Raw genomic sequence first — 57671 nt, forward strand, 5'->3', positions numbered from 1 at the left:
CAACACTCGTACGATGATTCTTCACTGGGGCCTCCCACATCTGTGGCTCTACCGGCCAGGACCCACTCCTGTCGGCAACCCACGCTTACATGCGGAGGGGCCCCAGCCAAGACCTCCATACCGTCTACTCGGGAACAGAGCTGACGGTGAACGGCTCGACCGGTTCTCCCCCACGCTTGTCGAACTGACTGTTGACCACCAGTAGTCGATCATCCACTGCTGCAACGGTTGTGGGGTAGGCAAACGATGGGTCCGTAATTTCGCCGGTGACGGATCCGCGCCGGCCATCATCGTTGAGGTCGACCTTCGAGATCAGACCGTCGCGATTGCGGACGACATACAGCGTGTCGTCGTCCATCTCCATCCCGTCGCCGTTCGTGAGCGTCGCTCCACCGAGGTCGACCTGGGTGACCTCTTTCGAGGTCTTGTCGATCCGGTACAGATTTCCGGTGCTGGACTGCACAACGATCAGCGCCGATTCGTCGTCGTTCTCGACGATGCCGTTGGCATTGAAGCCCTCCCCGTAGACGAACGGGCTGCCGTCGAAGTTCACGAACGTCTCCATCGGAGCGTCCTGCGTCCCAGCCACGATTTGGTCGAACGGAATGCGGTACAGCGCCGGGCTGCGTGAGTCCGTCACAAAGGCATCGCCATGGTCGGCAATCGCGACGTCGTTGAGGAACGTCGCGTCGGGGCCGAGACCGTTCGTGAACGTTGCCACCAGATCACCGGAATTGGCGTCGTACACCCAGACCTTGCCGGTCGCTCCACCGGCGATCACCAAGTAATCGGGCCGATCGTCGTCATCGGTGACATCGATCCCCGCAGCACCGGTGCGTCCGTCCGCACCGCCGGGCAGGAAGACCGATACATCCGGCGATCCGACGGTTCCGCGGAACACGGCACCGTCGGAAGTGGAGGTGACGTAGAACGTGTCGTCGGCGGCCGTGATGCCTTCGGGGAACACTCCTGTGCCCGGCAGGTTGTAGACGCCGGCGTTCGATGGGCCGGACGACGACGGAGCTGACGACGCCGGAGCTGACGATTCAGTGGGAGCGGAAGCGGGGGTCGGCTCCGGATCGGAGGACCCGCAGGCACCCAGCAGGAGTGTGGCGGCGGCAACAACGGGCAGTACCTGGAGGGCTCGTTTCACCCTCGCAAGTGTTCCATATGTCTCAATTTCTTGGCATTTCTCCTGGTGAGCAGATTTTCGGTCGAGACGTTTCGTACAGTCGTAGTCATGAGTGAGCTCTCCACCCTTGCCGCGACCAGCACTGAACTCGGCGGAATCGCCGGGTGGGCGGTGAGTCTGATGGAGGCGATCGGCGGTCCCGGTGCCGGTATTGCCGTCGCTGCGGAGAACTTTTTCCCGCCGCTTCCCAGCGAGATCATTCTGCCGTTGGCAGGCTTCACCGCATCTCAGGGCGGGATGACGCTCTTCGGTGCGTTGTTCTGGACGACTGCCGGATCGGTGCTCGGCGCTCTGGTTCTCTACTGGCTGGGCATCAAACTCGGACGTGACCGGATGTACGCCATTGTCGAGAAGATGCCGTTCGTCGGAACCGAGGATCTGACGAAGGCCGAGGACTGGTTCACCAGACACGGTCGGTCGGCGGTGTTCTTCGGCCGCATGATCCCGGTGGTTCGCTCGGGCATCTCGATTCCGGCCGGTGTGTCACGGATGCCGGTACTGCAATTCACGTTGTACACCACGCTCGGCAGCCTGATCTGGAACTCGATCTTCGTGCTGGCCGGATACTTCCTCGGCGAGAACTGGCACTATGTGGAGAACTACGCCTCCGTGTTCCAGTACATCGTCATCGGCATCGTTGTGGCGCTGATCGCGTGGTTCGTGGTGAAGAAAATGAAGTCGAGGCGCGTCGAGGTCGAGTGAACCTCACAGATCATCGATATCGATGAAGCCGTCCTGCAGAGCCCTCGCCAACAATGCCGCTTTGGTGGGTGCCGTGCGCCCCACCGCGGAGTACTTGGCTCGGATCCGGGACAAGTGGGTGTTCACAGTTCCCATCGACAGATAGAGCGCACGCGACGCCTCCGACTTGGAGTCGGACACCAGCCATGTGGTGAGCACTTCGATTTCACGAGCGCTGAGCCGCGGATCGGGACCTTCGTGGATGCGGATGTCGAGAACTGTCATGAAAATCCTTGATATCGGGCACCACCGCTGTCCCGGCGGCGCGAACACAGCACATAACACCGCACTCTTTCCGTTGGGTCACTCCGGTTGATGACCGAGGTCGCTCTCACCCGAGAGTGAGTACTGTCACCGGCACCGTCACGGTCGGTCTCACCTCGGTAAAGTCCGTCCCCATGAACGAGCTCGACGCGACTGCCACCCATTTCGTCGAGGCGGCCGTCACACTGTTGGTCGCGGATCCTCGACGAATTCTCGACCGCGGTATGCGCATCGAGGACGTCGTCCACGCATCCGACTCGTCGACAGCGACGTTCTTCCGCAAGTTCAGCACCAAGGCCGACTTTCTCGACAAGGTGGTCGAGCAGCTGGCCCGGACCTCGCTGCCCACCGACGTCCACGAAACAGTTCGCAGCCAGGTGACGAACGGCGGTGCATCGATTCGCTCGACGGTGACGGCGCTCGTTGCGCAGTACTTCCCGGCAATCGTCGACCGGAAGAGCATCACCGAGTCTCTTCTGGACCACGTTTTCAGTGGACCGTCGTCCCCGACCCTGTTAAGTGAGTACCGCGTCCGAGACGAAGCCGTACTGGGCGCGTTCGAGGCACTGTTCGACCCCGACGGCGGGGCCTTTCGCCGTCCCTTCACAGCCCGAACGTTCGCAGTGACGGTCAACGCAATCATCGATGGATTTCGCCTCCGCAGTCAGGCGGACGCCGCGTCCGTATCGGCCGAGGTGATGTCCGACGCGGTGCTTGCCTTTCTCGGGGCCGTCGTCGACACGTCCGGTCGTCATCAGCACCTCGACGACGTGGGAGAAGTCGGTTCACCGGTCGAGGAACGCCCGCTTCCTCGCGATCCTCGCGCTGCGATCGTCACAGCTGCGCGCGACGAGTTCGGAAAGCGTGGCTACTTCATGACGCGGATGGACGACGTCGCCGACATCGCAGGAGTGCCGAGGACGGCCTGCAAGACACTGTTTCCGACCAAGCCGTCCGTCATCGTTGCAGCCCTGCAGAATCGGGTCGATCATCTTCGCGAGTCGATAGCCGACGACCAGTTGCTGGGCCTCGATGAACTCACGATTCTACGAAATCACATGCTGCGGTGCGCGCAGCTCGCCGCCGACGAAGTCGAATTCATGGACGCTCTCCTCGTCGCCGTCGCACACGACACGTACGGCGAGCCGGAGGGGTTGATCTCGATCAAGGAGAAACTCAACCTGCCGGCAATCATCGGGCCGGTCATCGCGCGGGGTCAGGACAGCGGGGTGTTCCGAAAGAGCTCGAGCCCAGTCGATCTCGCAGCAGGCATCACCAATACGCTGCTGATGCGATGCTTCACACGAAGACAGAACAGCCCGCAGGACAACGCGAACTTCGTCGCTGAACTTCTCCTCGACGGTCTCGGTGTGCACTGAGCATCGACCGAGTGCGTGTTATCGGACCCGCCGGATGCCGTCCGCGAAGTCGTCGAGAGCGGCGAGTATCTCCTCGGCCTGCCACACCCTGTTTCGTCGCCCCTTCGACGTCTGGTGCACAATTCCCACCTCGGTCAGCTTGTCGATTGCCCGCTGAGCCGCAATCTCGCTGACGGCGAATGTGTTTCGTACGTAGGCGTTGTCGACGACCGGTTGCGCCACCAGAGCGTCGAGGAGTTTCCACACAACCGAGTCGCTTCGTGCGACGACGCGCTCGGTGTACTCGCTTCTGACATCGGCCAGCTCGTCTACCAATCGCCGCCCACCTTCGACGGCGTGGAACGTGGCAGTGGTGAGGCTCCGTACGATCGCCTCGACATCCCCGGCGCGGTAAGCATCCAAACTTCGGAAGTAGCCTGCGGTGTCCGTAAGGAGCCCAGCAGACAGTGGAACCGTCACTCGCTCCGTCACTTCCGCCGTGCGCAGCATCGCGTGGACTATGGCTCGGCCCGTTCGCCCGTTTCCGTCCGTGAACGGGTGAAGCGTTTCGAATTGCGCATGCGTGACGGCGATATGCGGGATGACGGGCAAGTCCGAACGAGCTGCGAACTCGAACAGGTCGGCAAGTGCACCCGGAAGCCGGTCGTGGTGCGGTGGAACGAAAGCGGCACGGTGCGGGCCTATGTCCGATCCCCCGATCCAGACTTGCTGAGTTCGCCATTGCCCCGGGAACGGATCGCCGTTGGACTCCATCAGCGATCGGTGCATCTGAAGCACGCTTGCTTCTCCGATCGATGATCCGACCTCGAGTGCTGCTTCCATCGCACGGACGTTTGCCGACACGATCGAGGCGTTCCGCGTTGTGGGCGCACCCAATTCGGCGAGTGCAAGTGCCCTGGCTCCCACGGTCAGATTCTCGATCTGAGAGGACGCCGAGCTTTCCGTCCGCAACAGAATCGAACTCATGGGTGCAAGTTCCACCGATGAACCGAGCCGCTCAGAGGCATAGTGGTCGAATCGAACGATCTCACGGAGGGCGTCCTCCGACTCCGCGATCAGCTGCGCAGGCAGGTTCAGCTCTACCTCTGCAATACGCGGCGGTACAGCTGCTCGATAGTCACCCTGATGCAGCCGCCTCTGGGCGCGCGACATGCACGAATCGGCGACACGCCACGGCCGGCTCTCGAACTCCACCGCAGGCCAGGATGCACCGGCCTCACCGTCTGCCATTATGTGACCATACCAAACCTTATTTGTATATGGTTTGGTATGGCCTGCTCAACCGTACGATCGGTGCGTTCGGACAATGTCGAGATGCAGGTCGACCTCGCCGATGGCAGCTACCTTTTACAGTCAGGCTCGAAATTGGCCATGTTGCAACCACTCCCCTGACTCAGTCCTTCGGAATACGGTATCGACTGCCGATGAACGCGAAGGCCGCATATCCCAGAATCACCACCACATAAAGCACAGTCGGCACCACGAACACCCACGCGCTCACCGACGCACCTGTAGTCGTGCCCGCAACGACGCAGATCCAGGCGAACAGCAGTGCGGAGGCGACTCCGATCCAGTCGAGGTCCTCGGAAATCTTGCGGTTCAGTTCGGGCCGATTCTCGGGGGCAGTCCAGTACTCGTGCAGTCGTCGACTCGGCAGGTTCACCAGCTGGGCCGGGACCTTCGGCAGCCACCACCCGACGCTGACGAACAACCCGATCATGACGAACCCGGTACCACCCATCGTGAGGAGGAAAGAGAGCTTCGAGTCCATCCGATCCACCTGACCGGATCCGTCGAAATGAGCGGGTATCTCGTCGCCCGCGGTGACGGCGACCCACACGAGGCTACCGACGAAGACGAGACTGGACAGCAGTAAGGCAGCGCGCGAAAGCTTCATCCCAGTCAACATTAGCGCCTGCGGCAGTGGTGCGGTGCTGAGCCTCTGGGTCGCTCCGCAGGCTATGCTCCTGTGCCACAGACGGCACCTATCCGCACCACTGCCGGAGGCATCGATGCCCAACAACGAGTTCGGAGACTTTCAGACTCCGATCGAGTTGGCGCGCGCCTTGGTCAACGCCCTGCCTGGTCGCGACTGGACCCGCGTCCTCGAACCCACCTGCGGTGTCGGGAACTTCCTGTCGGTGATGGCCCAGAGTCACCCCGAAGCAGAGCGCGTCGGGATCGAGGTGCAGCCCGAGTATGCTTCGTCAGCAGCACAATTCGGCAGGATCATCACAGCGTCGATCTTCGACTTCGATCTGGCCCGAGATATCGAGTGGAGTTCGGGGCCCGGCGCGACCCTCGTGATCGGCAACCCACCGTGGGTCACCAACTCGCAACTGTCGGTGCTCGATTCCGCCAATCGACCCGCCCGCACGAACACGAAGAACGCCCGCGGCATCGACGCCATCACCGGCAGCTCCAACTTCGATATCGCAGAGTTCATTTGGATCAAGTTGCTCACCGAATTCGCAGATCGACCCGCAACCATCGCGATGATCTGCAAGACCCAGGTAGCTCGAAACGTTCTGCTGCACTGTGCTCGGCATCAGCTTCCGGTGACCGGTTCGAGCCTACGAATGATCGATGCGAAAAAGTGGTTCGACGCAGGGGTCGATGCCTGCTGCTTCCTTGTCGAACTCGGGCCGGGCCAGACCGACTACACCGCAGAGACATTTCCGAGCATCGATGCGTCGCAGCCGGACAACAGAATCGGAGTCGTCGACGGCCGACTGGTCGCGAACGTCGATGCATATCAGCGCAGCAAGCACTTCGACGGCACCAGCCCTCTGGTGTGGCGGCAAGGCATCAAGCACGACGCCACCGCGGTGATGGAGTTGGCCGAGAATGGCGGCCCGCGAACCAAACTGGGAACCGGCGTGGACATCGAAGCCGACTACCTGTTCCCACTCTTCAAGTGCACCGATGTCTACCGCGACAAGCTGGACTCGGTGTCCAAGTGGATGATCGTGCCGCAGTCGCATACCGGCGACGACACCGAGCAGTTGACGCACACCGCACCGAAGTTGTGGGCATACCTCAACGCCAACGCCGCGGCACTCGACGGGCGGAAGTCGTCGATCTATCGCAACAGAGCCCGGTTCTGCATCTTCGGTGTAGGCCCGTACACGTTCGCGCCCTACAAGATTGCGATCTCCGGGTTCCACAAGATTCCACAATTCAGGATGGTCGGTCCCTACGACGGCAAACCAGCCGTGTTCGACGATGCCACCTATCTGCTCCCTTTCGAGGACCCCGCAACCTGCTCCGTCGCCCACGCGTTACTGACCGGGCCCGAAGCTACCGATCTCATTGCTGCTCTGGCATTCTGGGACAGCAAGCGGCCCGTGACGAAGAAGCTCTTGCAACGCATCGACCTCGCGGCGATCGCCCGGGCGACCGACCCCGTCGTACTGAGTGAGCGTTCCGCAGCGGCGGCAGCTGCGCACGGTCTGGTATTCGAGGCAGCATCGCTCACTCGTGCGGCCGATCTCGCGAGGGGACACCCACTGTGACTGCCGATCCGCCTCAGCGACAACCGGTTACGGAATTGATCCTCTTCTTAATCGGCGGTGCCATGTTCGTCGTGGCTACTGTAATGAAGCGGGACGCGTTACTCATCGCATCTATCTTCCTCTGCGTATTTGCCGGTTTCGCAGCCCTCACTTCGACATGGCTGGCCCGTCAGAGTCGGCGCATCATCGCACTGTCCGGCATCATCAATCTACTGTCGGGCCACATACAGAGGTCGCACCGACGCAGTGGAGACGTCACAGATCGGTCTTGATCGTTTCGGCCAATCGGTCCAGGTACTTGGCGTTGCGTTTGTAGTGCACCCACGGCCCAATTTTGGTGCTGGTCACCAGGTGGGCGCGTTGTAGCACCGCCATGTATTGCGAGGCAGTCGACTGCGAGACGCCCGCTCTGGATTGAATGTGTTTGAGGCACACCCCTACCTGTTCGGCCGGTTCGAGCTGCGGCGGAAAATCGCTCGGGTCCTTGAGCCATTGCATGATCGCCAATCGCGCCGGGTTGCTGAGAGCACCGAACACTGCCGCAAGCTCCGCAGGATTCAGTTCGTCAGCCACCCTCGAAGCGTACTCCAATATCGCAATATCGCGATCTGTGGTCTACTTACTCGGACATCGCAATATCGCGATATTCAGATAAGGAGAAGCTGATGAAGACAGCAGTAGTCGTGGGGGCCAACGGCGTGATCGGCGGAAATTTGGTCGAACACCTGCAGCGGACCGGGGATTGGAACATCATCGGCCTGTCCCGCCGCGGCGGTATCGACAGCGAACGCGTCCGGCACATTGCGGTGGACCTGCTCGACGGCGACGAGACTCGATGCCGACTCTCGCACCTGACGGACGTTACGCACATCTTCTACGCCGCATATCAGGAACGCCCGACGTGGGCCGAGCTGGTGCCTCCCAATCTGGCGATGCTCGTCAACGTGGTCACCGTGATCGAGGACAGTTCTTCGAATCTGGAACATGTCAGCCTGATGCAGGGATACAAGGTGTACGGCGCGCACCTGGGACCGTTCAAAACCCCTGCGCGCGAATCCGACCCACCGCACATGCCGCCCGAGTTCAACGTCGACCAACAGCAGTTCCTCGAAAGCCGTCAGGTCGGAAAGAGGTGGTCCTGGTCGGCGATTCGGCCATCCGTGGTGTGCGGTGTAGCGCTGGGGAATCCGATGAATCTGGCCACCGTGATCGCTGTCTACGCCACCATGTGCAAGAAGCTGGGCGTGCCCATGCGATTCCCGGGCAAGCCCGGTGCTTTCGGATCTCTGCTGGAAATGACCGATGCATCGTTGCTCGCCGAAGCGACCGTGTGGGCCGCAACCACTCCCGCGTGCGCGAATCAGGCGTTCAACATCACCAACGGAGACCTGTTCCGCTGGAACGACATGTGGCCGCGCATCGCGGACATCTTCGGGTTGGACACCGCCACCCCACTGCCGATGTCGCTGGCCGACGTCATGGCCGACAAAGAGCCACTGTGGAATTCGATTGTGTCCGAACACGAGCTGAAACCCACTCCGTACCGCGATGTGTCGTCCTGGGCGTTCGGTGACTTCGTGTTCTCCTGGGACTACGACGTCATATCCGACGGCTCCAAGGCCCGCCGTATGGGGTTTCATCGTTTCGTGGACACCGAGGCGATGTTCGCCGGCATCGTCACAGATCTCCGGCGGCAACGAATCATTCCCTGAGCGAATCGGGCTCGGTGGTTCCGCACCCCAGGAGATGTGGAGGCATAGGCTTTTCGACGCACGCCCCCGACAAGGAGATCGCCATGTCAGTGAAGTCCGAATCGACGTCCACTCGGCACGTGATGCCAAAGAAACAACTACTCGCAGTCAGTATCGGCAATGCCGTCGAGTGGTACGACTGGACGGTCTATGCGACATTCTCGATCTACTTCGCGACCCAGATCTTCTCCGGTGACAACCCGGCTGTGGCTCTGTTGAGCACCTTGGCGACGTACTCGGTGGCGTTCTTCTTCAGGCCGCTCGGGGGCTTGCTGATCGGACGTTTTTCCGATCTCAGAGGGCGACGTCAGGCAATGATCCTGACGATCGCGATGATGTCGGGTGGGTCGTTCGCGATCGCGGTCCTCCCCACGTTTTCCGTAGCAGGGTGGATCGCTCCGATTCTGCTGTTGCTGGCCCGGATCGTCCAGGGCATGTCGATGGGCGGCGAGGTCTCCAACGCGTCGGCCTACCTCGCCGAGATCGCCCCGAACGATCGGCGGGGGCGATACTCGTCCTTCTATTACATCTCCACCGGCACGGCCATTCTCCTTGCGTCCCTGCTCGGCGCGTACCTGACGTTCGTGCTCGACGACGACCAACTGAGCTCGTGGGGCTGGCGCGTACCGTTCGTCATCGGCGGGCGGCTCGGAGTAGTGGGACTCTGGATGCGACGCGGCATGGCCGAAGCCGACAACCAAGAACGCAACGCAGTGAAGGCGAAGGCCGTGCGAAACCCGTTGTGGATGACCATGAAGCACCATCCTCGTGCCGTCCTGCAAGTCGTGGGATTCGTTCTCCTCGCCACTCTCGCCTACTACACGTTCTTCTCCGCGATGACGCCCTACGCCGTCAAGCAGCGCGGAGCGGAGGCCAACGACGTGTTCGTGGCCTTGTCGATTGCGACAGCGATGTTCGTCGCGTTGCAGTACCCCATGGGCGCTCTCGCGGACCGCATCGGCCGCAAGCCGCAATTGCTCACCTACGCTGCACTGTTCGCGATTCTGATCATCCCGCTCTCCAAGCTGATCGGGCCGTCGTTCGTCAAACTGCTGATCGTCTTCTGCGTCGGCCTGCTGCTGTTCGCGATGTGCTCGGCCATCATTCCTGCCGTTCTGGCCGAAGCCTTCCCGGCAGAGCTTCGAGGTGTAGGTATCGGGGCCTGGTACAACCTCACGGTTGCGTTGTTCGGTGGCACCGCTCCCCTTCTGGTCAATGCCTTGTCCGACGCAGGCCACGCCGACTGGTTCTTCTATTATCTCTCTGCAGCAGCTGTGATCTCGTTCTTGACAATGGTGTGGATGCCGGAGAAGCGTGGCCAGGACCTGGACTGAATCTCGGCGACACTACGATCGGATGGCACACCGTCCGAGGCCGTAGGAGAGTCAATGCACCCGTTCGACGCAGCAGTCGCACTCGAGAGTGTCGGCGAGGGCACGTACGCCGGACGTACGTCGCCGTCGTACAACAACATGGTCGGCCCGTTCGGTGGCATCACCGCGGCCACGTTCATCCGGGCCGTCGAACTGCATCCAGAAGGCCAGGGAACGCCGGTCTCGCTGACTGTGAATTTCGCCGGGCCGGTTGCCGAGGGTGATTTCGAGATCTCGGCTCGCCCTGTGCGGACCAACCGAAGCAACCAGCACTGGTATCTCGAACTGACTCAGAACGGTGCGGTGGCGACGACCGCGACCGCGGTGTTCGGTTCGCGTCGTGAGACCTGGGACAACATCGAGGCGACGGCCCCTGACGTTCCCTCCCCCGCCGACACGAAGCAGGGCGGTCTTCCCGACGCCATCGCGTGGGCACAGAACTACGAGATGCGTTTCGTGCACGGCGCACTGAGCGATCAGGAGTCCGCTGACTCGACCGAAACTCTGTGGATCCGCGATACACCACCGCGGCCGATGGACTTCGCGGCCCTGACCTCGCTGAGCGATGTGTTCTATCCGCGGATCTTCCAGCGGCTCGGCACGTACGTTCCGGCTGGGACGATCTCCTTGACTACCCATTACTTCGCTACGCCCGAGGATCTCGAGCAGCATTCCGACGGATACGTCCTCGGCACCGCGCGGGCACGCCGATTTCACCAGGGCTACTTCGACCAGACTGCCGAATTGTGGACCGAGGGCGGGATTTTGCTGGCAACCAGTCACCAGATGGTCTACTACAAGGTGTGACTCACCGACGACTGTTCGAGCAGTCGTCGTACCGCGCCCCTGGCACCGTTGTCCTGCAGCGAACGCTTGGCTCGCTGGTACGCACCTCGTAGTCGCGGACTAACCGAGAGGTCCCCGAACACTGCGCGATTGGTCAGGAATGCTCCGGGATTGTCGTGGTCCTCCCACGACAGTCGCTGCAGACGCTCCGCATCGGCGTCGATCATGGGAACGTCCCCACGCTCGTACACCCCACACCATCCGGCGAGTATCAACGCGCAATGATCGACGGTCCGATCGTGCGCCAACCGATCTCGCAGTACCGGCAGCACGAACTTGGGAATCCGCGCGGAGGCATCGACGATCTGACGTTCGAGGGTGTCTCGAACGGCCAGGCTCGAAAATCGTAACAGCAGTTGCTCGATATAGGCGTCGAGGTCGATTCCCGGTACCGGCGCGAGCGTCGGGGCAGCCTCCGCACGCATGTACGACGCGACGAATTCGCGCATGTCCGGATCCGCCATCACCTCGTGGACGTGGGTGTACCCGGCCAGGATGCCGAGGTAGCTCATGGCCTGGTGGGATCCATTGAGCAGCCGAAGTTTCATGTGCTCGTACGGTGCGACATCGGTGACGAGTTGCACTCCTACTTCGTCGAACGGTGGCCGCCCGAACGAGAAGGTGTCTTCGAGTACCCACTGCGAGAACGATTCCGATTGAACCGGCCAGCGGTCGTCTATGCCGAAGTCACGTCGAGCATCCTCGATGACGGTGGGCGTCGTGGCCGGGGTGATGCGGTCGACCATCGAATTGGGGAACGCGGTCGTGGCATCGATCCAGTCGGCCAAGTCGCTGTCGTGGTGGCGCGCGAAGGACGTCAGCGCGGTGCGAGTGACCGCTCCGTTGTGGACGATGTTGTCGCACGACATCACGGTGAACGGCGGGACTCCGTGGAATCGACGGGTGGCGAGAGCCACGGTCAGAAAACCGAAGACGCTCGTCGGTGTGGAGAGATCCTCGAGATCCGCCAGCACCGACGGATCGGTGGGCTCGAACGCTCCCGTCAGATCGTCGACGCCGTAACCGCCTTCGGTGATGGTCAGGGACACGATCATCGTGGACGGTGAACTGAGCACATCGATGACGGCCTGCGGATCGTCGGGTGCGAAAACGAAATCGGCGACGGAGCCGACAATTCGGGCCTCACGTATGCCGTCGGGGTCGACGGTCACGAGTGTGTAGAGGTAGTCCTGGTCGTCGAGGACCTCTCCGATTCTCTTGTCCTGGGGCAGTACTCCCACCCCGCACAGCGCCCAGTCCAGGTGCCCGGCCGCGAGCAATCTGTCGAAGTAGACCGCCTGATGTGCGCGATGAAACGCACCGACACCGAAATGAACCACACCGCAGTGCAGTTCGTCCGCGTCGTACGCGGGCCTCGCGACGGTCGCCGGTAGGTGTTCCAACGTGGTGCGACGAAGCTCGGTCATGACTTCGGTCCTCGAGTCGGCTGAAGATGAAACGGACGTGGTGAGCGGTGGCACTCCCGGGCAGGTTCTGCCACCAGGAGCACCACCGCAGTTCAGGGGTGAATCAGCAGGACGACTTGTAGACGTACTGTGCGCCTTCGCCGTCGATGTTGTCGGCGGTGATGACGTGGAAACCGGTGGAGATCTCGGCGGTGACCGGCTTGTCGTCGATGGCCGCCATGGCCTGCTCGACGCCATCGGTGCCGATGGTGCCGGGCTGCTGAGCGATCAGGGCCTGCACCGTTCCCTCACGAAGCTGCTTGACCTGCGCCGGGCCCGCATCGAAGCCGACGATCTTGACCTGATCCTGCTTGCCTGCCTGCCGAACTCCGGTTGCGGTGCCTTCGGCCGCAAAGGTGTTGGCGGCGAAGATGCCGACGATGTCGGGGTCCTTGGCCAGTGCGGCCGAGACCAGACGGGCTGCTTCGGCCGGATCGTTGTGGCTGTACTGCACGCCCAGGTAATCGAAGGCCGAGTTCGCTCCGACGGCTTCCTCGAAGCCTTCCACTCGGGCGTCGGCGGTGGAGACTCCTGGATCGGTGGAGATCACCAGTACCTTGCCGCCTGCCGGGCTGAGCCGCTCGATGGCGCTGAATGCCTCTGCGCCACCGCCCTTGTTGTCGGACGAGATGGAGGAGACCGCGATGGACGGATCTTCGAGAGTGGTGTCGACCAGGACGACCTTGATACCGGCCTTGGAGGCTGCCTCGAGGGGGGCCTGCATGGCGGCGACGTCGGTGGGCGCAATGAGAATGGCCGACGGCCGTGATGCCACAACCGAATCCACGATCGGCTTCTGCAGCGTCGGGTCGAACTTCACCGGCCCCTGGGTGTCGACGGTGACGCCTGCATCCTTGGCTGCGGCCTCGATTCCGCACTGCATGCTGATATAGAATTCGTCGCCGCTGACGCCCTGGATGAAGGCGATCTTGCCGCTGCCGCCACCGCTTCCGGAGTCGGACGAACAACCCGCCAGGAACATGGCGGAGACCGAAGCGACACTCAGTGCAACGACGGCGGTGCGTGATGTGATCATGGTCGACTTTCTTGTAAGGGGTTGCGAGTGAGGGAGTTCAGGGCCGGTCCCAAGCTAGGGACTTCGAGACCAGAGTCTCTTGAGGGAGCTGGGCGATTGGCCTCGACTTGCAGCATCGCGTCGACGTTGGTCGAAGTACACCGCGGCGATGAGAACCGCACCGACGGCGACCTGCTGCCAGAAGGGCTGTACTCCGACGATGACGAAGCCGTTCTGCAGTACGGCCGGAATGAACAATCCGACGACGGTGCCGAACATGGTGCCGATGCCGCCGAAGAGACTGGTTCCACCGATGACCACTGCCGCAATGACATTGAGGTTGGTCTGGGACTGGCCGGCGATCGCGGTGGTGCCGTACTGAGACAGCGACAGTATGCCCGCCAATCCGGCGAGGGTGCCGGAGAGCGCGTAGATCTTGACCAGATGCATGTCCACCTTGATGCCGACGCGGCGAGCGGACTGCTCCTTGGAGCCGACGGCGAAGGTGTAGAGGCCGAACTTGGTGCGGTGCAGAACGATTCCGAAGATGACGACCAGCACCAAGGCGATGCTCGAGATCAACGGGATGGTGGTGGCAGGCAGGTTTCCGTAGCCGATCGTGTCGACGAGAACCGGTGGTACGTCGCGGATGTCGACGCCGCCGGTGATGACCTGCGACAGACCGAGCGCCCCGCCCAGTGTGCCGAGTGTGACGATCAGCGGAGGCACTTTTGCCTTACCGATCAGAAATCCGTTCAGCAGGCCCCAGCACAGGCCGCATCCCAGCGCCACCACGATGCCGATGGCCGCCACTCCCCAGCCGTCGCCGCCGATCGCGGCCATCGTCTTCGCCGACACCACGCCGGAGAAGACGAGCACCGAGCCGACCGAGAGGTCGATGCCGCTGGTGACGATCACGAACGTCATGCCGATACCGAGAACGGCCAGGATGGAGACGTTCTGAATGATCTGCCGAATGTTGCCCCATTCGGGGAAGCTGCCGGGGGCCATGATCGAGAACACCAGGCAGATCGCCGCCAGCACCAGCACGATCTGAAAGACCTGAACTCGCGCCAGCTTTCCGAGCGACTCGACGAGATCGAACGTGTGCCGTGACGGGCTGTCGCCGGGAGGCAACGGCTCGAGCGATGGGGAGATGGTCTGATTGCTCATCGTGTTGCTCCGGTGGTTGCGCCGGTCATCGCACCGACGAGTTCTTCCATGGTCGTGTTCTTGGCGTCGAGGGTTGCCACGCGCTTGCCCATCCGCAGCACCTGGACACGGTCGGCTACTTCCATCACGTGCGGCATGGAGTGGCTGATGAACACCACGGCCACTCCCCTGTCCGCGACCCGGCGGATGGTGTCGAGGACATTGCGCGTCTGCACCACACCGAGGGCGGCGGTCGGTTCGTCGAGAAAGACGACGCCCTTGGCCCAGGCGACGGCACGCGCGATGGCGATGGCCTGTTGCTGGCCGCCGGACATCGATCCCACCGGGACGGTGAGGCTGCGGACGGTGGCACCGAGTTCGTCGAGCGCATCCTGTGATTGCTTGCGCATCGTGGAGACGTCGAGGAAACCGAGGCGGCCGAGCGGCCCCTTGGCCGGCAGTTCGCGTCCGAGAAACATGTTCTGTTGCGCGTTGAGATGCGGAGCAAGCGCGAGATCCTGGAACACCGTTTCGATTCCGAGCTCTGCTGCCACCGTCGGACTGTCGAGATCGACCGCTGTGCCGTCGAACAGGATCTCTCCGGTGTCGACGGCCAGGCTGCCCGAAAGAGCCTTGACCATCGTGGACTTGCCTGCGCCGTTGTCGCCAATGAGGGCGACGACCTCACCCGGGTAGATGTCGAAATCTGCGTCGTCGAGGGCGCGCACGTTTCCGAAGCTCCTCGACAATCCCCTCGCTTCGAGGATCGGTGTCGCAGCAGGTGCAACGGTGGCCATGGGTACTCCTCGGTCGAATGGAAACGTTCGGGTGTGGGACAGGACGCCCCCCCCGCCGACGCCGGTGCAGCACGGTTCGAGAACTGGGCCTGCGCGGCATGTCGAGCTCCCTGCGGGGCTCGCTGTGTTAACGAGTGTGACCCACACAACTCGCATTGTCACGTGTTTCGCGAAAATTCATGTCACCGGTGACATGGCCTATCGGCCCGGCAGTCATTCCGCCGCAGTACGAGGCCGATATCCGACCACGGAGTACCGTCTCTGAACTGGACAAATGGACGATCTACACCGTTTTCGCGACGGGAACGACGCGCTGCGGTACCGTCCATGACACCGATGACATACGCGTCCACTCTGGGACGGATGACACCGATGACATGACCACTCGGAACAGTGAAGGTAGACCCCCATGGCGAAGTTCGACGGCCGCAAGATCTTGGTGACAGGTGCCAGCGGAGGCATCGGCTCGGCAACGGTTCGGCGCTTGGTGGCCGACGGTGCCGACGTCGTCGCGGCGGGCCAGTCGGTGGACGCGCTCGACAAGCTGGCCGACGAGACCGGGGCAACACCCCTGGCGTTCGATCTGACGTCCGAGAACAGTGTTCGCGACGCCGTCGCGGGCCTCGAGCTGTACGGCGTCGTCAACTGCGCCGGATTCGGCGGCGAGATCGCGACGCCTCAGGACACCGACATCTCGATCTTCGACAAGGTCATCGCCATCAATGCGCGCGGCGCACTGTTGGTCATCAAGTACACCGTCCCCGCCATGATCGCCGCGGGCACCGGAGCCATCGTCAACGTCTCGAGCCAGGCCAGTCTCGTCGCCCTGACCGGACACATCTCCTATGGATCCTCGAAAGCGGCCTTGGACAACATCACTCGGGTCTCCGCACTCGAACTCGGTCGCCACGGCATCCGCGTGAACGGTGTGAACCCGACGGTCGTCATGACGGAGATGTCTGCGTTCTACTGGGGTCGCCCGGAGATCGAGGAGCCGTTCCTGGCGCAGATGCCGCTGGGACGCTGGGCCACCGAAGACGAGATTGCCGCGCCGATTGCCTTCTTGCTGAGCGATGATGCTTCCATGGTGACCGGAGTGTCGTTGCCGGTGGACGGCGGCTACACCAGTCGCTGACGGGACGAGGACGAGCAGACGGGGTAGATCATGACCACCATGCAAGACGTCGCGGCGCTGGCCAAGGTCAGTGCCAAGACCGTCTCACGGGTGTACAACAACGACCCGCACGTCGATCCCGATACTCGTGCCCGCGTTGCCGAAGCGCTCGAGTCGCTCAACTATGTGCCGAACACGATGGCGACCTCCTTTCGCAACGGCCAGACGGCGGCCATCGGTGTCGCCGTCCCGGACATCGACGACCCCTTCTTCTCCTCCATCGCACGCGCAGTGGAGGAACGGGCCCGCCAGGACGACATGGCAGTTCTCGTCACCAGCCTCGGTCACGACGGAGATCAGGAACAGGCGTTGGTGGAGTCGCTGCTGCGTAGACAGTTGAGCGGCTTGATCATCGCGCCGACGGGTGCGGACCACGCATATCTGGAGCGCTGGATCGACAAGACTCCGACGGTGTTCGTCGACCGCGCACCCGACGGCCTCAAAGCCGACAGCTTCGTCGACGACGATCACGGCGGGGCGGTACTGGCCACCGATCATCTCCTCGATCTGGGTCATACCCGCATTGCCGTGATCGGCGACAGTGCGGGGATTCCGACCAGCCGCAATCGCTTGGCCGGATATCGAGAGTCATTACAGGGCCGGGGAATCGAGTTCGACGAGGCTCTCGTCGCTTTGGGTGTGCTGGACCGCGAGGACGCCCGTGCGGCACTGACCGACTTGACCGCACTCGACAGTCCCCCTACTGCACTGTTCCTGTCGAACGCGCGAGTGGCAATGGCCTGCGTGCCTGTTCTACAGCAGATGAACTTGCTGCATCTGGCGTTCGTCGGATTCGGCGACTTTCCCCTCGCCGATGCAGTGATGCCACCGGTGACGGTGATCGATCAGAACCCGGCTCGACTCGGCCATCTGGCCATCGAACGACTGTTGGGTCGAATCGAAAAACCCGGGCGCCGTTACAAACGGCGCAACATCCTCGGCGTCGAGTTGATCGAGCGTGAATCCTGCACTCCCGGAACCACTCACACCATCAGCTGAGCCCGAGTTCTCGGGCGACGAGATCGGCTTGCTGCGCGGTCGTCAGTTCGGCGTCGACGCGTAGGTGCGGAATGCGCGGCGTCCGAGCGGGCGGATCCACCGGCCGGTGGGCATCGCGATCCGCCCCACGAGCGGCCCGGCGTCGCGCCAGGAGTTCCGGCGATCCGTCGACGTGGATCACCTTCGTTGCAGCAGGGGACAATTCGTTCACCAGCAGCGTCCATTCGGGCGCGCCCGTCAACTCGCGGGTGAAGGGCGCAACGAGGACGGGCCGCTGACCGAGCTGTACGAGATCCCGGGCAGCGGCGCGCACCACGGCGTAGCGCCCGGCGCGAATCCGCTCCGAATGGGGACCGGCACTGTTCCAGTGCGGGCCTTCGATCATCGAATCCAGTTCGTCCAGTAGCGGATTGGTGAGGGTGTCAAGGTCGAGCAGAGCAGTACCGAGACGGCGCGCCAGCTCTCTACCCAGCGTCGTTTTGCCACTGCCCGCCGCGCCGGCAACCACCAGGACCGGCAGGGATTCCCGTTCGATTCCGAGGACGTCTTGACAGACATGAGGCATAGCGGGAATCATACAAGACAACGTTGTCTCGCATACGTGCTACAGCGAACACACTTCCTCCGATCGAGAGTTCACGTGACCGAGCGCGCCAGCATCAAAGACGTCGCCGCATTGGCGGGCGTCAGCTTCAAGACCGTCTCACGCGTCGTCAACGGCGTGGATACGGTCCTGCCGGAGCTGCGCGAGCGGGTCGAGGCTGCGGTGCAGACACTGAACTACGTTCCGAACTCCGCCGCCAGGTCGCTGAAATCGGGGTCGGGCAACACCATCGGGATCGTCGTCGACTCCATCGACGATGTCTTTTTCGCATCACTGGTCAGTGCCGTCGAAGATCGCGCACTCGAACACGGGCTCGCCGTCATCGTCGGCAGCACCGGCTTCGATGCCCAACGCGAACGGGATCAGCTGGCTCTCCTGGCCGGACAACACGTGCGGGGCATCATCCTCGCGCCGGTCGGCGACCACAGTGACTTCCTCGTACCTCGGCGTCGCACACTGCCCACGGTCACCATCGACCGCTCGATCACCGGTTTCGATTCCGTCATCGTGGACGATTACGGTGCCGCCAAGCGAGCCGTCGAGAAGTTGGTGGCAAGCGGGCACACGCGAATTGCCTTGCTCGGCTTCGACGATCGCCTGCAGACCGCGCAGTTGCGCAGGCAGGCGTACCTCGACGTTCTCGCCGATCTCGGCCAAGAGCCGGAGGCCGCGCTCGCCCCTCCGGTATCCCACGCCGCAGATTCGGTGCGGCCTGTAGTGAAGACGCTGCTGGCGCAGCGCAATCCACCGACTGCGTTCTTCGTCGCCAACGCACGACACGCGACCGCCGTGGTGTCGGTTCTGCACGAGATCGGTCGCACCGACGTAGCCATGGTGTCGTTCGGCAATTTCTCGCTCGCCGATGCCGTCAGCCCGTCGGTGACCTGCATCGACCAAGACCCGTATCGCATCGGCACCCTAGCATTCGACCGCCTGGTGCAGCGGTTCGACGATCCCTATCTCGAACCCGAGCAGCAGATAGCGCCGACCACTCTCGTGGAACGACTTTCACACGCACTCCCCCTACCCGTAGAGAAATGAGAACTACTCCGTGAACCCCAGACTTGTTGCGGGACTGGACCTCGGGAGCACCGGCGTCAAAGTACTCGTCACCGACGATGCAGGCACCGAGCTGCTCATCGAGCAGAGTCCCACACCGTGGCGGCACGGACCGGGCGGAACCACCGACCTGGCCGCCGAGGATCTGTTGTCCACCATCGGGCACCTACTCGATGCGGTCGCTCGCCGACTGCCCGAGGCAACCGGTGACCCAGCCGCCCGGATCGACGCCATCGCGGTGTCCGGGATGGGTGAGACGGGCTTTCTTCTCGATGAAGACAACGTTGTCCGGGCACCGGCCTTCGCGTGGTTCGATCCGCGTGGTCAGCAGCAGGTCGACAACCTGCCGGCCGAATTGCGCGATCAGTTCGCCGGCAAGACCGGACTTCCCGTCGGCGTTCAGGTCTCCGTCGTCAAGATTGCTCATTTACGTGACAACGGACTGAGCCTCGACGGGCTGCGATGGTTCAACCTGCCGGAGTTCGTCGTCCTGTCCCTCGGCGGTCGTGCCGTGGCCGATTACTCACTGAGTTCGCGCACAGGGCTACTCGATCAGGACAGCGGCGAACCCTGGTCGGAGATGCTGGCGCACTTGGGTGTCGGAACCGACTTCATACCGCCGCTGGTCGACGCCGGAACCGATCTCGGAACTGCCGACACACCAACACTTCCCGAGTCCATCGCCGGAGCTCGTCTGACTGTGGCCGGTCACGATCATCTCGTGTCCGCGGTGTCCGGCGGAGCGATCCCGCCCGACCGATACCACGTGTCGATGGGCACTGCCGAGGTGCTGCTGCGGGTGCTCGACACTCCGTTGACCACCGACGCACGGAGCAGGCTGGCCGAACACCTCATCAACTCGGTGCGCCACGTGGTTCCGGGCCAACATGTGCTCGTCGCGGGAGTGAAGACCGGCTTGCTGATGCGACGGGCGTTGCAGCTGTGCGACATCAGCGATCGCGCCGGTCGCGACCTACTGGACCAGCGAGTGTGCGCCCTGCCTGCAGGCGGACCGTTCACCGACGGCGGTATCGACATCGCCGGTGCCCGCAACGACGACGGCGTGCTGTCCATCACGGTCCGTACAGACGGGATCGATTCGGCCGAGCTGTTCCGCTCGATTCTGTTGCACGGCAACAACGAAGTGGCTCGCCTCATCGACGCACTCGACGCCGAGGTGCCGCCCGCCAGGACGACATTGCTCACCGGCGGCTGGGCCGGCATGGCCAGCGTACGAGATGCCCGGGCTCAGGTGCTGCCCGATGTCTCGGTCTCGACCAGATCCCAGGACACTGCCTACGGCGCAGCACTGTTCGCGGCCCGACTACTGACGCTCATAGAAATCTGAGCCCACATTTCTGCAGTGAGACAACGTTGTCTCTGCTGCTCTCGACCCCAACACCCCACCAGGAGAAGAAGATGAACGAACTCACCACCCTCGAACGTCGCGGAATGGCTGCTATCTCCACCGAAGGCGGCAACATGCTCATCGTCGCTGGCGATCAGCGCAACGGCATGAAGGCCGTCATGAAGGACGCCGTCGACGGGCCGGGCTCGATCACCGTCGAGCAGCTCGCCGAGGCCAAGGCCGATCTTGTTCGCTACCTCGGCAACCACGCGCCGGCGATCCTGCTGGACCCGGAGGTGGCACTGCCGAAGATCGTCGACGACGGTGTGCTCTCGCGGGGCACCGCGTTGGTGGTCGGCATGGATGCGTCGGGCTTCGAGGAGACCGACGGTCTGCGCTACACCCGTTTCGTCGACGGCGTGACCCCGCGCGTCGTGCGTGATCTCGGCGGCGACGTCGCCAAGATGCTGTTCTACATGCGCCCCGAGCAGCAGGGCGTCGACTCCCGTGTTGCCGAGGAGATCCGCGACCTCGTCAAGGCTTGCTCGGCCGAGGGTCTGCTGCTCATCGTCGAGATCTTGACGTACCAGCTCGAGGGCGAGTCGGACGAGGACTACAAGGCCGGCTTCGGCAAAATCATCGCTGATTCCACGCGCATTTCGGTCGAGTGCGGCGCCAAGGTACTCAAGCTCCCCTACCCCGGTTCCGCCGAGGCCTGCGCTGCCGTTACCGAAGCGGCACAGGGTGTTCCGTGGGCCGTGCTGTCGGCGGGCGTCGATCACGAGACGTTCATCGAGCAGGTCCGCATCGCCGTCGCCAACGGTGCACGTGGAGCGATGGCAGGCCGGTCACTGTGGAAGGACAGCATGGCTGTCTCTGCCGACACCCGCGAGGATCTGCTCACCAACCGCGCACTCCCCCGGCTGCGTGAGCTGAACGCGGCCGTCGACGCCTGATCCGCGTTCTTCGATCGAGCCCGTGGGCGAACACGGGCTCGGTCGACGCCGTCTGGGTAGCGTGAACCCATGACGGAAGACTCGAACCACATCGATATCGTTGCCGCGCCCGGAGTGTTCGCCGATCTGCAGACCGCACAGGAGCTGGTCGCACGGGCCCTGTCCGCCCGCGGTCTGTCGGGCGGAATTGTCGACGCTGCAACCGGTTCCGATGAGGTTGTCGTCGTTCCCGGCGATGGAGCGCAGGTCGATACGTCGTTGTACAGCAGCGTTGTTCGCGTCGACTTCGGTCAGTGCGCGCCGGATCGTTCCGAGGGGATTCGTGCAAACATCCGGGGCCGCGGTCTCGACGGCCTCAGGTTCGCGATCGACAGTGTCTACTTTCACCGCTTCCACCCCGGCACGATCGTGACGTACGGAGATCACCCCGAGCAACGCGTCGAACTGCGGGTGCCCGAAGGCGATGGCCCGTTCCCCGTCGCCGTACTGATTCACGGCGGATACTGGCGTTCGAGGTGGGAATTCGACCTGATGGATGCGATGGCGGTCGATCTGACCGCACGCGGCTACGCCACCTGGAATGTCGAATACCGCCGACCCGACGAACACGGGTGGGATGCGACTACCGAAGATGTCGCGGCTGCTCTCGCCGCGCTGGAGACGGCACCCGCCTCCATGGATCTGTCTCGAATCGTCCTGGTGGGCCATTCCGCGGGAGGCCAACTGGCCCTGCGGCTTGCGGCCGATTCTGTCGGCGAACGGGTGGCCCCTGCCCTGGCGGTGAGTCTGGCCGGGGTGCTCGACCTGAAAGTCGGCGACGAGCGGTGGCTCGGGGAAGGTGCGGTATCGAACGCAATCGGGGCCCGCTATGGCGAGGCCCAGCGCATCTACGAGGAGTCGTCACCGATGTCTCGACTGCCCCTCGACGTTCCACAGTTGGTGGTGTCCGCAGTGGCCGACGATCCCAATCTTCTCGAGATCAGCCGCGCGTACTACGCCGCCGCATCCGCGACTTCCGATTCCGTTGCTTCGGTCGAAGGACCGGGCGGGCACTTCGCCGTCGTCGACCCCACGTCGGAGATCTGGGTCGATATCGTTGCGGCGGTGGATGCTGCCCTGATGTGAACCGACCTCAGTCAGTGGTGATCGACAGAATCACCCGCGGCTTGCGGCGTCGAGCAATGATCAGTTCGACAAGCATGACGATGCGGTATTCGAAGCCGTACTTCTTCTTCAGTACCGATGTCGGTCTCGAGGCGGCGTCTCCGGTGACGATGGTTGCCGAGCCGGTCACCGCCACGGCGTCATCGGGCACCGCTCCGCGCCGACTGCACGGGCGGAGCTCCACGCGATCGGAGTTCCTGATGCGCTTGACCTTGCCGCTCTCCGCGGGAGTGATGACGACCAGGTTGTCGCCGTCTCGGGCGATCCACACCGGCGTCGATACCGGCGCACCGGATCGACGGAAGGTGGTGAGCGAAACGAATGCCTCGTCGCCGAGGGCACGAGCGTCATCCGAAGTAGTGGCCATGAGTACCAAGTTACGCACCCTCCTCGCGTCGAGTCCGTAGTGTGCATGTTGTGACGCGGAGCACAACGACGTGCAGCCGCGCCGGGACATCGAAAGCGAGATCGTCGTGAAGAGCACCATGCAGGACACCCCACTGTCCATCGGCCAGCTGGTTCGATTCGGGACGTCCATCCACTCCTCGGCCGAGATCACCACGTGGACCGACACCGGCCCCACCACGGTGACATTCGGGGAGTTGGGCAGGCGGGCAGCACAATTGGCTCACGGCCTGAGGTCGATAGGGATCGACGATGATCAGCGAGTCGCGACATTCATGTGGAACAACGCCCCGCATATGGAGGCCTACATGGCGATTCCGGCGATGGGCGCAGTGCTGCACACCCTGAACATCCGACTTTTCCCCGAGCAGCTCACTTATATCGTCAATCATGCCGAGGATCAGGTGATCATCGCCGACGCGAGTCTGCTCCCCCTGCTGACGCCGTTGCTGCCGACGTTCGAGACCGTGCGACACCTCGTGGTCGTTGGGGTCGATCCGGCGCAGGTCACTGCACCCGACGGTATCGAGGTGCTCGGCTACGAGGACCTGCTGGCGGGCAACCCGGAGGAGTTCGATTGGCCCGAACTCGACGAACGATCAGCTGCCGCAATGTGTTACACATCGGGCACCACCGGTGATCCCAAAGGGGTCGTGTACTCGCATCGCTCGATCTACCTGCATTCGATGCAGGCGTGCATGACCGACGCGATGGCAATTGCGCAGTCCGACAAGGTGTTGGCCATCGTGCCGATGTTCCACGCGATGTCGTGGGGGCTCCCGTATGCGGCGCTGATGGTCGGTGCGTCACTGATCATGCCCGACAGGTTTCTGCAGCCGGCTCCGTTGGCAGAGATGATGTCGACGCTTCGTCCGACGGCGGCGGCTGCTGTCCCGACGATCTGGCAGGCCCTGCTCGCTCATCTGGACGAGCATCCGGCGGATCTGTCGAGTCTGCGTGATGTGGTGGTCGGCGGTGCCGCGTGCCCGCCGAGTCTGATGAAGGCATTCCACGAGAAGTACGGCGTCCACATCTCCCAGGCGTGGGGCATGACCGAGACGTCACCGCTCGGCACGTCCGGTAGGCCCGACGCGGGACTGTCGCCGGAGGACGAGTTCGACTTGCGTTGCACACAGGGCAGATTCGTTGCCGGAGTTCGGGCACGACTCGTCGACGACGCCGGAACGGTGTTGCCGTGGGACGGGAAGACCGTCGGCGAGCTCGAGGTCCGTGGCCCGTGGATCACCGGCAGCTACTACCGCGCCGACGCGGACGACAAGTTCGACGACGGCTGGCTGCGAACCGGTGACGTGGGCACCATCTCCGAGAACGGCTACCTCCGGCTCACCGATCGATCCAAGGACATCATCAAGTCCGGCGGTGAATGGATCTCGTCGGTGGAACTCGAGAACCAGGTGATGGGACATCCGGCTGTTCGTGAGGCTGCGGTCATCGGTGTGCCCGACCCGAAGTGGGACGAGCGTCCACTGGTCGCTGTCGTCGTCCGCGAGGGTGCGTCGGTGACGGCCGAAGAACTGAAAGAGTTCCTCGACAGCCGCGTCGCGCATTGGCAGTTGCCGGAACGATGGACCTTCATCGACGAGGTCCCGAAAACGAGCGTCGGCAAATACGACAAGAAAAGGCTGCGGAGTTCCCACGCCGACGGGGCGTTGGAGGTCATCGAGTTGGTCTAACTCCAGCCGATACGCCTCTCACGATTGGTGCCGTCAGTGCGTTGTCCGCGGGCCCATTCCCAACGAGGCGAGAGTCATGTCCGCAACTCGTTCGAGTTGATCCCGAGTCGACCCGTCTCGGGCACGTTGCGACATGCCCTGGATGACGACGCCGATGAATTCCGCTGTGTCGAGAGGTGCCGACGACTGCGGCAGGATTGCGTCGGCGGCGTTCTCCGAAATGCGTTGTGCCAACAGTGAGACGTTGGCATTGCGTATGTCGCACAGTCGATCTGCGATGCTCTGGTTGGCCTCGGTGACCCCGATGGCCGAACTGATGATCAGACAGCCCCCCGGACAGGACTCGTCGGTGTAGTGCGATGCTGCCTCGTACAGCAGTCTGGAAATGAGTTCGGCAGCGTTGGGCTCCTCGGCAAACGCGCGGCCCATAAAGTCACCGCGGGTCGCGAGGTAACGGTCGATGGCAGCGAAGAACAACTCTTCCTTGCCACCGAACGCGCTGTAGAGACTTGGCGGGTTGATGCCCATTGCACTGGTGAGCACGGAGACGGAAGTGCCCTCGTACCCGTGCCGCCAGAAGGCCAACATCGCTTTGTCGAGCGCGGCGTCGACATCGAACTTCCGGCCCTGCCCGCGAACCCCGGCCATTGTTCCCCCTCCCTCTCGCGCATTGCACTGCTCGGTGTGGCCGAGCTTACTCGTATAGCGATCGATACACGAATAGCCTAGCCTCGGACAGGTCGCGCTACCTGAACGAGAGGAAGTCGAATGAAAGCTGTTGTCATCAACGGCAAGGGTGGACCCGAGGTACTCACAGTCGCGGAGATCGACGAGCCCGACGCCGGCCCGGGCGACGTCACCGTGTCGGTGGCTGCGGCAGCCGTCAATCCGGTCGACATCAAGACCCGCTCGGGATTCCTGCCTATCGAACTGACGTACCCCGCGGTCCTCGGTTGGGATGTGTCCGGCACCGTCGTCGCCGTCGGACCATCGGTCACCCGATTTGCACCAGGCGACAACGTGATCGGAATGATCGCGCAACCAGCGCACCGCTTCGGCACCTATGCCGAGCGAGTCGTCGCCGACGAATCACTGTTCGCGCACGCACCTATCGGCATCAGCCTCCAGCACGCCGCAGCAATCCCACTCGCCGCCCTCACCGCCATGCAACTCATCGACAAGATCACCCTCCCTGCGCATTCGACGGTCTTGGTGACGGGTGCGGCCGGTGCGGTGGGCGGCATAGCGTCGGCGCTTCTGTCGATCCGCGGCCACACCGTCGACGCTGTCGCGCGGAAGTCCGATACCGAAAACCTCCTCGCACACGGTATGCGCAGGGTGTTCACGAGTCCCGTCGACCTGCCTGCGGGCGCTTACGACGCCGTGGTCGATACGGCCGGCATCGTCGACGCCATCGACAGCGTGCGCGACGGCGGAGCGTACGTCTCGATCGAGGACGGAAATCAGCCCGAGCCACAGCGCAACATCACGCCGAGTAAGAGCTACGTGAACGAGGACGGGCTGGGGCTCGAGAAATTCGTCTCGCTCGTCTCCGCGGGGACGATCACTGTTCCGGTCGCTCGCCAATGGGAATTCGACCAAGCCCCACAGGCACATTCGCTGCTGGCCGCCGGTGGAACACGAGGAAAGGTGTTGTTGATCCCATGATCGGTGTTGCTCGACCCGTCCCCGGTGCGCTATGAAATACGGAATCAATCTTCCCAACTTCGGGCCGCAGATCGACCCCGACGGAATTCTCGCGTGGGCGCGCACTGCCGAATCCGCTGGTTTCGACAACGTGCTGCTTTCCGATCACGTCGTACTGACCGAAGACGCTCACGGCCGCTCGCCGTCACCCTTCTACGAATGCCTGGCGACGCTGTCGTGGCTCGCCGGGTCAGACCGAGTCCATTCGCCTCGGCAGCGGGGTACTGATCGGAAGCCATCGCCATCCGGCGCATCTGGCTCACGCGACCGCCGCAATCGACCGGCTCAGCGGTGGACGACTCATCGTAGGAGTGGGCGTCGGTTGGACGACCCAGGCATTCGATGTGCTGGGTGTTCCCTTCGACCGGCGAGGTCGAATGACCGATTCGACGCTCGAAACTCTGCGTGCAGCATGGTCTTCCGAAACGTACGGGGCCACGGGAGCAAGCGGCACACCCCGCCGAGTTCACACTGGACCGCTACCGCTGCAGACACCGCATCCGCCACTGTGGATCGGTGGCAACGGTGCAGCCGCACTCGACCGGACGAATGCGTTGGGCACCGGCTGGCATCCCCTACACCCCACCCGGCAACGATGCATCGATGGCTCCCGCGCGCTGAACGATGGTAAGGAGTTCGTCCCGCGGATCTTCTTCCTACCCTCTGACGCTTCGGTGCAATCGCCGAACCGCCCGCTCGGCTACGGGTCCATCGAACAAATTCTCGACGACGTTCAGTTCCTCGCCGAACTAGGCACCGAGACAATCGTTCTCGACACCGACCCTGGAGACCAGAAGCTTCGACGTTCTACTGCCCACGATCTCGAACTGGTTCGATACGCAGGCGACGTGTTGGGGATGTAAGTCACACGCTCGACAGTGCGAACTACCCGCTCCAACCCCAGTTGTAGGGGTTCACCACAATTCGGTACCAGGTATCGGTGTTCTCGACGTTGGTGCACGGCACCACGATGTACGACTGCGATGCCTTCTCGAGTGACTGCGCCTTATTGCAGAAGTACTGTCCACCCTCACCGGACTGCTCGGCGCGATAAACGGGGCCGTAGTGCCATTCGTCGGCACTGGCGGTTGCAACTCCCATCGTGGCTCCGGCGGCGAGCGGAAGCGCCAGAAGTCCGGTCAATACGGCAATACGTCGGCTGATGCGGTTCATTCGAGGGCCTTTCGTGGCGGCACGTCCTGCACAACGTCGCCGGCCGTGGTCCGGCCACCGACTCGATCCGTTCATTGGTGACGTCGCTCGACGGCCGAGTCGCGTTACCGCTCGCGAGAGAACGACGGTCCCGCAGCCCTATCGAACTCGGTATACGGCTTGTCGGCGTCGTCGACGACCGGGACCGTCCTGGGCACACACAGCTATTCACATTGCGGGCCAGTGATGTACCCCTGCTCGCAGCCATACTGCGTTTGTATGTCACCGCTGGTGGGTTCTTCTCCGCAGAGGACGCCGCAGCGCTCATACCCGTTGACGACACCATCGCCGTTGCGGTCTTCGGATTCGTTGTACGGATAGCCGGATTCCGGTGACGGCACCGTAGCTGAACACCTCGGATCGTTCACCGCATAGGACCCATCGGTAAAGACCGCGGTACCGCCGTAATCGCAGTATCTGAACTCGGGAGGTGCAGGGGCGACGTAAGTGTCGCATTCGGCTTCGTACCCCGTCGTTCCGTCTGAATACAAGGCTGTGCCGGACTGGTACAGGCCCAAGTCTCCACATTGAAAGGTGACCGGTTGGGGCTGAGGAACGGGTGCCTGCGTGGGTGGTGGCGGCGGCTCGACGGTGAGGGTTGGCGGTGCGGATGCCGGACTGGACCCACTCGACACGGGGGAATTGTCGCTCGGAGGCTCGGTTGCGCCGTCGTTCGAGCAGCTCAGGCATGCTAGAGCGATTGCGATGACTGCAATGGACAATCTTCTCGACATAGCCACTCCGAACGAATCAGATAGCGTGGGCCCGTCCCCGACCACAGGCAATGTCGATCCAGTATGGCAATTGACTGGACGCTGAAGCGCTTGATTCGACACCCGAAATCTGGAGATACGCCTTTGATCCCGGACACAGGGGTGGCGACACGGGATGAATGCGGTGCCGCACCTCGGCTGTCCGAGCGCAGTCCGGATGCAACCGCCAAAGATCCTGGCTGCGAGTGCCTGCTCGGATTTACAGCGAGCTAGCTCAGGACACTACGAAGTGCGAGAGGATCGCTTGAACCTCGTAGATGTCGACCTGCTTGGTGAACTGCTTCTGGATAGGAACCGCGTTGCCCGAAATCCAGATTTTCAATTCGGCGTCCAGATCGAAAGTACCGGCAGTTTCGACAGCGAAGTGTGTGATCGAGCGGTAGGGCACGCTGTGGTATTCGACTTTCTTGCCGGTCAGACCTTGTTTGTCGATCATCAGTAGACGACGGTTGGTGAACAGGAAGGCGTCTCGGACCAACTGATACGCCGCGTGGATTTGCTCGCCACCGCCGAGTAGCCGGCTGTACTCCTGATGCGCTGCGACAGGATCGACCTTTCCTGCGTTGCCGATCAGACCGTCCATGAAGCCCATATGCTCACGCCTCTTCCGCCCAGTCCGCCGCGTGCGGACACCTGAAATCTAGTCGCTGACGAATCCACTCTCGTTACCGCACACTCACTTGACCAAGATCTGGATTGGTGCGATCACTCCGAAGTACAGACGCTCTCCGTGCCGATCTGTGCAGCTCGACAGCGTGGTCGCGGTCGCGGATGCTCGGGGGTGCGATATCGCACTGCTCACGCGCGCCGGATCGTTTGTGCCACTGCTGGATCCGACATGATTCAAGCATTCGAGCTACGAGAGGTCGATGCAGCCGATGCCTACCAGGGAAGACCCCTTCTTCGCGATCAACTCACCCGCTCGGGAAACGACATGGTGTTTCGATACGACAGCACTTACCTCGACGACTCCTCTGCGTCGGATCGTCACCGAGGCCCGAATTGACGGTCTCCCGCATCCCCCAGTCCGGGCACGATGATGCCCTGATCGTTGAGCTCATCGTCGACGGCGGCACAGACCACGCGGACGGGATGTCCTGACTTCTCCAGCGCAGCAAGGCCTTCAGGTGTCACGACGACGCACACGACGACCACGTCGGTTGCCCCGCGAGCGACGAGCAAGTCGATCGTCGCGGTCATGGACCCGCCTGTGGCCAACATCGGGTCGAGAACGAACACCGGCGTGCCGGCGAGATCTGCGGGGAGAGACTCGAGGTACGGCACCGGCTGCAGTGTCTCCTCGTCTCGCGCCATCCCGATGAATCCCACACCGGATCGCGGAATGAGCGCACTCGCCTGCTCCACCATGCCCAGCCCTGCCCGCAGAACCGGCACGAGCAGAGGTGGGTTCGCCAACCGAACACCCGTGGTGCGGGCAACCGGGGTGTCGACCTCGAAGGTGTCCACCGGGGCATCACGCAAAGCCTCGTACACCAACGTGTGTGTCAGCTGCCGCAGCGCCGAACGGAAGGTCGCGTTGTCACTGTGGACGTCGCGCATCGTCGTCAAAAGCGCTGCGGTCAAGGGATGGTCGACTACGTGGGTATCCATGGTCGCAGATTATGGGCCCCTCGTCAGCCATCCGTCCACACGGCTCGCACTCGCTCGAACTGTCCGAAAGCGACCCCTCAGCGTCGGCAACTTTTGCCCACGACGGGGCCGCGACCGGCACGTTGACTCGGACGCATGACGCTTCGCAACGATCGATTCGAGTTCGACACCGACATCGCTTCCCTGTCTCGGAACGCAATCCGATGACGGTCGGACCGCTCTCCGACTGCCTGGTCGTCGACCTGTCGCGGGCACTCGCCGGACCCCATGCCGCGATGATGCTCGGGGACCTCGGCGCGCGAGTGATCAAGGTCGAATCGCCCAGCGGCGGTGACGACACCCGAAGTTGGGGCCCACCCTTCGTTGCCGACGACGAGGGCGATCGGCACTCGACGTACTTCCTCTCGTGCAATCGCAACAAGGAATCCATCGCACTCGACCTCAAAGCTGTCGACGGTCGAGAAACGCTCACCGCATTGATCCGCCGCGCCGACGTGCTCGTCGAGAACTTCCGCCCCGGCGTTCTCGCTCGCCTCGGCTACAGCATGGAGGCATTGCACGAGCTGAATCCCCGTCTGGTGATCCTGTCCATCACCGGTTTCGGCCACGACGGCCCGGAAGGCACGCGTCCCGGGTACGACCAGATCGCCCAGGGTGAAGCAGGATTGATGTCCCTGACCGGGCCGTCGAAGGACGAACCCACTCGGGTCGGCGTCCCCATCGGTGATCTGCTCGCCGGAATGAACGGCGCGTACGGCGTCGTGGCCGCACTGCACGAGCGCAACACCACCGGCCGCGGCCGCGTCGTGCGTACCAGCCTGCTGGCCTCCATCGTCGGGGTGCACGCATTTCAAGGCACTCGCTACACCGTGGCCGGCGAAGTTCCCCGCCCCACCGGCGGACATCACCCGTCGATCTGCCCGTACGGTCTGTTCCACTCGTCCGAGGGGCTGGTTCAGATTGCCGTGGGCAGTGAAGGACTGTGGCAACGCTTTGCTCCCGCATTCGGATTGGACCGTCCGGAGTGGGCCACCAACCCCCAACGGGTCGACGACAGAGAGGCCGTCATCGCCGCTGTCGATGCCGTTTTCGCGGACTGGCCGACCGACAAGCTTCTCGGACTACTCGGCGAGCTGGGCATACCGGCCGGACGTGTCCGTGATCTGGCCGAGGTCTACACCTGGGAACAGACCCGGTCGCAGGGACTGATGATCGACGTCGACCATTCGGCCCTGGGCACCATCACGTTGCCCGGCCCACCGCTGCGCATGGACGAGGATTGCGAGGGTGCCGCGATGCGCACGACGCACGCAGCCCCGCCGACCCTCGACCAGCACGGCGACTTGATCCGCGCCTGGCTCGAGACGACGCCATGACCCGCACCGGCGCGCCGGCCCGGCTCGGCGCGCTCGAACTCGTCGAGATGGTCTTCGACGCCGGCAGTTTCGTCCGGTGGGACACCGACCCCCTTCCCCCGATCGGAGTGCACGGACCGGCGGAGCAGGGCTATCTCGACGAGCTCGCCGCGGCCCGCGAAACGAGCGGCTGCGACGAGTCGGTGTTGACCGGCGAAGCCACCCTCGCGGGGCGCCGAGTGGCACTCGTCCTGTGCGAGTTCGGGTTTCTCGCCGGCTCCATCGGAACGGCGGCTGCCGAACGACTGGTACAGGCCGTCGAAAAGGCCACGGCAGAACAGCTCCCGCTGCTGGCGTCGCCGACCTCCGGCGGAACACGGATGCAGGAGGGCACGGTCGCCTTCTTGCAGATGGTCAAGATCTCGGCGGCTATCGCTGCGCACAAGTCGGCGGGTCTCGCCTACGCGGTCTACCTTCGCCATCCCACGACCGGTGGAGCACTTGCCTCGTGGGGCTCTCTCGGCCACGTCACTGCGGCCGAACCTGGTGCGCTGCTGGGCTTTCTCGGTCCACGCGTGTACCAGGCGCTGTACGGCGAAAAGTTTCCCGAGGGAGTGCAGACAGCCGAAAACCTCGCCGCCCGTGGCCTGGTCGACGCGGTGGTCCCTCCCGAGCAACTCCGTGAGGTTGCGATTTCGGCGCTCGCCGTCCTGTGTGCGCCACACGAGCCACCTCCGCCGGTTCCGAACATCCCGTTGGAACACCTCGACGATGTGCCTGCATGGGAATCCATCCGTCGTTCTCGACGGCCGGAACGGCCGGGAGTACGCCACCTCGTGCGATCGGCAGCGAACACGGTGACGACGTTGCAGGGCACCGGAGCTGGTGAGATCGAGCCCGGATTGTTTCTGGCCCTTGCCAAGTTCGGGGCATCGGCGTGTGTACTTCTCGGCCAGGACCGCACTTTCGCCGATCAACCGTTGGGTCCCGCCGGCCTCCGGGAAGCACGACGCGGAATGCGGCTGGCGGAAGAGCTGCAACTCCCCCTCGTCACAGTGATCGACACTGCCGGTGCCGCCTTGAGCAAGGAGGCCGAAGAGGGTGGCCTCGCGGGCGAGATCGCCCGCTGCTTGGTCGAACTCACGACACTGAAGGCACCGACGATCTGCCTGCTGCTGGGCCAGGGTGCCGGCGGTGGCGCGCTCGCACTGCTCCCCGCCGATCGGGTGCTGTGTGCTCAGCACGGTTGGCTGTCGCCACTGCCGCCGGAGGGCGCATCGGCGATCAAGTTCCACACCACCGACCGCGCAGCCGAGATGGCAGAGGAGCAGGGCGTGCGCAGCCTGGACCTGCTCCGTAACGGCGTCATCGACCGGATCGTGGCCGAACGGCCGGATGCCTCCGACGAACCTGCGGCGTTCCTGTCTCGGCTCGGTACCGTGCTCGAACACGAGTTGGCCGTACTCCTTGCCGCCGACCCGGCCGTGCTGGTGACTTCCCGGCTGCAGCGCTACCGCTACCTGGGGATGTCCGATAACCAAAAAAGTGCGTTGATTGGGCAAAGCTTGCCAGTGCACCCCCGGTCCAACGGTCGATAACGTTCGTGGGGCGAGCCCCCGCCGCGAACGCCGGCCGACTCTGCAGTACTCACAGATCCCGATGAAGGAGATTTCAGTGCCCGACGCAATCGAGGTCCGCAAGGTCCCGCTCCACAACGTGTCCGATGCCAGCGAGCTGGCGAAGCTCATCGACGACGGGGTGCTCGACGCCGACCGGGTCATTGCAGTCATCGGTAAGACCGAAGGCAACGGAGGAGTCAACGACTACACCCGCATCATCGCCGACCGAGCCTTCCGCGAAGTGTTGTCTGCGAAAGGAACTCGCAGCGCACACGACGTCGGCGAGGTTCCGATCGTCTGGTCCGGTGGCACCGACGGAGTCATCAGCCCCCACGCCACCATTTTCGCCACCGTCCCGTCGGACAAGGCAGTGCAGACCGAGGAGCCGCGCCTGACGGTCGGCGTCGCGATGAGCGAGCAGTTGATGCCCGAGGATATCGGCCGCACCGCGATGATCACCAAAGTGGCTGCGGCAGTGAAGGATGCGATGGCCAACGCAGGCATCACCGATCCCGCAGACGTGCACTACGTGCAGACCAAGACCCCGCTGCTGACGATCCACACCATCCGTGACGCCAAGAGCCGCGGCAAGACCGTCTGGACCGAGCAGACCCACGAGTCGATGGATCTGTCCAACGGCGGCACCGCTCTCGGTATCGCTGTCGCACTCGGTGAGATCGATATGCCGACCGACGAGGACGTCATGCACAGTCGTGAGCTGTACTCCTCGGTGGCGTCGTGCTCCTCGGGCGTCGAGTTGGACCGTGCACAGATCGTCGTCGTGGGTAACACTCGCGGAATCGGCGGCCGGTACCGCATCGGACACAGCGTGATGAACGACGCGCTCGATCAGGACGGCATCTGGAACGCGATCAAGGATGCCGGTCTCGAACTTCCCGAGCGGCCGCACACGAAGGATCTGGGCGGCAAGCTCGTCAACGTCTTCCTCAAATGCGAAGCAAGCCAGGACGGTACGGTCCGTGGACGGCGCAACGCCATGCTCGACGATTCCGACGTCCATTGGCACCGCCAGATCAAGGCGTGCGTCGGCGGCGTCACCGCAGCAGTGACCGGCGACCCAGCGGTCTTCGTATCGGTCTCGGCAGCGCACCAGGGCCCCGAAGGTGGCGGCCCCGTCGCCGCGATCGTCGACCTCGGATAACGCCGGTTTCGATATCGAACAGCGCCGCGCGAACCCGACAGTCTGGGGTTCGCGCGGCGCTCCGGCCCTCCCTGCTTCTGCGTCTCTCTCGAACGAAGGAACCACCATGGCAACCACCGTCGGATCCGCCGCCGAACTTCTCATGTCCGACGCGGTCGAGCTCAGCGGCAAGATCAAGCGCCGCGAGGTCTCGTGCGTCGAGACCATGACGGCGTACCTCGACCACATCGAGGCACACAATCCGACGGTCAATGCCATTGTCGCCCTGCGTGATCGCGACGACCTGCTGGCCGAGGCACGCGAGCGAGATCGGCAGCTCTCGGACGGGCAGTATCTCGGCTGGATGCACGGATTTCCCCATGCGGTCAAGGATCTGTCGGCAGCCCGAGGGCTACCGTTCACATCGGGGTCACCGATCTTCGCCGATCGCATCGCCGACGCGGACGATCTGTTCGTCGCCCGCGTGAAAGCGGCCGGTGCCATCGTGATCGGCAAGACCAACACACCGGAATTCGGGTTCGGATCTCAGACGTACAACCCGGTGTACGGAACCACCGTCTCGCCCTACGACACCTCGCGCACTGCAGGCGGAAGCAGCGGAGGTGCGGCGGCAGCATTGGCCCTGCGCATGCTGCCCGTCGCCGACGGCACCGACTACATGGGATCACTGCGCAACCCCGCAGCCTTCAACAATGTGGTCGGTTTTCGCCCGTCGTGGGGACGCATTCCCGAGCCGGGCTTCATCGCTCAGGGCGCGGTCGCCGGACCGATGGGCCGATCGGTCACCGATGTCGCACATCTGCTGTCGACGATGGCGGGCCCGGATGCCAACGCGCCCCTCGGAATCGACGAGGATCCGGAGATCTTCACCCGCACTCTCGAACGCAGCTTCCGCGGTGCCCGCATCGCGTGGGTCGGAGACTGGAACGGTCACCTGGCTACCGAACCCGGTGTCCTCGATCTGTGTGAGTCGTCGTTCACCGTCTTCGAGGACCTCGGCTGCGCAGTGGAGAGCACCGTGCCGTCGTACGACCCGGCGAAGATCTGGGACTCGTTCCTGACGTGGCGGTGGTGGGCGCAGCTCGGGATGGCCGATCTGTACGAGAACCCGCGCACGAGGGAGCTGATGAAGCCCGAAATGCTGTGGGAGATGGAGCATGCCGTCGCATTGACCGCACTCGACGTCACCAAGGCAGCGCAGGCTCGCAACGACTGGCAGAGCGCACTGACGACATTGTTCGAGACCTACGACTTCGTTCTCGCGCCCACCGCTCAGGTGTTCCCGTTCGACAAGGACCAACACTGGCCGCAGTCCATCGCGGGTCGACCCATGGACACCTATCACCGGTGGATGGAAACGGTGGTGCCCTGGACGATGACCGGCGTTCCTGCCGCCGCCGTCCCGGTCGGGTTCGACGATCGCGGTCTGCCGATGGGGGTCCAGATCATCGGCAGGCACGGTGCCGACCGGGCGGTTCTGCAGCTCGCCTACGCCTACGAGCAGGCCTCGCGGTGGGTCGAACGCGTACTCCCGCCGGCACTGCACGTCGGCTGATCCCCCGCCGTCGCGACATGCGCAACACAGTATTGTTGAACAATGGATGACATGGTCGGTGCGCTTCGGCCACGAGTACGAGACTTCCCGGCGTCGGCGAGTTACGCGCTCACCGTCGCAGAATTGCTTGCACTCCCCAGCCTCTCCGGGTCCACTCTTGTTGCGGGCGAGCAGGGACTCGAGAATGTGGTTCGACGCGTCAACGTCATCGAAGTACCCGACATCCTGCCGTGGGTGAAACCGAACGAACTGCTGCTGACAACGGGTTTCCCACTGCGGCATGCAGATTCGGGCCGCCCGTTCGGTGCCGGTGCCCTGGTGGAGCTGGTCGAGGGACTCGCCGAACGCGGCGCGGCAGCGCTAGGAGTCAAAGAAGGACGCTACTTCGGAGACGTGCCCGCTGCGATGATCGAGGCAGCGGATCGACTCGGCCTGCCGCTCTTCCTCATTCGCCGGGATGTCGGCTTCGACGAGGTCATCTCCGAGGTGTTCACACACCTCGTCGACCGGCAGGCGTGGGCGTTGGATATCGCCGATCGCATGCATCGAGCACTGACCTCGATCGTGCTCGAAGGCGGCGATCTACCTCAGATCGCCGATGAGGTCGCCACGCTCTTCGAGGCCTCGGTGCTCATCTGCACTCCGGACGGTCGAGTCCAGGCCACAGCAGGAGCAGACGCAGATCTTGCGGCCCTGGAAGAGATGCCCCTGTTCGACCCGTCCGGTCGTCTGCTCACCGAACGACTCAACGAAGGCCTGCAACCGGTACCGGGCGACAGCGGGCACCGCATTGCCGTCGCACCGATCATCGCGGGCGGCACCGACCACGGACTGATCGTGGCCGTGGCGGCCGCCGAGCGACTCGGTCCCGTCACGATGCAGTCCCTCGAACGCGCGGCCACCGTCGTGGCGTTGGCGGTCATCAAGAAGCTCGCGGTCTCTGCAGTCGAGTCCAAGTTTCGCGGCGACTTCCTGCGGGACGTCCTCAACGGCGCAACCGAATCCCCCGAACAGATCATCGAGTACTGCGCCCAGCTCGACTGGGACGTGGACCGGAGCATGGTCGTCATCGTTGCCCAATTGGACGAAATCGCCGAGGTTGCCGTGAGCAACTCGGTGAAGCCGGCCGTGTCCGGCCGCCTGCCACAGGAGCGGCTGACCGCGGCGTGGCAGCAGGTGGTGCGCAGGCGCGATCGACGGGCTCCCGTCGTCGGGTTCAGCAACGAGGTCGTCACGCTGATGCCGGCCGAACCCGGCACCGAACGGGACGTCGTCGAGGATCTGATCGCCTCCGTCGCCGGAGACAAGGGCGGCGGACGAAACTCGTTCGGCGCGGGCGTGAGCCGCGTCATCGACTCCGTTGCCGACATTCCGCGCGCCTACGATCAAGCCCGCAAAGCAGTCGTCGTAGGACGCCGTATGCGCGGAAACGGATCGGTAGCGCATTTCGACGGCCTCGGCGTGCATCGACTGCTGTCATTGGTCACCGACGGAGCCGAGCTGCAGGCCTTCGCTACCGAGGTGTTGGGCTCACTCGCCGGCGACGACGCCGATGCCGTCGACCTGCGCCAGACGTTGCAGGCGCTGCTGGACACCAACTGCAACGTGGCAGAGACCGCCCGCGTCTTGCATTTCCACTACAACACGCTCCGCTACCGCATCGGCAAGCTGGAGTCCATCGTCGGCCCGTTCACCACCGATCCGATTCTGCGCCTGGATGTAGCGCTGGCGCTGCGGGTCGCGGAGATGAAGGGGCTGTGACACCACCCGAGGAGACACTCAGTGCCTGAGGGCAATTCGATCGGAACCGACGCCGTCGCACTCGCGGCAGCAGTGCAGGCCGGCACCGTGTCCGCACGCGAGGTGATCGAGCAGCACCTCGAACACATCGGCCGAATCAATCCCGAGCTGAATGCGATCGTCACCGTCGCTGCCGAATCGGCACTGCTGGCAGCCGACGGAATCGATGCCCGCATCGCCCGCGGCGAGCGGGTCGGCGACCTCGCCGGAGTGCCTTTCACGGTCAAGGACCTGATCGCCACCGCCGGAGTTCGCACCACGGCGGGTTCACATGCGCTCGCGGACAACGTCCCTCGCGTCGACGCTCCCGCCGTTGCCCGAATGCGCGCCGAGGGCGCAATCCTGATCGGTAAGACCAACACACCCGAGTTCGGTGCCAGCGGACTGACGCACAACGACCTGTTCGGCTACACCGTCAACCCGCTCTCCCCCGCCGGCACGAAGCTGTCACCGGGCGGGAGCAGCGGCGGTGAGTCGGCGGCCATCGCGTCGGGCATGAGCGTGGTGGGACTGGGCACCGATTTCGGTGGCTCGGTGCGGTGGCCCGCGCACTGCACCGGTCTGTGCTCGATCAGGCCGACACCGGGCCGAATCGACTCCGAGGGGCAGTATCCCGGTGTCATGAGCGACAACCGAGTGCTGACGAATCCGGCGACCATGCACGGCACCGTGCAGACCATCGGACCCATGGCCCGCACTCTCGACGACGTGATCCTGTTGCTGCGCGTGCTGTCGCAGCCGCAGTACAGGTGGCTCGACCCGGCGGACGTCGACACTCGCAAGCTCGATATCCGTTGGGCGACAGGTGAAGGCACGATTCCGGTCGATGCGGAGATCCGCGCTGCCGTCGAGGCCGCAGCTCTGCGCACAGAGCCGTTCGTCGGATCGGTGACGCCGTACGAGGGCACCGCATTACACGGCGCTCATGACCTGTTCACTCGGATGCGGGCCTGCGAAACCCAAACGGACATCGAGCAATACGGCCCCGCCGAGTTCAGCGCCAACATCCGGGCCATCCTTGCTGCCGTCCGAACCACCACAGCCGCAGACGTCGAGGCACTGTGGGCTCGACGCGCCGAGATGCAGCACCAGCTGGTGTCCACGATGGGCGATGTCCTGATACTTCCCGTTGCATCGATCCTCGCCCCTCCTCTCGGTGAGACGAGCTTCGAGGTCGACGGTGCAGCTCTGTCGTGGTCGCAGGCGTTGGCGAGCAGCCGAGCGATCAGCATCCTCGGGGTGCCCTCGGTGGTGATTCCCGTTGCCACCTCCAGTAGCGGTCTGCCGATCGGAGTGCAGATCATCGCCAAGCCGTGGCACGAGCATCACGCTCTCGCCGTCGCCGCTGCTCTGACGTAGTCCGCTCGGTCCGTCCATCCGTACCGCGACGGCAGGTTCTTACAACGACCCGCTGTCGATTTGGTCGAAATGTGTTTCATGGTCGGCGCGCGCCAGCAACTAGCGTGATGGGCATCACTCATCCGATCGAAAGGCGGCGGCATGCGCGACATTCTCGACGACGTGGCCCCGTGGCTGCGCGAACGTGAGCCGTTCGCCCTGGCCACGGTGGTACGTACGTGGCAGTCGTCGCCGCGCCCCCCGGGTGCGGCAATGGCGGTCGCCGCGTCCGGTCAGGTCGTCGGCAGCGTTTCCGGCGGCTGCATCGAAGGTGCCCTGTACGAGCTGGCGAACGACGTCCTCGCCGACGGTATGGCCAGGAGCGAGACCTACCGGGTAGCGGACGACGACGCGATCGGCGTGGGTCTCACGTGCGGCGGCACCATCGAGGTGTTCGTTCGTCTCATCGACAGCGACGCGTGCGCGGCACTCGAAGACGTCGCTCGTCTGGTCTCGAGCGGCGAGCCGGTGGCCGTGCTCACCGACCTCACCACCGGGGCCCCGACGCGGCTGGCGGTTCTGGGAACGGAGGCAACCGTCGATTCCGACGGTCTCACCGACATCGAGTCCGACGGTTCGAGCGTGGGTCTCGCCGTTCTCGACCGACTGCACCGCGGCGAGTCCGGCTTGGACATTCGCATCGCCGACGACGGCGCGCGGTCCGTCATGGTCGAGTTGTTCGGACCACCGCCTCGGATGTATGTGTTCGGTGCCATCGATTTCGCCGCTGCGATGTGTCGCCTTGGCACGTTCGCCGGCTTCACCGTCACCGTCGTCGACGCCCGCCCGGTGTTCGCCACCCGGGCCCGATTCCCCGACGCTCACGACGTCGTGGTGACGTGGCCGCACACGTTCCTCGCTACTGCGCCGGTGGACGAGCGCACCGTCATCACCGTTCTCACCCACGACGAGAAGTTCGACATCCCTTTGCTCGAGGTTGCGCTGCGCAGTGGTGCCGCATACGTGGGCGCGCTGGGCAGTCGATCTACCCACCGCCGCCGGGTGGAACTGCTCGGCGAGCGCGGGGTGACCGAGAGCGAGCTGGCTCGGTTGCACTCCCCCATCGGGCTCGATCTGGGGGCCTCCACTCCACCGGAAACGGCGATCTCCATCGTGGCCGAGATCCTCAAGGTCTCACGGCAGACGACCGGGCTCGAATTGCGAAGTCTCAGTGGGCCGATCCACCGCGATGCCGCTGCCGAGATCGACGCGACATCACCCGTTCGATCGGCCGTCAGGTGCTGACACTGCACGACGAGCGACGCTCGCCCACCACGGAGGTACCGCATACCGTCGAGACCGTGCTGGGCTCGAACCTGCTGGCGCACGCCACGGTGCTCGCCGGTCGCGCCGGCCTCGGCCGGCCGGTACGCAGAATCAATCATGTCGACGACCCCGCCGGCATTCGGTTCTGGATTCGGCCGGGTGACCTGTTGTCCACGACGAGCGAGGCCCTCACGCACCTGACGGAGCCGACGGCCGCGCTGCTGTCCCGAGCCCATTCCCTCGGCGTTGCCGGGATTCTGGTGCGGGTGGACGACGACATCGCCGTTCCGGACAGCGTCGGCGTGAGTGCCGAGACACTGGGCCTGCCGCTGGTTCAGGTCTGCGGCGAACTCGACCCCGGGCACGATCTCACCGCGGGCCTACGCGACAACGCAAAGACGCAGGCACGAGCGATGTTTCGGTCCGAACGTCTGCGCCGGGCATTGACCGACATCACGCTCGCCGGCGGCGGGGTGGCACAACTGGCATTCGCAACCTCGGTCGAATGCGATGTGGCAGTGTCGATCACCACGGTGGACGGACGCGAACTTGCCTCGGCAGGCAGTGACGACGAACTGTCCGCCCTCCGCACCAGCACCGCCCTCGATCCCACCGGAAGACTGCGCACCGACTCCGTCGACGGCGGCCTCGGTCTTCGTTCGCAACAGGGCAATTCGATCGCGGTATGCGCCATTACTGCCAACGGAGTCGACCACGGACGCATCGTCCTGTTCTCCTCACGTCGGCCTTTGACGGAATCGGACCTGCACACTGCCGACGCGGCCGCAGGCGTGTTGGCGATGGTCGTCACTCGCGATCTCGCGCTGTCGGCAGTCGAGGAGAAACACCGATCGAATTTTCTGCGCGATCTTCTCCTGGGCCGAGGCGGCGAGCACGCACACGCGGTGGCGCATGCTCGACGCTTCGGCTGGGATCTCGGCAGGCCGGTGGTGATCGTTGCGATCGAACCGATCCCACACCTCGACGACGAACCGACGCCCGGCCGCAGGCCACTCGTCGATCGGCAGATGTCGGCTTTCGCAGGGGCTCTGGCACAACGAGATCCGCAGGCCGCCATCGCCGCCCTCGGCACCGAGACCGTCATCATCATGGGCGAACGTCCGACGACGGTCGCGGACGTGCACGAGATCGTCGAACGAGTGCACGGAGACGGCGGCGGTGGTCGGCAACCGTTCACGGTCGGGATTTCGCGTCCGTGCACCACGGTGGCCGACATCCCCAGCAGGTACGGCCAGGCGCGTACCGCGTTGAAGGTCGGCCGGCAGGTATCCGGGGACTGGGCCGTCACCACGTTCGACGAACTCGGCGTGTTCCGACTACTGAGCCTGGTGGACAACGTCGACGAGCTCGAATCGTTCACTCGGGAAACCCTGCACGACCTCGCCGGACACGACGACGAGGCACGCGACATGCGCAGAACGCTGGAGACGTTGCTGGCCACCAACATCAACATCGCCGAAACCGCTCGGGCACTGCACTTTCACTACAACACCTTGCGATACCGAATAACGAAACTCGAAAAGATACTGGGCCCCTTCACCGATCGCGCCGATCTACGCCTGGATCTTTCCCTTGCGCTGAAAATCATGGCCATGCGCGGAACCGACCACCACATGTGACGGACCCACCATCGAGCGCTTGGCAGATTGCGCTCGTAGCGATTTGGAAATGCGTCAGTAACGTTGCAGGACAATGCTTTACCCATCCCGCGAACCACCCCGGTTCGATACGTTGGAGAAAGGCTCGACATGCCTATCTGGAAGATTCACGGAGACGGAAAGAATGTTCGACCGGGTGACGTCGTCGCGCCGAACGAACGGTTGAACTGGGGCCGCACCATCAGTCTCGGCGGCCAGCATGTGGTGTCGATGTTCGGGGCCACATTCGTCTTCCCCATCATCATGGGACTCAATCCTCAACTCGCCATTCTGATGTCGGGCTTCTGCACCATCTTCTTCCTACTCATGGTCAAGGGCCGCATCCCCAGCTACCTCGGCACGTCCGCGGTGTTCGTCGGCGGTGTCGCGGCCATCCGAGCGCAGGGTGGAACGTCGGCCGAGGTCACCGGTGCCATCCTCGTATCGGGCCTCGTCCTGGCTCTCGCCGGGCTCGCCATCCACTTCATGGGCGGCGGCGTCGTGGTGCGGGTGCTGCCCCCGGTCGTCACCGGTGCGGTAGTCATGTTGATCGGCTTCAATCTCGCGCCCGTCGTAGCCAGCACCTACTGGCCGCAGGACCAATGGGTAGCTCTCGCAGTGATGTTCGTGCTCATCGTCATGAGCGTGGCGTTGCGCGGGTTCCTCGGTCGAATCGCAATTCTGCTGTCGCTGGTCTTCGGGTACGCGCTGTCCTGGATCCTCGACCTCGTATCCGGGCCCATCACGTCCTACGACGCCACGGCCGGCGAGGTCACCGAGCACTTCCGCGTCAACTGGTCGGGTGTCGAGGCGTCGCAATGGTTCGGACTCCCGCCGTTCAGCGACGAGGCCAACGGCATCGTCGGCATTCACGCACCGTCGTTCAGTCTCGCCTTCATCGTTCTCGTCCTCCCGGGTGTCATCGCTCTGATCGCCGAGAATGCGGGCCACGTCAAGGCTGTCGCGGAGATGACCGGTGACGATCTCGACCCGATGATGGGCCGGGCACTCGCTGCCGACGGCATCGCAACGGTCATGGCCAGCTCGGTCGGTGGCTCACCGACGACGACCTACGCCGAGAACATCGGCGTCATGGCGGCGACCAAGGTCTATTCGACGGCGGCATACACGGCGGCCGGAATCATCGCCATGATCCTCGGATTCTCGCCGAAGTTCGGCGCGCTGATCTCGGCCACCCCCGGCGGCGTACTCGGCGGTATCACCGTCGTCCTCTACGGCATGATCGGTCTGCTGGGTGCCAAGATCTGGCGCGAGAACGGTGTCGACTTCGGCAACCCGCTCAACATGATGCCGGTTGCCGCGGGTCTGATCATCGCGATCGGCGACACCTCGCTCGTGTTCAGCGATTCGTTCTCGTTGAGCGGTATCTCCCTCGGCACGATCGTCGTCATAGGGCTCTACCACCTGTGCGCTCGCATTGCCCCGGCCCACATGAAGACACCGGTCGACGCGTCGCCTCGGCATCGATCCTCCTCTACCACAGCACGTTCCGACGGTAACGACGGAGACGGGGTTGCCGGCGAGGTCGACACCCTGAAGCCGTTGCGGTAACGAGCGATTGCAACACTGGGGCGTGACGTTTGTCACCTCTTGACGAAACACTTCCAGGCACAGGCAGGCAGGATCGGGATATGAAACCTTCTCCATTGAAATACCATCGGCCGCGGTCGATCGAGGAGGCGTGCCGGATTCTGGCCGAGGTGGACGGCAAGGTACTCGCCGGCGGGCAATCCCTGATTCCGATGCTGTCGATGCGCCTGGCCGCTCCTGGGAACCTGATCGACATCACCGGTATCGACGGTCTCGACGACATCACCGGGTCGACCGACTCGGGCGTCACGTTCGCGGCTCTGGCCACGCACGCGTCGCTCGCGTCGAACCGGGCTGCCGCCCGGACGCAGCCGTTGCTCGGACGGGCACTGCAGCTGGTGGCCCACGCGACCATCCGGAACCGTGGGACCACCGTCGGATCGATCGTCCATGCAGACCCGTCGGCCGAGATGCCTGCCGTCATCCGGTTGCTCGACGGTTCGGTGACGGTGCAGTCCGTCCGCGGCCGCCGGGAGATCGCGGCGAAGGATCTGTTCCTCGGGCCGTTGGAGTCCTCGCTCGACACCGACGAGATCGCGATCGCCGCAACGGTTCCCGCCGCCAGATCCGGCGAGGGCACGGCCATCGACGAGGTTGCGCGACGCCACGGTGACTACGCGCTCGTCGGGGTCGCGGCCCGCGTCACCGTTGCCGAGAACGCGGTGCGCACCGCGCACGTCACCTACGTATCCGCCGGAGAATTCGGCGAGGTCGTCGACTACTCCGATGTCATCGGTGGGGCCGCTGTGTCCGACGCACGTGATCCGAAGTGGAACGCGTTGTCGGAGGACGCACGTCGACGCGTCGAGACCGAGTCCGATATTCATGCCACCGCGGCGTACCGATCCCAACTCGTCGCAGCACTGACCGCACGGGTGGTGATGGCCGCCGCAGTCGACGGCGCGTCGTCGAAGTCCGCTCACCCGCAGCACGCCGATTCCGGAGTGAACCACTGATGAAGACAACAGATATCGAACAGCAGTTGGACGATCTGATGGCGGAGACCGGTGAACAACACGTACAGGTGACGTTCACCCTCAACGCAACCAAGCAGACGATCGTCGTCCCGGCCCGCACCCTCGCGTCGGACGCCATCCGCCACGACCTTCGCCAGACCGGCACCCACGTCGGATGTGAGCACGGCGTGTGCGGCGCGTGCACCGTGCTTCTCGACGGCAAGCCCGTCCGGGCCTGCCTGATGCTCGCCGCCAGCCTAGAAGGCCAGACCGTCACCACGGTCGAAGGCCTCGTCGAGCCGGACGGCACTCTGCATCCCGTGCAGCAGGCCTTCAAGGACTGCCACGGTCTGCAGTGCGGTTTCTGCACACCGGGATTCGTCACGACGATCGCCGCGTTCCTCGAAGAGAACGACTCGCCGACGCAGGCGGAAGCCACCGAGGCCATCGCCGGCAACATCTGTCGGTGTACCGGCTATCAGAACATCAAGGCCTCGGTGCTGCGCGCCGCCGAGATCAAACGCGAACGGGCGGGAGAGTTTCCGCTCGGTCCCGACGACGAGTCGAGTCGTGCCGCACTCGACCGCAAGGTACGCGGATCCACCAGTCCCGTCGGCGGACGGATGGGCCGAGCATGAGCACCACGCGCACCGCACCGCCGCACACTCCCACCAACACCGCTCCCCTGTTCGGCCAGCCGCTGTCACGGTCGGAGGACGAGCGCCTGCTCAGCGGCAAGGGCAAGTATCTCGACGACCTCGGTCACGGCGCGCTGATCGCCGCCTTCGTGCGCTCCCCACACGCACATGCACGCATCACCGCCATCGATATCGACGACGCGCTGGCCATGCCGGGCGTGCACGCGGTGTACACCTACGACGATCTCGAAGCGGACTCGGCCGAGATGGCCGAAGGGCTGCCGCTGCTGATCCCCCATCCGGCAATCGTGGCTCCGCGCAACGGATTCCCGCTCGCCAAGGACGAGGTCAATCACGTCGGTGAGGCCATCGTCATGGTCATCGCAACGAACCGCTACGTGGCCGAAGACGCCTGCGCCGTCATCGACGTCCGCTACGACATCCTCGAACCCGTGGTCGGCATCGACACCGCGCGCGTCGCGGCTCGGCGAGTACACGACGACGTTCCGGACAACGTGGCCGCGCACCTGCAGCACGGTTTCGGAGACATCGACGCCGAACTGGCCGCCGCACCACACCGCATCACCCTCGACCTGAACATCGAGCGTTCGGCGGCGATGCCGATGGAGGGCAAAGGCGTCTACGCGCGCTGGGACAGCGACGAGGAGACGCTGACCTTCTGGTCGTCGACACAGACCTCCACGTCGGTGCGCGCGGCCGTCGCGGCGCGACTCGGCATGGCGATGAACAAGATTCACTGCATCGCCCCGGATGTCGGTGGCGGCTTCGGCGTCAAGATCATGCACCCGTGGCCGGAGGAGGTCATGGTGACGTGGGCAGCCAGGCAGCTCGGCCGCGCCGGCATCTCCAACGAGGTCAAGTGGGTCGAGGACCGCCGCGAGCACTTCATCTCGAGCGCCCACGAACGCGCACAGGTCCAAGAGGTCACCCTCGGTTTCGACGACGAGGGACGGCTGCTGGCGTTCGACTTCACCGTCTGGCACGACAACGGCGCGTACCTGCCGTACGGCATCATCGTGCTGATCAACACCGCGACGCAGGTGCTCGGGCCCTACAAGCCGGTCTCGTTCCGCTGCAACGGTTATTCGCTGTACACCAACACCGTCATCGTCATTCCCTATCGAGGAGCGGGCCGCCCGCAGGGTGTGTTCGCGATGGAACGGTCGATGGACGCCATTGCCCAGTACCTCGGCAAGGACCGACTCGAGGTACGCGAGAAGAACCTCATCAGGCCCGAGGAGATGCCCTACGACTTCGGATTGATGTTCCAGGACGGTCGACCGTTGATCTACGACACCGGCGATTACCAGGCCGGCATCGACAAGCTCAAGGCGCTGATCGACTGGGACGGCTTCCCCGAATACAAGAAGCAGGCTGCAGCGCAAGGCCGCACCGTCGGTATCGGTGTCGGTGCCTACGTCGAGGGCACCGGCCCGGGGCCGTACGAGGGCGCGCACGTGCTCATCGAGAACTCGGGAAAGGTCAAGGGCGCAACGGGCTTGACGACGCAGGGCCAGGGCCATCAGACGACGTTCGCGCAGATCGTCGCCGATGACCTGGGTGTCTCCATCGCCGACGTCGAGATCACCACCGGCGATACTCGTCGATTCGGTTATGCAGTCGGCACATTCGCCTCTCGCGGTGCGGTGATGTCCGGTTCGGCGTTCCACGTGGCCGCGCAGATGGTCGCCGATAAAGCGAAGGTCATCGCCGGTCGTGCGCTCGATCTCGACCCCGTCGAGCTCGAATTGCGCGGGGGCTACGTCTGCAAGATCGGCACCGAACCCGCGGCAGAGGGCACGTCCATCTCCCTCGGTGTTGTTGCCGTACTGTCCAATCCGCTGCGCTATGCCTTCGACAAAGAGTCGAGGCAGGCCACCGGGTTCGCCAAGATGGACACCGACATGACGATCCCGCCGGTGCCGGAGGGCGAACAGCCGGGCCTGGAAGCCACCGGTTACTACTCGCCCCCGCGCTCGACGTTCGCGTCGGGCATCCACGCGGCGATCGTCGAGACCGATCCGGTGACGGCCGAGATCCACGTCGAGCGCTACGCGGTGGTGCACGACTGCGGCAACGTCATCAACCCTCGGATCGTCGAGGGCCAGATTCACGGCGGCGTCGCCCAGGGAATCGGCGGCGCGTTGTACGAGAAGATTGCCTACGACGAGCACGGGCAATTACTGAACGCCTCGTTCATGGACTTCCTCATGCCGTTCGTCACCGAAGTTCCCGAGACCATCGAGATGGACCACACCGTCACCCCGTCCGGGCTCAATCCGTTGGGCATGAAGGGTGCCGGCGAAGCCGGCGTCATCCCCACCAGCGCCGTCATCGCGGCCGCTGTCGAAGATGCCGAAGGCTTTTCGATCACCTCGATGCCCATTTCACCGTCCGACCTGTACGAGCTGCGGCTGACCCATGCGGTCGCTCAGACAACCGAGGAGATTTCATGAGAATCGCAGGAACCGCCACGCTGGCCGCACCTCCCGCCGAGGTGTACGACAGCATGCAGGACGGCCGGGTACTGGCCGCGACCATCCCCGGAGTGCAGTCGCTCGAGCAGTTGAGCGACGATCACTACAAGCTCTCGATCACCGCAGGCGTCGCAGCCATCAAGGGCACCTACGACGGTGAAGTGGTGCTTTCGCAACAGAATCGGCCCGAGTCGTTCGTCATGACCGCCTCCGGTGCCGGCGCACCGGGCACGGTGCGCGCCGACGTCACCATCAAGCTCGAGCCCACCGAAGGCGGCGGCACGATGCTCAGCTACGACGCCGACGCCGTGGTCGGCGGCATGGTCGGCGGTGTCGGTCAGCGCATGATCACCGGTGTCGCCAAGAAGATGGCCGGGGTGTTCTTCAACGGTCTCGACGGCGTCATCGCCAACGGGGTGCCGGAGGCCGCTGCTGCGCCCGCGGAGGTAACAGCCAGCGATTCCGGCACCACCCCCACTGCTCTGCCTGTCGCGGCCGGACGCGCTGTGAGTGCCGGCGCACCCGTCGCTGCGCAGTCCGTCCGCGGCACACTGCTGGCCGCGGCAGCCGGCGCAGGCTTCGCACTGGCCGGAGTCGTGTTGGGCGGACTGCTCACGCGCTCGTCCTGTCACCGGTAACTTCGCACCGTCACGGCTCACGACAAAGGCCGCTCATCCCCAGCGATCGGGGGTGAGCGGCCTTTGTCGTTGCAAGTACTGCCAATTCGACGCCGATGCAGGGCGCGCGAAGCTCAAATGCTCGGCCGGAGTTTGGCACCTTGTGCCAAAGATACTGAGACGCAGAACGGGTCGAATGTGAGTACACGTCAGGTACCCGCCGATCCGATCAACGGACGCGTGGCCTACGAACCATATCGAGGAGGAACCGTGGAACCACGAAAGATTCGGGTCGGTATCGACACCGGTGGCACATTCACCGACGTCGTGGCAGTGGACGAGGAGTCGGGAGCCATGGTGACCACCAAGACTCCGTCGACGCCGAGTGATCCGGCCGAGGGATTCCTGACCGGCATCGACAAGGTACTCCGCCAGCTCGGGGTATCCGGCGATTCGCTCAGCGCCGTCAGCCACGGCACCACCGTCGCTACCAACAAGCTGCTCGAAGGCAAGGTGGAGAACCTGGGGTTCATCACCACCGAGGGCTACGAGCACGTACTCGAGATCGCGCGCCAGTCGGTACCCGACGGCTACGGCAACTCCTACTTCTGGGTCAAGCCCGATCGCATCGTGCCCGCGCACCGCGTCCGCACCATCCGCGGCCGGCTCTCGTTCGACGGCAACGAGATTCGCCCTCTCAACGACGACGATGTGCGCGCGGCAGCAGCATTCTTCAAGGCGGAGGGGGTCAAGACCCTCGGCGTCTGCCTGGTGCACTCCTACGCCAACCCGGACCACGAACAGCGTGTCCGCGACATCCTGCTCGAGGAATACCCCGAGGCCACGGTCTCCATCTCCACCGAGGTGCTGCGCGAGTACCGCGAATTCGAGCGCGCCATCACCACATTGGTCGACGCGGCCGTGAAGCCGAACATTCGCAGCTACGTCAACAACATCGCGAACCGGTTGCGGGAGTTCGCCACCGAATCCGGTGATGCACGCGACGTGCCGTTCTACGTCATGAAGTCCAACGGCGGCGTCCTGTCCGCCAAAGAGGTTGTGCACCAGCCCATCACCACCGTGCTCTCCGGGCCGGCCGCCGGTGCGCTGGGTGCGGCCCTGGTGGCCAGCGCTGCAGGCGTCGAACAGGTGTTGACGTGCGACGGCGGCGGCACTTCCACCGACGTGACCGTCGTGGTCCGCGGCGAGCCCGCGCTGACCACCGAGGGACGCGTCGGCAACTACCCGTCGAAGATCCCGATGATCGACGTCGTCACCGTCGGCGCAGGCGGCGGCTCGATCGCCTGGATGACACCCGAGGGCACGCTGCGCGTCGGGCCGCATTCTGCCGGTGCCGATCCCGGGCCCATGTGTTACGGAAACGGCGGCTCCGCGCCCACCATCACCGATGCCCACGTCCTGCTCGGCCGCATTCCTCCCCACCTGCTCGGCGGCGAGATCCCCCTCGATACCGACCTGGCACGCAAGGGCATCGAAGACCTCGCGCAACAGCTCTCGCTCGAGGTCGAAGCCTGCGGCACCGGCATCCTCGAGGTCTCGGCCTGGAACCAGGCCAATGCGCTGCGGCAGATCTCGGTCAAGCGTGGCCTCGACGTCCGCGACTTCACCCTCGTCACGTTCGGCGGCTCCGGGTCGCTGCTCGCCTGCCGCCTGGTGGACATCCTGGGTCTGAAAGACGTTCTGGTACCGCTGAACCCGGGCAACGTCTCGGCGTTCGGTTTGCTGACCGTCGATGTGCGCAACGACTACGTGCAGACGCACGTCAGCCGGCACGACCGTCTGCGCGCCGAGGATCTGGAATCGGAGCTGGCAGTGCTGGCATCTCGGGCCGACGAGGCGCTCGCCGGTGAGGGCTTCGCGGCCGAGGATCGTCGCTACGCACGCTCGGCCGACCTGCGCTACTTCGGTCAGGCCTTCGAGGTGCGCGTACCGATCGCCGACGGTGAAATCACCCAGACCACGATCGATCAGGCTGCCGAGGCCTTCCACGAAGCTCACCGCGAGCTGTACGGGTACGACTTCCGCGGCGATCAGAGTCAGTTCGTCGAGTGGGTCAACCTGCGCGTCAGCGGTATCGGCCCCATCAAGCGCCCCGTGCTGTCGGAGATCGCCGCCGGCACCGGAGCCGAAAGTGCCCGCACCGGAACGCGTCAGGCGTACTTCGACGGCTGGCACGAGACCGCGATCTACAGCCGTGCGGATCTCGGAGCCGGCGACACGATCACCGGACCGGCCGTCATCGAAGAATTCAGCTCCACCGTGCCGATCGATCCGGGCTTCTCCGCCCGCATCGACACGTTCGGCAACGTCCGCATCACCCGCACTCTCGACTCGAACGGAGCGAACTGATGACCGTCATCGACATGGTGAACAACAAGCCCTACCGGCTCTCTCCGGTCGACGCGCCTGCGCCTGACCCCGTTCTCGTCGAGATCGTGGCCGGCTACCTCGCGAGCGTCGAAATGGAAGTGGAGACGGCCATTTCACGGACGTCGCGGTCACCGATGATTCGTGACGCCCACGATTTCCGCGCCGGAATTCACGACCGCAATCTGCGCAAGCTGACGGGGCGTTCCTACTCCGCGCTGGTGCATCCGGTGGCTCGCGACTTCCCGCTCGAGACCATGAAGCCGGGTGACGTCTACTTCCACAACGACGTCTACCTCTCCGAAGGTGGCATCGGCCATCTGCCCGATCTCTGCGTCACCGTGCCGGTGTTCGCTACCAAGCCCGGTGACACCGAGCCGTCCGTCGTTGCTTTCGTGCAGGCCTTCGGCCATCACGACGACATCGGCGGCTGCTGCCCCGGCTCCATGCCGTCCGGTGCGACCACCGTGTACGAAGAGGGCCTGATGGTTCCGCCCATCAAGCTGTGGGATCAGGGTGTACCCAACCAGGCTGCGTTGACCATCATGACGCGCAACTCGCGCATGCCCGACGCGTTGGCCGCCGATCTCGACGCCGAATGCTCCGCGTGCCTGATGGGTGCGCGGCGGATGACGGAGCTGTACGAGCGCTACGGCATCGACACCGTCGAGGCGTGCTTCGACTCCATGATGGATGCCACCACCGAGATCTACCGTCGCGAGATCCTGAGCAAGATCCCCAAAGGTGAATACACCTGGGAGGACTACGCCGAGCACGACGGCGTCGACGAGCCCATGTTGCACGTTCAGCGCATCACACTCACCAAGACCGGTCCCGAGGACGAGCGCGGCGAGCGACTCATCCTCGACTTCACCGGCACCGGACCGCAGGCCAAGGGCCCGATCAACCACTGTGGTGATTACGCCGACGGCAACTTCCTGGCCAAATGGCTTGCGCCGGTGCTCCGCAACCTCGCGGACTCCCCCGAGCGCATGGCCGAGCTCGACGTCAACGAGGGCGTCATCCCGCTGATCGAGATGAAGTTCCCCGAGAAGGGCACGCTCATCACCCCGATCTTCCCGGCTCCGACCAACGCTCGTACATTCGTCATCCTGCGTCTGCTCGGTGTGCTCGCCGGCGTCGTGGCAAAAGCTGTGGACGGCAACATGCCTGCCGATCAGGAGACCATCCGCTACACGGGTGTGTACGGCGACGACTTCGACGGCAACTCGTACCTCATGCGTGAGGTGCTCGGCGGCGGCTCCGGTGGACGGCATTACGCGGACGGTGAAGACACCATCCACGTCGTGCCCGATTCGCGGAACCTGCCGACCGAATTCACCGAGAGCCGCTTCCCGTTCATCGTCGAAAAGCTCGGTCTGGCCACGGATTCCGGCGGTGCCGGACGCTACCGCGGCGGCCTCGGTTACGAGAAGCACATCCGGATGCTCAAGGATGCGCACTTCATGTCCATCGCCGACCGTTCGATTCTCGCGTGCTGGGGCGTCAAGGGCGGCAAGGCCGGCGGATCGTTCTCGGTGACGCTCAATCCGGGTCAGCCCAACGAGCGTGAGTTCGACGCGTTGACCGATGCCGAGCCGATCCTGGCGGGCGACACCATCCGTATCCGCACGACGGGTGGCGGCGGCTGGGGCGATCCGCTCGAGCGTCCCATCGAGTCGGTGGAGCAGGACGTGCTGTGGGGCAAAGTCTCTCGCGAGTTCGCGGCCAAGGACTACGGCGTCGTCATTGCCGAGGCCACGGCGACCGCGGATGTGGAGGCTTCGGAGAAGCTGCGTGCAGAGATGCGCAATGCGCGCGGCCTCGATGAGCCGTTCTTCGATCGTGGACCGGGATACGAGCAGCTTTCCGGTGGTGCGAAGTTCGCCGAGTACGACTTCATCGATCGCTGAGATCACCTGATGACTCTCGACGTTTCCCGTGGCACCGACATCGCGATCGTCGGTGCCACGGGTAAGACCGGACGAGCCGTCGCAGCTGCACTCGACGGTGTGGCGGTGGTACGGCGGCTGAGTCGTTCTGCTCCGGACTTTCCGGTGGACCTGGAGACCGGTAATGGATTGGTCGAGGCTTTCACCGGGTGCCGCGGGGCGTACTTCATTGCGCCCAATGTGCATCCGGACGAGCCGGCTCTACTCGTGCGGGCGCTGGACGCGGCGGCGTCGGCAGGGGTCGACCACGTCGTGTATCACTCGGTGGCCTGGCCCTACAGCCCGAGGATGCCGCATCACATGGACAAGGCCCGCTGCGAGGAAGCGCTACGTGCTTTCAGTTCGGAGCGGGGCTTGCACTGGACCATCCTGCAGCCGTGCGCCTATGCGCAGAACTTCGAGGCGGTTCTGACCGGCACCAGTACCGATCTTGCTGTGCCCTACAGCCTGGACACCACGTTCTCGTTCATCAGCCTCGACGATGTGGCCGAGGTGGCAGCCCGGATTCTGGTCGAGGGTGCGGACATTCACCACGGATCGACGTACGAGCTCGGTGGGCCGGAAGCGCTCAGTGTCCGAGACGTGGTTCGTCTGGTCGAGGTGGCCACCGGCCGTGTGGTCGCTTCCAGGTCCTCGAGTGTCGATGAATGGATGAGGCTGCACAGCGACTCGATGTCCGCCGATGAGCAACATCGACTCGGGGCAATGTTCGAGTTCTACGACGACCGAGACTTTCTGGCCGGGAGTGCCGTCACCGCAGCCCTGTTGGGCCGGGAGCCGACGCCGGTGCGTGCGCTGATCAGCTAGTCGTTTCTCGACGAGCAGGCCACTGCAACACCCTCACGGCCAGGTGATGCCCAGGATTGTCACTGTGCTTTCGGCACCGGAGGGGAGCGAGTACGTGCGTATGTCACGCACTCGACTCCCGTCCAAGGCAGCGCCCAAAGGTGAAGCGGTCGAGCAGGTTCGGCCGCTGCTCTCCATCGCGTGTTCGACCAGCACAAAGGTGTCCACGTCCTTCTCGTCACCATCGAACATGACGGTGACAGCAGATCCTGGGCCGGCGATATCGCGGTCGATGGTCTTCGATGCGTCCGATTCTGCGATGCGGCTCTTCACTTCTGCGATCGTGCGATCGATGCGCTGCAGCTCGGCGCGAGCGCGGTGGTACGCGTCGTTGTTGTCCAGGTCACCCGAAGCACGTTGCACCAGAACGTTGTTGAAAGCCATCACTCGGCTCTCCAGTAGCTCCGGCAGTTGTTGCTCACGGGGTGCGGGTGTGTCGAACGGCAGGTGATCGATAGTGGTCACGGTTTCTCCTGTGTGACTGGGGTTGTGAGAGTGCTCGAGCAGCACGTCATTGCGCGATGCACGGACGCAGAACTGCGCCCGCCGATTCGAGATGACTATTCGATGACCGCTGTTTCTCGATGCGCCGACGGAGGGGCTTTACCGAGCGCGATCAGAACGGCCGGTGGTCGAAAGAGGTGGCGCTGCAATCGGGTCCAGGACGGAGTCGAGGGACCGAGGATCGAACGAGGTGACGAAAGCGCGAACGCTACCGCACCTCTGCTCCATCGGGGATCACAGCGACACACCTTCTTTCGGTTCGAGCTCGTGCAGCCGACTGTAGCCGAAAGAAAATAAAAAGCCAGTCGGTGATGAGGCCGGTGCTTCAGACGATGCCGAGAGCGATCATCGCGTCGGCGACTTTGATGAAACCGGCGATATTCGCGCCGTGGACGTAGTCGCCCGGCTTGCCGTACTCCTCGGCGGTCGCGATGGTTCGGTGATGGATTCCGTGCATGATCGCGGCGAGGCGTTCGTCGGTGTACTCGAAACTCCACGAGTCACGAGATGCGTTCTGCTGCATCTCGAGAGCGGAGGTAGCCACTCCTCCGGCATTGGCCGCCTTGCCAGGTGCGAACGCGACTGAGGCGTCGCGGAAGATCTGGACGGCCTCCGGTGTGGTCGGCATGTTGGCCCCTTCGGCCACCACCTTCACGCCGTTGGAGACGAGGACTTTCGCCGCGTCGGCATCGAGTTCGTTCTGCGTGGCCGAGGGCATTGCTACCTGGCACGGCACATCCCAGATCGAGCCGTTCTCGATGAACGATGCTCCGTCGACGGTCTCGCAATACGCGCTGATGCGTTCGCGTCGCACCTCTTTGATGTCTTTGAGCAGTTCGAGGTCGATGCCGTTGGGGTCGACGATGTAGCCCGAGGAATCCGAGCATGCGATCACCGTGCCGCCGAGTTGATGCACCTTCTCGATCGCGTAGATGGCGACGTTTCCGGACCCGGATACGACGACGGTCTTGCCATCCAGTGAGGTGCCGAGCGTCTCGAGCATGTCTGCGACGAAATAGGCGACGCCGTAGCCGGTGGCTTCCCGGCGTACCTGCGAACCACCCCACGAGGTGCCTTTGCCGGTCAGCACGCCGGATTCGTAGGAGTTGGTCAGACGCTTGTATTGCCCGAAGAGATAACCGATTTCGCGGCCACCGACGCCGATGTCGCCGGCGGGCACATCGGTGTACTCGCCGATGTGGCGGTGCAGCTCGGTCATGAAGGACTGGCAGAACCGCATGACCTCGGCTTCGGATCGGCCCTTGGGGTCGAAGTCGGAGCCGCCCTTGCCGCCGCCGATGGGGAGCCCGGTCAGTGCGTTCTTGAAGATCTGCTCGAAACCCAGGAACTTGACGATGCCCAGGTTGACGCTGGAGTGGAACCGCAATCCACCCTTGTACGGCCCCAGGGCGCTGTTGTACTGCACTCGGAAGCCACGGTTGACGTGCACTGCGCCGGCGTCGTCCATCCACGGAACACGGAAGATGATCTGACGCTCCGGCTCACACAAACGCTCGATCAACCCGGCGTCGGCGTAACCCGGACTGCGATCGACCACCACTCGAAGCGAGTCGAACACCTCGGTCACCGCTTGATGGAACTCGGGCTCCCCCGCGTTCCGCGCGCGAACTTGCTGGTAGATCGTCTCGATCTGGTCTCGCGTCGACACTCGTGCGTCTCCTATGTGAGGAATGTGAAATAAGACCGTAACAATGACGGACGCGAGATGGGCACACAGGTTGGGGACTCACAGGACCGGATCCACGACGTTCCCGATCGAGTGGGGTCAGCTTCCGCAGCGCGATGTACGCGCGAATGCGGCCTGCGGGTCAACACCTGTCTGCATACGCCACGCCGTCAGAGCGAGTCCCAGACCGGCCAGGTGCGTCGGATCATCGAGCGAGGTGCCCAGGAGCGTGTCGAGTCGCGACAACCGGGCGTAGAGAGACTGTCGCCTGATGCCCAGTCCGATCGCGGTCTGGGCTTTACTACCGCCGTTCGCCACGAAGGCATCGAGGGTTCGCACGAGATCGGCAGAGTGTTCGGTGTCGAAAGCGATCACGTCACCGAGCTGTTCGGTGACGAACTCCGTGATCATGGCCGGTACGCACGCGCCCAGCAACCGTTGAACACCGACATCGCGAGCGCACAGAACACCGGTGCGAGTTCCGAAGCGCCGCGCGATCTGGACCACCTCACGCGCTCGGCCGATCGCATCGGAGATGTGAGACAACCCGAGGACCGGAGCCGACGCACCGATCGTGCGCAATGCTGAACCATGAGATCCGCCGCGGAGCAGAGCCTCGATCTCGTTGAACGCGAAGCGAACTCGCGCAGGCGACGGCTGCACCCAGCCCTGCGCGAGCACGACGACGTGGTTCGCAGCCACCCCGACCAAACACCGCCCGAGGACGGACTCGACCGCCTCTCGAACCGGAATCAACAGCTCGCGCGCCGGGGTTCGTTGATCGACGTCGACGGCGGCCACCAGAACATGGTGGCCTTCGGTGGGTGCCCAACCGGCTGCGCCGAGGCGCTCGACCAGGTCACCGTGTGAGGTCGACGTGCCTCCCACGAGATCGGTGATCACGGCCTGTGCACGGGACTGCCGGGGACCGAGGCCGGGATGTCGACCGAGTTCCAGAGCTACCGCCACGGCCGCGCAGTGACCGATGGCCGAGCGCCGTGCGGTGGTCCGTCCGGCCAGCACGAGCCGACCGAGCGAGCCCGCGGGTCCGCGCACGTCGAGGACCGTTTTTTCATCGGCCGATCGCGGCGCAGCGGTAGCGTTGTGTTCGACGACGCGGCCCTCCGCGTCGAGCAGATCGACGCCACAGCCGGCCAGGCGTGCGATCGCGTCGAGTAGGGCAATCATGCCCTGCCCCGCCACGACGAGGTCCATGAGCTGATGCCAGACCGGCTCTCCGGTGCGCTGCATTCCGAGCCGGCGCCTCATTACGAGGTCGTGGAAGTCCTCGACCATCCGCTCGAAGGGCACGATCGTGTGCAGCGTCAGGAATGCCACCCCTCGGCGACGCGCGGCCTCGACCAATTCCGGCGGTGCCACGAGAAATGAGCGCCCGACTTCCATTGCGAGAGCCGCACATCCCGCGTCGGCCAGTTGGTCGACGTAGGCGGTCAGCTGCTGGGCCGATCGTCCCTGGAGGCCGAGTCCGGTGGTCAACAACAGTTCTCCGCCCGACAGCAAGCCGCCCATCTCGTAGACCTCGGACGAATGCACCCAGCGGACGACCACGGTGTCGGGTGAGCCCGTGAGTACCTCGACAGCAGCCGCTTCGAAAGACGGCAGCGCCAGAACGTTTCGCAGAGTCGGCAGCATTCGTTCATGCTCCGCCGACGGGACACAGTGCTCCAGATCGACTATTGCTCGAGTGACACGTTGTCCCTTTGGCAATCTGCGCGAGGCCTGGTCGACTGATGGCACGCATCACCCTCACCGTTCGTAGACGCTTCAGGAGGACCCCTTGACCGATCCCGCGCACACCGACGAGTACTTCCTCGGACTTGCAATCGAACAGGCACAGATCGGCTGGGAGGAGGGCGGCGTTCCCATCGGCGCGGCACTCGTGCACGACGGCGAAGTACTGGCGGTGGGACGGAACCGACGCGTGCAGATGGACAGCGCAATTC

The 57671-nt window shown here is 64.0% G+C and carries 50 protein-coding genes (1 of these 50 running past the window's edge); 32 read left to right on the forward strand and 18 right to left on the reverse strand.

The genetic code is table 11. The annotated features are described in order from the left end of the window. Positions 1 to 124: 124 nt before the first annotated feature. Positions 125 to 1153, reverse strand: a complete 1029-nt coding sequence (locus J1M81_RS16505) for an SMP-30/gluconolactonase/LRE family protein (RefSeq protein ID WP_206498378.1) — start codon at positions 1151 to 1153, stop codon at positions 125 to 127. A gap of 87 nt (positions 1154 to 1240) precedes the next feature. On the opposite strand from J1M81_RS16505, the gene J1M81_RS16510 reads away from it, so the two are divergent. Continuing rightward, positions 1241 to 1894 (forward strand): DedA family protein, encoded by a 654-nt coding sequence (locus J1M81_RS16510; protein WP_027497716.1) that lies wholly within the window; start codon positions 1241 to 1243, stop codon positions 1892 to 1894. 3 nt (positions 1895 to 1897) lie between these two features. Here the strand turns inward: J1M81_RS16510 and J1M81_RS16515 are convergent, their stop codons facing one another. Further along, the gene (locus J1M81_RS16515) at positions 1898 to 2158 is read right to left on the reverse strand and encodes a LuxR C-terminal-related transcriptional regulator (RefSeq protein WP_032399142.1); all 261 of its coding nucleotides are present in this window, start codon (positions 2156 to 2158) and stop codon (positions 1898 to 1900) included. Between the two features lie 173 nt (positions 2159 to 2331). On the opposite strand from J1M81_RS16515, the gene J1M81_RS16520 reads away from it, so the two are divergent. Further along, positions 2332 to 3576 (forward strand): TetR family transcriptional regulator C-terminal domain-containing protein, encoded by a 1245-nt coding sequence (locus J1M81_RS16520; protein WP_206498379.1) that lies wholly within the window; start codon positions 2332 to 2334, stop codon positions 3574 to 3576. 18 nt (positions 3577 to 3594) lie between these two features. Here the strand turns inward: J1M81_RS16520 and J1M81_RS16525 are convergent, their stop codons facing one another. Continuing rightward, a complete protein-coding gene (locus J1M81_RS16525; RefSeq protein WP_206498380.1) occupies positions 3595 to 4806 on the reverse strand; it encodes a Fic family protein in 1212 nt (403 codons plus the stop codon). Positions 4807 to 4969: 163 nt separating this feature from the next. Beyond that, positions 4970 to 5473 (reverse strand): DUF1648 domain-containing protein, encoded by a 504-nt coding sequence (locus tag J1M81_RS16530; protein WP_241258195.1) that lies wholly within the window; start codon positions 5471 to 5473, stop codon positions 4970 to 4972. 115 nt (positions 5474 to 5588) lie between these two features. Between J1M81_RS16530 and J1M81_RS16535 the strand changes: the two genes are divergently transcribed. Further along, positions 5589 to 7091, forward strand: a complete 1503-nt coding sequence (locus J1M81_RS16535; RefSeq protein ID WP_206498382.1) for an SAM-dependent methyltransferase — start codon at positions 5589 to 5591, stop codon at positions 7089 to 7091. Between the two features lie 255 nt (positions 7092 to 7346). Here J1M81_RS16535 and J1M81_RS16540 read toward each other — a convergent pair whose 3' ends face one another. Continuing rightward, positions 7347 to 7589: an ArsR family transcriptional regulator gene (locus J1M81_RS16540; RefSeq protein ID WP_241258210.1), complete on the reverse strand. Its 243-nt coding sequence runs from the start codon at positions 7587 to 7589 to the stop codon at positions 7347 to 7349. A gap of 167 nt (positions 7590 to 7756) precedes the next feature. Between J1M81_RS16540 and J1M81_RS16545 the strand changes: the two genes are divergently transcribed. The 3 genes from J1M81_RS16545 (at position 7757) to J1M81_RS16555 (ending at position 11022) form a co-directional block, all read left to right on the forward strand. Beyond that, complete coding sequence (locus J1M81_RS16545; protein ID WP_206498383.1) at positions 7757 to 8803, forward strand: SDR family oxidoreductase; 1047 nt, start codon at positions 7757 to 7759, stop codon at positions 8801 to 8803. An 83-nt stretch (positions 8804 to 8886) separates the two neighbouring features. Continuing rightward, the gene (locus J1M81_RS16550) at positions 8887 to 10176 is read left to right on the forward strand and encodes an MFS transporter (RefSeq protein WP_206498384.1); all 1290 of its coding nucleotides are present in this window, start codon (positions 8887 to 8889) and stop codon (positions 10174 to 10176) included. Positions 10177 to 10230: 54 nt separating this feature from the next. Further along, entirely contained in the window at positions 10231 to 11022 is a 792-nt protein-coding gene (locus tag J1M81_RS16555) for an acyl-CoA thioesterase II (RefSeq protein ID WP_206498385.1), read from the forward strand. Here J1M81_RS16555 and J1M81_RS16560 read toward each other — a convergent pair. From J1M81_RS16560 to J1M81_RS16575, 4 genes are all read right to left on the reverse strand, one after another. Next, entirely contained in the window at positions 11010 to 12488 is a 1479-nt protein-coding gene (locus J1M81_RS16560; protein ID WP_094623183.1) for a mannitol dehydrogenase family protein, read from the reverse strand. The genes J1M81_RS16555 and J1M81_RS16560 overlap by 13 nt on opposite strands. Positions 12489 to 12591: 103 nt before the next feature. Beyond that, complete coding sequence (locus J1M81_RS16565; RefSeq protein WP_032368947.1) at positions 12592 to 13563, reverse strand: ABC transporter substrate-binding protein; 972 nt, start codon at positions 13561 to 13563, stop codon at positions 12592 to 12594. A 54-nt stretch (positions 13564 to 13617) separates the two neighbouring features. After that, the gene (locus J1M81_RS16570) at positions 13618 to 14715 is read right to left on the reverse strand and encodes an ABC transporter permease (RefSeq protein WP_206498386.1); all 1098 of its coding nucleotides are present in this window, start codon (positions 14713 to 14715) and stop codon (positions 13618 to 13620) included. Next, positions 14712 to 15491, reverse strand: coding sequence for an ATP-binding cassette domain-containing protein (locus tag J1M81_RS16575; RefSeq protein WP_032364377.1), 780 nt, complete (start codon positions 15489 to 15491; stop codon positions 14712 to 14714). The genes J1M81_RS16570 and J1M81_RS16575 overlap by 4 nt, the downstream gene beginning before the upstream one ends. A gap of 409 nt (positions 15492 to 15900) precedes the next feature. Between J1M81_RS16575 and J1M81_RS16580 the strand changes: the two genes are divergently transcribed. Together J1M81_RS16580 and J1M81_RS16585 are read left to right on the forward strand one after the other, a co-directional pair. Then, positions 15901 to 16626, forward strand: a complete 726-nt coding sequence (locus J1M81_RS16580; protein WP_206498387.1) for an SDR family oxidoreductase — start codon at positions 15901 to 15903, stop codon at positions 16624 to 16626. A gap of 30 nt (positions 16627 to 16656) precedes the next feature. After that, on the forward strand, positions 16657 to 17664 hold the full coding sequence (locus J1M81_RS16585) for a LacI family DNA-binding transcriptional regulator (RefSeq protein ID WP_206498388.1): 1008 nt from the start codon (positions 16657 to 16659) through the stop codon (positions 17662 to 17664). Here J1M81_RS16585 and J1M81_RS16590 read toward each other — a convergent pair. Further along, positions 17657 to 18229 carry an AAA family ATPase gene (locus J1M81_RS16590; protein ID WP_206498389.1) on the reverse strand — a complete coding sequence of 191 codons (573 nt, stop codon included), beginning with the start codon at positions 18227 to 18229 and terminating at the stop codon, positions 17657 to 17659. The genes J1M81_RS16585 and J1M81_RS16590 overlap by 8 nt on opposite strands. A 75-nt stretch (positions 18230 to 18304) precedes the next feature. On the opposite strand from J1M81_RS16590, the gene J1M81_RS16595 reads away from it, so the two are divergent. The 4 genes from J1M81_RS16595 (at position 18305) to J1M81_RS16610 (ending at position 22756) form a co-directional block, all read left to right on the forward strand. After that, positions 18305 to 19309, forward strand: a complete 1005-nt coding sequence (locus J1M81_RS16595) for a LacI family DNA-binding transcriptional regulator (protein ID WP_204858701.1) — start codon at positions 18305 to 18307, stop codon at positions 19307 to 19309. A gap of 10 nt (positions 19310 to 19319) precedes the next feature. Further along, entirely contained in the window at positions 19320 to 20675 is a 1356-nt protein-coding gene (locus J1M81_RS16600; RefSeq protein WP_206498390.1) for an L-fuculokinase, read from the forward strand. Positions 20676 to 20746: 71 nt separating this feature from the next. Then, complete coding sequence (locus J1M81_RS16605; protein WP_206498391.1) at positions 20747 to 21631, forward strand: hypothetical protein; 885 nt, start codon at positions 20747 to 20749, stop codon at positions 21629 to 21631. Positions 21632 to 21700: 69 nt separating this feature from the next. After that, positions 21701 to 22756, forward strand: a complete 1056-nt coding sequence (locus tag J1M81_RS16610) for an alpha/beta hydrolase (protein ID WP_206498392.1) — start codon at positions 21701 to 21703, stop codon at positions 22754 to 22756. A gap of 7 nt (positions 22757 to 22763) precedes the next feature. On the opposite strand, the gene J1M81_RS16615 is transcribed toward J1M81_RS16610, so the two are convergent. Continuing rightward, positions 22764 to 23162, reverse strand: coding sequence for a PPOX class F420-dependent oxidoreductase (locus J1M81_RS16615; RefSeq protein ID WP_032406903.1), 399 nt, complete (start codon positions 23160 to 23162; stop codon positions 22764 to 22766). 106 nt (positions 23163 to 23268) lie between these two features. Between J1M81_RS16615 and J1M81_RS16620 the strand changes: the two genes are divergently transcribed. Further along, positions 23269 to 24894 (forward strand): long-chain fatty acid--CoA ligase, encoded by a 1626-nt coding sequence (locus J1M81_RS16620; protein ID WP_032364456.1) that lies wholly within the window; start codon positions 23269 to 23271, stop codon positions 24892 to 24894. A 33-nt stretch (positions 24895 to 24927) separates the two neighbouring features. Here the strand turns inward: J1M81_RS16620 and J1M81_RS16625 are convergent, their stop codons facing one another. Further along, the gene (locus J1M81_RS16625) at positions 24928 to 25542 is read right to left on the reverse strand and encodes a TetR/AcrR family transcriptional regulator (protein ID WP_206498393.1); all 615 of its coding nucleotides are present in this window, start codon (positions 25540 to 25542) and stop codon (positions 24928 to 24930) included. A 120-nt stretch (positions 25543 to 25662) separates the two neighbouring features. Between J1M81_RS16625 and J1M81_RS16630 the strand changes: the two genes are divergently transcribed. Together J1M81_RS16630 and J1M81_RS16635 are read left to right on the forward strand one after the other, a co-directional pair. Beyond that, positions 25663 to 26562 carry an NADP-dependent oxidoreductase gene (locus tag J1M81_RS16630; protein ID WP_206498394.1) on the forward strand — a complete coding sequence of 300 codons (900 nt, stop codon included), beginning with the start codon at positions 25663 to 25665 and terminating at the stop codon, positions 26560 to 26562. A 266-nt stretch (positions 26563 to 26828) separates the two neighbouring features. Further along, positions 26829 to 27464, forward strand: coding sequence for an LLM class flavin-dependent oxidoreductase (locus J1M81_RS16635; protein WP_308051288.1), 636 nt, complete (start codon positions 26829 to 26831; stop codon positions 27462 to 27464). Positions 27465 to 27486: 22 nt separating this feature from the next. Here the strand turns inward: J1M81_RS16635 and J1M81_RS16640 are convergent, their stop codons facing one another. From J1M81_RS16640 to upp, 3 genes are all read right to left on the reverse strand, one after another. Beyond that, positions 27487 to 27774 carry a hypothetical protein gene (locus tag J1M81_RS16640; protein WP_032375222.1) on the reverse strand — a complete coding sequence of 96 codons (288 nt, stop codon included), beginning with the start codon at positions 27772 to 27774 and terminating at the stop codon, positions 27487 to 27489. A 1026-nt stretch (positions 27775 to 28800) separates the two neighbouring features. Further along, on the reverse strand, positions 28801 to 29178 hold the full coding sequence (locus J1M81_RS16645) for a PH domain-containing protein (RefSeq protein WP_206498395.1): 378 nt from the start codon (positions 29176 to 29178) through the stop codon (positions 28801 to 28803). A 395-nt stretch (positions 29179 to 29573) separates the two neighbouring features. After that, positions 29574 to 30197 carry a uracil phosphoribosyltransferase gene (gene upp, locus J1M81_RS16650; RefSeq protein WP_032393066.1) on the reverse strand — a complete coding sequence of 208 codons (624 nt, stop codon included), beginning with the start codon at positions 30195 to 30197 and terminating at the stop codon, positions 29574 to 29576. A gap of 203 nt (positions 30198 to 30400) precedes the next feature. On the opposite strand from upp, the gene J1M81_RS16655 reads away from it, so the two are divergent. The 16 genes from J1M81_RS16655 to J1M81_RS16730 all read left to right on the forward strand — a co-directional run bounded on the left by J1M81_RS16655 (position 30401) and on the right by J1M81_RS16730 (position 53477). Continuing rightward, entirely contained in the window at positions 30401 to 31573 is a 1173-nt protein-coding gene (locus tag J1M81_RS16655) for a CaiB/BaiF CoA-transferase family protein (RefSeq protein WP_206498396.1), read from the forward strand. Then, the gene (locus tag J1M81_RS16660) at positions 31570 to 33150 is read left to right on the forward strand and encodes a carboxyl transferase domain-containing protein (protein WP_206498397.1); all 1581 of its coding nucleotides are present in this window, start codon (positions 31570 to 31572) and stop codon (positions 33148 to 33150) included. The genes J1M81_RS16655 and J1M81_RS16660 overlap by 4 nt, the downstream gene beginning before the upstream one ends. A gap of 76 nt (positions 33151 to 33226) precedes the next feature. Beyond that, a complete protein-coding gene (locus J1M81_RS16665) occupies positions 33227 to 34333 on the forward strand; it encodes a ring-opening amidohydrolase (RefSeq protein WP_032375321.1) in 1107 nt (368 codons plus the stop codon). 106 nt (positions 34334 to 34439) lie between these two features. Further along, a complete protein-coding gene (locus tag J1M81_RS16670; protein WP_206498398.1) occupies positions 34440 to 35888 on the forward strand; it encodes an amidase in 1449 nt (482 codons plus the stop codon). 42 nt (positions 35889 to 35930) lie between these two features. Continuing rightward, the gene (locus tag J1M81_RS16675; RefSeq protein ID WP_206498399.1) at positions 35931 to 37649 is read left to right on the forward strand and encodes a PucR family transcriptional regulator; all 1719 of its coding nucleotides are present in this window, start codon (positions 35931 to 35933) and stop codon (positions 37647 to 37649) included. Between the two features lie 21 nt (positions 37650 to 37670). Continuing rightward, the gene (locus J1M81_RS16680) at positions 37671 to 39047 is read left to right on the forward strand and encodes an amidase (RefSeq protein ID WP_206498400.1); all 1377 of its coding nucleotides are present in this window, start codon (positions 37671 to 37673) and stop codon (positions 39045 to 39047) included. A 141-nt stretch (positions 39048 to 39188) separates the two neighbouring features. After that, the gene (locus J1M81_RS16685; RefSeq protein ID WP_206498401.1) at positions 39189 to 40331 is read left to right on the forward strand and encodes an XdhC family protein; all 1143 of its coding nucleotides are present in this window, start codon (positions 39189 to 39191) and stop codon (positions 40329 to 40331) included. Further along, entirely contained in the window at positions 40325 to 41992 is a 1668-nt protein-coding gene (locus J1M81_RS16690; protein ID WP_206498402.1) for a helix-turn-helix domain-containing protein, read from the forward strand. Before J1M81_RS16685 ends, J1M81_RS16690 begins: the two co-directional genes overlap by 7 nt. Positions 41993 to 42121: 129 nt before the next feature. Then, entirely contained in the window at positions 42122 to 43582 is a 1461-nt protein-coding gene (locus J1M81_RS16695; RefSeq protein WP_052063147.1) for a uracil-xanthine permease family protein, read from the forward strand. A gap of 80 nt (positions 43583 to 43662) precedes the next feature. Further along, positions 43663 to 44577, forward strand: a complete 915-nt coding sequence (locus J1M81_RS16700; protein WP_206498403.1) for a xanthine dehydrogenase family protein subunit M — start codon at positions 43663 to 43665, stop codon at positions 44575 to 44577. Further along, entirely contained in the window at positions 44577 to 45215 is a 639-nt protein-coding gene (locus tag J1M81_RS16705; RefSeq protein ID WP_032384874.1) for a (2Fe-2S)-binding protein, read from the forward strand. The genes J1M81_RS16700 and J1M81_RS16705 overlap by 1 nt, the downstream gene beginning before the upstream one ends. Then, positions 45212 to 47692 carry an aerobic carbon-monoxide dehydrogenase large subunit gene (gene cutA / locus J1M81_RS16710; RefSeq protein WP_206498404.1) on the forward strand — a complete coding sequence of 827 codons (2481 nt, stop codon included), beginning with the start codon at positions 45212 to 45214 and terminating at the stop codon, positions 47690 to 47692. The genes J1M81_RS16705 and cutA overlap by 4 nt, the downstream gene beginning before the upstream one ends. Continuing rightward, complete coding sequence (locus J1M81_RS16715) at positions 47689 to 48351, forward strand: carbon monoxide dehydrogenase subunit G (RefSeq protein ID WP_063216770.1); 663 nt, start codon at positions 47689 to 47691, stop codon at positions 48349 to 48351. The genes cutA and J1M81_RS16715 overlap by 4 nt, the downstream gene beginning before the upstream one ends. A 249-nt stretch (positions 48352 to 48600) precedes the next feature. After that, positions 48601 to 50700 carry a hydantoinase/oxoprolinase family protein gene (locus J1M81_RS16720; protein ID WP_206498405.1) on the forward strand — a complete coding sequence of 700 codons (2100 nt, stop codon included), beginning with the start codon at positions 48601 to 48603 and terminating at the stop codon, positions 50698 to 50700. Continuing rightward, positions 50700 to 52631 (forward strand): hydantoinase B/oxoprolinase family protein, encoded by a 1932-nt coding sequence (locus tag J1M81_RS16725; RefSeq protein ID WP_032399122.1) that lies wholly within the window; start codon positions 50700 to 50702, stop codon positions 52629 to 52631. Before J1M81_RS16720 ends, J1M81_RS16725 begins: the two co-directional genes overlap by 1 nt. A gap of 9 nt (positions 52632 to 52640) precedes the next feature. Then, positions 52641 to 53477, forward strand: a complete 837-nt coding sequence (locus tag J1M81_RS16730; protein ID WP_045840801.1) for an SDR family oxidoreductase — start codon at positions 52641 to 52643, stop codon at positions 53475 to 53477. Positions 53478 to 53510: 33 nt separating this feature from the next. Here J1M81_RS16730 and J1M81_RS16735 read toward each other — a convergent pair whose 3' ends face one another. The 3 genes from J1M81_RS16735 to J1M81_RS16745 all read right to left on the reverse strand — a co-directional run bounded on the left by J1M81_RS16735 (position 53511) and on the right by J1M81_RS16745 (position 57360). Beyond that, complete coding sequence (locus tag J1M81_RS16735; protein WP_045840802.1) at positions 53511 to 53981, reverse strand: GreA/GreB family elongation factor; 471 nt, start codon at positions 53979 to 53981, stop codon at positions 53511 to 53513. Positions 53982 to 54345: 364 nt separating this feature from the next. Continuing rightward, the gene (gene gdhA, locus J1M81_RS16740; protein WP_032384870.1) at positions 54346 to 55689 is read right to left on the reverse strand and encodes an NADP-specific glutamate dehydrogenase; all 1344 of its coding nucleotides are present in this window, start codon (positions 55687 to 55689) and stop codon (positions 54346 to 54348) included. Between the two features lie 117 nt (positions 55690 to 55806). Next, on the reverse strand, positions 55807 to 57360 hold the full coding sequence (locus J1M81_RS16745; protein ID WP_045840803.1) for a PucR family transcriptional regulator ligand-binding domain-containing protein: 1554 nt from the start codon (positions 57358 to 57360) through the stop codon (positions 55807 to 55809). Between the two features lie 145 nt (positions 57361 to 57505). Here J1M81_RS16745 and J1M81_RS16750 point away from each other — a divergent pair, with 145 nt between their 5' ends. Next, positions 57506 to 57671: the start of a nucleoside deaminase gene (locus J1M81_RS16750; RefSeq protein ID WP_032368971.1), read on the forward strand. Its footprint extends 299 nt past the window's final position; 166 of the gene's 465 nt are visible here — the first part of the coding sequence; it begins with the start codon at positions 57506 to 57508; the stop codon falls past the right edge of the window.

The sequence above is a fragment of the Rhodococcus sp. KRD175 genome, assembly GCF_017168275.1.
Taxonomy (GTDB): Bacteria; Actinomycetota; Actinomycetes; order Mycobacteriales; family Mycobacteriaceae; genus Rhodococcoides; species Rhodococcoides fascians.

What these genes read in the sequence shown, in the direction of transcription:
- J1M81_RS16510 (WP_027497716.1), top strand. Translation starts at nt 1,241, where the DNA reads ATGAGTGAGCTCTCCACCCTTGCCGCGACCAGCACTGAACTCGGCGGA.
- J1M81_RS16515 (WP_032399142.1), bottom strand. Translation starts at nt 2,158, where the DNA reads ATGACAGTTCTCGACATCCGCATCCACGAAGGTCCCGATCCGCGGCTC.
- J1M81_RS16520 (WP_206498379.1), top strand. Translation starts at nt 2,332, where the DNA reads ATGAACGAGCTCGACGCGACTGCCACCCATTTCGTCGAGGCGGCCGTC.
- J1M81_RS16525 (WP_206498380.1), bottom strand. Translation starts at nt 4,806, where the DNA reads ATGGCAGACGGTGAGGCCGGTGCATCCTGGCCTGCGGTGGAGTTCGAG.
- J1M81_RS16530 (WP_241258195.1), bottom strand. Translation starts at nt 5,473, where the DNA reads ATGAAGCTTTCGCGCGCTGCCTTACTGCTGTCCAGTCTCGTCTTCGTC.
- J1M81_RS16535 (WP_206498382.1), top strand. Translation starts at nt 5,589, where the DNA reads ATGCCCAACAACGAGTTCGGAGACTTTCAGACTCCGATCGAGTTGGCG.
- J1M81_RS16540 (WP_241258210.1), bottom strand. Translation starts at nt 7,589, where the DNA reads ATGCAATGGCTCAAGGACCCGAGCGATTTTCCGCCGCAGCTCGAACCG.
- J1M81_RS16545 (WP_206498383.1), top strand. Translation starts at nt 7,757, where the DNA reads ATGAAGACAGCAGTAGTCGTGGGGGCCAACGGCGTGATCGGCGGAAAT.
- J1M81_RS16550 (WP_206498384.1), top strand. Translation starts at nt 8,887, where the DNA reads ATGTCAGTGAAGTCCGAATCGACGTCCACTCGGCACGTGATGCCAAAG.
- J1M81_RS16555 (WP_206498385.1), top strand. Translation starts at nt 10,231, where the DNA reads ATGCACCCGTTCGACGCAGCAGTCGCACTCGAGAGTGTCGGCGAGGGC.
- J1M81_RS16560 (WP_094623183.1), bottom strand. Translation starts at nt 12,488, where the DNA reads ATGACCGAGCTTCGTCGCACCACGTTGGAACACCTACCGGCGACCGTC.
- J1M81_RS16565 (WP_032368947.1), bottom strand. Translation starts at nt 13,563, where the DNA reads ATGATCACATCACGCACCGCCGTCGTTGCACTGAGTGTCGCTTCGGTC.
- J1M81_RS16570 (WP_206498386.1), bottom strand. Translation starts at nt 14,715, where the DNA reads ATGAGCAATCAGACCATCTCCCCATCGCTCGAGCCGTTGCCTCCCGGC.
- J1M81_RS16575 (WP_032364377.1), bottom strand. Translation starts at nt 15,491, where the DNA reads ATGGCCACCGTTGCACCTGCTGCGACACCGATCCTCGAAGCGAGGGGA.
- J1M81_RS16580 (WP_206498387.1), top strand. Translation starts at nt 15,901, where the DNA reads ATGGCGAAGTTCGACGGCCGCAAGATCTTGGTGACAGGTGCCAGCGGA.
- J1M81_RS16585 (WP_206498388.1), top strand. Translation starts at nt 16,657, where the DNA reads ATGACCACCATGCAAGACGTCGCGGCGCTGGCCAAGGTCAGTGCCAAG.
- J1M81_RS16590 (WP_206498389.1), bottom strand. Translation starts at nt 18,229, where the DNA reads ATGCCTCATGTCTGTCAAGACGTCCTCGGAATCGAACGGGAATCCCTG.
- J1M81_RS16605 (WP_206498391.1), top strand. Translation starts at nt 20,747, where the DNA reads ATGAACGAACTCACCACCCTCGAACGTCGCGGAATGGCTGCTATCTCC.
- J1M81_RS16610 (WP_206498392.1), top strand. Translation starts at nt 21,701, where the DNA reads ATGACGGAAGACTCGAACCACATCGATATCGTTGCCGCGCCCGGAGTG.
- J1M81_RS16615 (WP_032406903.1), bottom strand. Translation starts at nt 23,162, where the DNA reads ATGGCCACTACTTCGGATGACGCTCGTGCCCTCGGCGACGAGGCATTC.
- J1M81_RS16625 (WP_206498393.1), bottom strand. Translation starts at nt 25,542, where the DNA reads ATGGCCGGGGTTCGCGGGCAGGGCCGGAAGTTCGATGTCGACGCCGCG.
- J1M81_RS16630 (WP_206498394.1), top strand. Translation starts at nt 25,663, where the DNA reads ATGAAAGCTGTTGTCATCAACGGCAAGGGTGGACCCGAGGTACTCACA.
- J1M81_RS16640 (WP_032375222.1), bottom strand. Translation starts at nt 27,774, where the DNA reads ATGAACCGCATCAGCCGACGTATTGCCGTATTGACCGGACTTCTGGCG.
- J1M81_RS16645 (WP_206498395.1), bottom strand. Translation starts at nt 29,178, where the DNA reads ATGGGCTTCATGGACGGTCTGATCGGCAACGCAGGAAAGGTCGATCCT.
- upp (WP_032393066.1), bottom strand. Translation starts at nt 30,197, where the DNA reads ATGGATACCCACGTAGTCGACCATCCCTTGACCGCAGCGCTTTTGACG.
- J1M81_RS16655 (WP_206498396.1), top strand. Translation starts at nt 30,401, where the DNA reads ATGACGGTCGGACCGCTCTCCGACTGCCTGGTCGTCGACCTGTCGCGG.
- J1M81_RS16660 (WP_206498397.1), top strand. Translation starts at nt 31,570, where the DNA reads ATGACCCGCACCGGCGCGCCGGCCCGGCTCGGCGCGCTCGAACTCGTC.
- J1M81_RS16670 (WP_206498398.1), top strand. Translation starts at nt 34,440, where the DNA reads ATGGCAACCACCGTCGGATCCGCCGCCGAACTTCTCATGTCCGACGCG.
- J1M81_RS16675 (WP_206498399.1), top strand. Translation starts at nt 35,931, where the DNA reads ATGGATGACATGGTCGGTGCGCTTCGGCCACGAGTACGAGACTTCCCG.
- J1M81_RS16685 (WP_206498401.1), top strand. Translation starts at nt 39,189, where the DNA reads ATGCGCGACATTCTCGACGACGTGGCCCCGTGGCTGCGCGAACGTGAG.
- J1M81_RS16695 (WP_052063147.1), top strand. Translation starts at nt 42,122, where the DNA reads ATGCCTATCTGGAAGATTCACGGAGACGGAAAGAATGTTCGACCGGGT.
- J1M81_RS16700 (WP_206498403.1), top strand. Translation starts at nt 43,663, where the DNA reads ATGAAACCTTCTCCATTGAAATACCATCGGCCGCGGTCGATCGAGGAG.
- J1M81_RS16705 (WP_032384874.1), top strand. Translation starts at nt 44,577, where the DNA reads ATGAAGACAACAGATATCGAACAGCAGTTGGACGATCTGATGGCGGAG.
- cutA (WP_206498404.1), top strand. Translation starts at nt 45,212, where the DNA reads ATGAGCACCACGCGCACCGCACCGCCGCACACTCCCACCAACACCGCT.
- J1M81_RS16715 (WP_063216770.1), top strand. Translation starts at nt 47,689, where the DNA reads ATGAGAATCGCAGGAACCGCCACGCTGGCCGCACCTCCCGCCGAGGTG.
- J1M81_RS16725 (WP_032399122.1), top strand. Translation starts at nt 50,700, where the DNA reads ATGACCGTCATCGACATGGTGAACAACAAGCCCTACCGGCTCTCTCCG.
- J1M81_RS16730 (WP_045840801.1), top strand. Translation starts at nt 52,641, where the DNA reads ATGACTCTCGACGTTTCCCGTGGCACCGACATCGCGATCGTCGGTGCC.
- J1M81_RS16745 (WP_045840803.1), bottom strand. Translation starts at nt 57,360, where the DNA reads ATGCTGCCGACTCTGCGAAACGTTCTGGCGCTGCCGTCTTTCGAAGCG.